This is a genomic window from Nocardia sp. NPDC060259 (assembly GCF_042728775.1).
In the GTDB taxonomy this organism is placed as follows: Bacteria; Actinomycetota; Actinomycetes; order Mycobacteriales; family Mycobacteriaceae; genus Nocardia.
On sequence record NZ_JBHXAY010000030.1, the window covers coordinates 1 to 57263 of the forward strand.

The window sequence follows — 57263 nt, forward strand, 5'->3', positions numbered from 1 at the left end:
CGCGGCCCCTCCTGCCCCGCCGGACCGGCACCGCTGCTTGCTCCTTCGTCGCCTACGCAACGGCACCTGACCGACGGGACGGCCGCGACGGCCGACTGCGTCGGCCTGCCCCTCCTCGAGGTCGGGGCGTGGTGGCGCCGGGGCGGGCACCGACCGCGACTCAGCTCAGGACACACGCTCCGGTGGGAACCTCGGCGCTGCGGGTCTGCGCGGCGGACAGTTCGGCGCCGACCTCGCGCAGGGTCAGGACGTAACCGGTGTCGTCGTCGGTGACCGCGGCGCCGAAGACCACGCCGAGGACCTGGCCCTCGGTGTCGACCAGCGGGCCGCCCGAGTTGCCCGCGCGGACCTGGCCGCGGACGGTGTACACCTCACGCTCGACGGTGCCGTCGCGGTGGATGGTGGGGCCGGTGAGGTCGAGGGTCTCGCGGACACGTGCGGCGCTGGCCGTGTACGGCCCGCCGCCCGGGTAGCCGAGCACGATCGCGCTCTCGCCCGAGGTCGCCGGTTCGGGCGCCTGCGGAACGACCGGCGCGGTCAGCCCCGGCACCGCGAGGACCGCGATGTCCTTGGACGGGTCGAACAGCACGACGGTGGCCTCCAGCGGGCCGCGCGCGGTGTCGACCGACACGCTGTTCGTCCCCGCGACGACGTGCGCGTTGGTCATCACGCGTTCGGGCGCGACGACGAAGCCGGAGCCCTCGAGCGCACGCTGGCAGCTCGGCGCGACGCCGCGGATGCGCAGCACGCTCTGCTGCAGCGAGGCGGCGACCGGACTGGCGAGCACGCTCGCGTCCGGCGGTTCCACCGCCGCGATCGGCGCCCGGCCGAACGGCCCGATGACATCCGGCAGCCCGGAGGTATCCAGGAGCTTGGAGAATTCGTTGGGCAGCTTGCGCAGCCAGTTCGGCGCCACCGCGTTGACGTCGGCGAGTACCCGCGACCCGTTGATGGCGGCGGCGACCCCCGGCTGGGACGCGGTGGCCAGCGGCAGCGCGAGCAACCAGGCCGCGACCAGCACGGTCGCCGCCTGCAGCACCGCGCCGACCACACTGTCCGCACCGCGAGCGACGGGATGGCGAATGCCGGTGCGCGCGGCCCGGCCGAGCACCATGCCCGCGACCTCGCCGACGATCACCAGCAGCACGATCAGCAGGATGCCGCCGAGTACCCGGCTGCGTCCCTCACTGAAATGTTTGAGGATGTGCGGCGCGATCAGGATGCCGGCGACGGCGCCGAGCGCGACGCCGAAGAACGCCAGCGCCGAGGCGACGGCGCCTTGCCGCCAGCCGGTCGACGCCGCGACCAGCGCGATCAGCACCACCGCGATATCGAGCCATACCGAGGGGCTCACAGGGTCATTCCGACCGCAGCCAACGAGCTCTCCAAGTCACGCACGTCGCCCCGATCCCAGTCTCGTTCCCACCCAGCCGTTTTGATGATTCCGGCGAGGATACCGCCGGTGAGCCCCCAGACGAGCATGCCGTCGACCTGGAACGCTGGGCTCTGGTAGCCGAGACTGCCACGCACCATGAATCTGTGTGCCGGATCGAGCAATTCGGTCAGCGGAACACGGACGACACGCTCGGTTTCGGCCTGATCGACGACCCCGACCGGGCTGGGTGCCCGCCAGTAGCCGAGCACCGGGGTCACGTCGAACTTCGACGGCGGCACGAACAGTTTCGGCAGCAGCGCGAAGGGCTGCACGCCCGCGGGGTCGAGGCCGGTCTCCTCGGCGGCCTCGCGTAGCGCGGTGCCCACCGGGCCGTCGTCGCCCGGGTCCTCGGCGCCACCGGGGAACGCGACCTGGCCGCGATGCTGGCGCATGGTCGAGGCGCGCTGGGTGAGCAGCACGTCGGCGTCGGCGGGCAGGCCGCCCGGCGCGGCGGGGTCGGCCTCCGGCGAACCGCCGAACAGCACGAGAACGGCGGCCTGACGTGGCTTGCCGGTGATCGACATGGCCCGGCGCAGGGCGCGCGAGGTGGCGAGGGTGTCGTCGGCATCGGGGCCGCCGTGCCGGATCGCGGCGCGCAGCCAGGACGGAAGGCCGGACTCGTCCAACCGCATCACACCGTTCATCACAACGTCCTTCGTCATACCGCGATCCGAACGCCGAGTTCCTCGGCCACCGTGTCGGCGATGTCGGCGACATCGGCGAACGTGCGTACCTCGACGCTGGCAATGGTGCCGTCCGCGCGCACGAGCACCGACACCGGGAGCACCGCGGGCGCCCCGACGGCGGTGCGCACGCTCGCCTGCGGGTCGGCCACACCGGGCAGGGTGATGTCGAGGCCGCTCAGCCGGGCCAGCGCCTTCACCTCGTCGGGATCGCTGTGCACGGTCAGCACGGTGAGCTCCGAGCCGGCGCGCTGCGCGAATTCCTGCAGGTGGGGCAGCTCGACGGCACACGGGCCGCACCAGTACGCCCAGAGATTGAGCAGCGCGGGCTTGCCTGCCAGCGCGGCGGCGATGTCGAAAGGCGCGCCGTCGGCGAGGCAGGTCAGGGTGATTCCGGCCAGCGGTCCCGAGCCGGTCGCGCCCGCGGCGGGCGCCGGACACGGGATCAAGCCTGCGGCCGCGCGCTGCTCGGGCGAGGCCACCGCTACCGCCGGTTGCCTCGCCGTCTGCGCCGGGCCCGTGGTCTCGGAACCGCCGCGCGGCCACAGCGCGACCGCCGCCGCGACGACGACGATCAGCGCGGCCAGCACCCAGCGCAAGGCAGGCCGCCGCGACAGCGACGGTTCGGTGGAATCACTCACAGCCCGACCATATCGAGCAGGTGCTCGCGCTCCGGCCCCTTGATCAGCCCGGCCGCGACGGCCGGATCGGTCGGCCCGAGCCCGAAGGACGGGCAGTCGCCCGCGAGCACGCAGGCGCCGCACGCCGGTTTGCGCGCATGACACACCCGGCGACCGTGAAAGATCACCCGATGCGAGAGCATCGTCCACTCCTTGCGCTCGATCAGCTCGCCGACCGCGTGTTCGACCTTGACCGGATCCTCGTCCTCGGTCCACTTCCAGCGGCGGACCAGGCGGCCGAAGTGGGTGTCGACCGTGATGCCGGGCACACCGAAAGCGTTGCCGAGGATGACGTTGGCAGTTTTGCGCCCGATGCCGGGCAGCTTCACCAGTTCGCCCATCGTGTGAGGCAATTCACCGTCGAATCCGGTGACGAGCGCCTGCCCGAGCCCCATGAGCGAACTGGTCTTGTTCCGGTAGAACCCCGTCGGCCGGATGTATTCCTCCAGCTCGGCACGGTTGGCTTCGGCGTAGTCGCGCGCGCTGCGATACTTCGCGAACAGCGCGGGAGTGGTGAGGTTCACGCGGACGTCGGTGCACTGGGCGGACAGGATCGTCGCCACCGCCAACTCCAGCGGGGTGGTGAAGTCCAGCTCGCAGTGCGCGTCGGGGAAAGCCGCGCCGAGCGTCCGGTTCATCCGGCGGGCCCGCCGGACCAGTCCGATCCGTGTTTCCGCAGCTATCGCGCGGTTCTTGCGCTTGCGCGCCGCGGAGATGCCGGTGGGAACCGCTGCCGTTTCCGCGGCCGGGGCTGCGTCGTCTGCGGCTGCGGTGGCGGGGGAAACGGGCACCTGTCCACCATACGGAACCACTACGACAACATTGAGCGTTCAGTTTGCCCGCTGTGTTCCATCTGAGACCTGGACCGTGTTTACTGCCTGTCATGCAAGGACTCGCTGTGGTGCTCTTCCCAGTGCTGTTGATGCTGTTCGCGCTGGGGATGGAGCGGGTCGAGAATCGGCTCCGAAAGCTTCTCGAACCCGACGAAGAGGTTCAGCAGTACCTGGACAACGCCAGCAACGCCGAAGTGAAAGAGCTGACGAAGCTCGGCCTGCCCGCCGCGGTCGCGCGGATGCGCAGGCGCCGGTCACGTGACTCCGAAATGGATGTCGCCCGCGCCAGCTGATCGATCGATTCCCGCGGGCGGACCGCCCGTGCACGGTGTGCGCAGATCGCGCAATCCACACTTTACGTGGTGTCTGTCACTGTGCTGCCGAGATGCCGCGTAGACTGCGCTGTTGGTCGATTCGCTCGACCAGGTTCGCAAAGCCATATCCCATAAGGAGCACATTCGTGGACGAGGCCCTCGCCAGAGCAGGCATCTTCCAAGGCGTCGAGCCCACCGCGGTGGCCGCGCTCGCCAAGCAGCTGCAGCCCGTAGATTTTCCGCGCGGCCACGTCATCTTCAACGAGGGCGAACCCGGCGATCGGCTGTACATCATCACGACGGGCAAGGTGAAGATCGGTCGTCGCTCACCCGACGGCCGGGAAAACCTGCTGACCATCATGGGTCCGTCCGACATGTTCGGTGAACTGTCGATCTTCGACCCTGGCCCGCGTACCTCGACCGCAACCACGGTCACCGAGGTCCGCGCCGTCACGATGGACCGCGACGCACTCAAGTCGTGGATCGATCAGCGCCCCGAGATCGCTGAGCAGCTGCTGCGCGTGCTGGCACGACGCCTTCGCCGCACCAACAACAACCTCGCCGACCTCATCTTCACCGACGTGCCAGGCCGCGTCGCCAAGGCGCTGCTGCAGCTCGCACAGCGCTTCGGCACCCAGGAAGCGGGCGCGCTGCGCGTGACCCACGACCTGACCCAGGAAGAGATCGCCCAGCTGGTCGGCGCTTCCCGGGAAACCGTCAACAAGGCGCTGGCCGACTTCGCCCATCGCGGGTGGCTGCGCCTCGAGGGCAAGAGCGTCCTGATCTCGGATTCCGAGCGCCTCGCACGTCGCGCTCGCTGATTAGTTCGTCGACGTCTCGGCACGCCGGGACCACCGGTGCGGCTCCGGAGGAAGAGGGCCTCGTCCGCGCCACCGTGGTTCCGGCGTGCCGTCGTTGTTTCCGCGGGTCCGCCGCGCACGCCTGGAGCCGACGTGCTGATCGACGCACGTCGGCTCGAGGACCGGGCTCAGGACTCGCGTTCTGCCCGTAGATATTCCAGTTGCGCCTTCACCGAGCTGCGCGCTGCGGGCCACAGGCGTTTGTCCACATCGGCGTACACCTTGCGGACGACCTCGAAAGCGCCTGCGTCCTGCCCCAATTCAGCCAGGGCAGCCCGGATCTGATCGAGTCGTTCGCGACGGTGGTTCAGGTAGTACCGCACCACCGGCGCCGCATCGGCATGGTCGGGACCGTGCGCGGGCAGCAGTGCCTTGCCCGTGCCGCGCTCGAGCAGCAACTCCAGCGACGACAGGAAGTCGGCCAGCGCGCCCGCGGTCGACGCGAGCACCGTGGTGCCCTCACCGAGCACCGTGTCACCGGTGACGATCGCGTCGTCGAGCAGGAAACTCACCGAGTCGCCGGTGTGGCCGGGGGTGGCCAGCACGGTGATCCGCAGGCCCGCCGCCTCGATGACCTCGTCGGCGACCAGCGCGGTCACCTCGCCACGTAGATACTTCGGTTCCACCGACCGCACCGGCGTCCCGGTGGCTTTCACCAGGTGATCGATGCCGCCGGTGTGGTCGGGGTGGTGATGGGTGATCAGGGTCAGCGCGATCCGGCCGCCGGTCGCCTCGACGATGGCGGCGGTGTGCTTCTTGTCCTTCGGTCCCGGGTCGACGACCACATACGCGTCGCTATCGGGTCCGCGCAGCAGCCAGGTGTTGGTGCCGTCGAGCGTCATCTGTGACGGGTTGTCGGCGAGCAGCACCGACGCCGTCGGCGTGACCACCCTGACCTGGCCGTACGCGGGATGTTCCAGTGCCATGACGGCTGCCTATCCGACTGCTTGGTCCAATTCGACGATCAATTCCACCTCGACGGGCGTGTTCTTCGGCAGTTCCGAGACGCCCACCGCGGAGCGCGCGTGCACGCCGGCCTCGCCGAACACCTCGCCGAGGAATTCCGACGCGCCGTTGATCACGATCGGCTGATCGGTGAATCCCGGTGCGGAGTTGACGAATCCGACGACCTTTACGATCCGCACCACCTGGTCGAGCCCGACCAGGTCGTGCACGGCGGCCAGCGCGTTCAGCGCGCACAGCCGCGCGGCCTCCTTGGCCTGCTCCACATCGACCTCAGCGCCGACCTTGCCGACCGCCGACAGCTCACCGTCGACGAAGGGCAGCTGACCGGAGGTGTACACCAGCGAACCGGTGCGCACGGCCGGGATGTAGGCCGCGACGGGGGCGGCGACCGGCGGCAGGGTGACCCCGAGCCGGTCGAGCGCGTCCTTCCACGCGGTGGCCACGCTACTTCTGCCGCTTCAGGTAGGCGACGTGCTGTTCGCCGGTCGGGCCGGGCAGCACCGTGACCAGCTCCCAGCCGTCGGCGCCCCACTGATCGAGGATCTGCTTGGTCGCGTGCGTCAACAGCGGCACGGTCGCGTACTCCCACAGGGTGACTTCACTCATGGTGTGAGTTTAGGGCTCACCCCGAACGCCGCCGAGAAACGGGTTATAGGCTCGGCGACGTGGGAGCACCAACAGCAGAGCCGGTTTCGTCGGTTCCCGGACCGTCGACCGGATGGCCACAGCGCGCGGCCAAAGCCCGCTTGCACTACGTGACCGGCAAGGGAGGCACCGGCAAGTCGACCGTTTCGGCCGCGCTGGCCCTCGCCCTCGCCGCAGGTGGGCGCAAGGTGCTGCTGGTCGAAGTGGAGAGCCGTCAGTCCATCGCGCAGCTGTTCGACCGGCCGCCGCTGCCACCCACCGAGACCCAGATCGCCAGCGCCGACGGCGGCGGTGAGGTGTTCGCGCTCGCCCTCGACATCGAGCACGCGTTCCTCGAATACCTCGACATGTTCTACAACCTCGGCTTCGCGGGCCGGGCGATGCGCCGGATGGGCGCCATCGAGTTCGTCACCACCATCGCGCCCGGCCTGCGCGATGTGATCCTCACCGGCAAGGTCAAGGAGTGCGCGGTGCGCGTCGGCAAGGACGGCAGGCCCGCCTACGACGACATCGTCGTCGACGCGCCGCCGACCGGCCGGATCGCCAGTTTCCTCGACGTCACCCAGGCCATGGCCGAGATCGCCAAGGGCGGCCCGATCGCCTCGCAGGCCGAGGGTGTGTCCAAGCTGCTGCATTCCGATCAGACGATGATCCACCTGGTGACGCTGCTCGAGGCGCTGCCGGTGCAGGAGACCGCCGACGCGGTCGCCGAACTCGCCGCCAACGATCTGCGGATCGGCACGGTGATCGTCAACCGGGCGGCCAAGTCTCAGCTCGACCCCGCCGAGCGCGCCCTGGCCGTGCGCGGCGAACTCGACGCCACCGACATCGCGGCGAGCCTGGCCAAGGCCGGGATCAACTTGCCCGACGAGGATTTCACCGGTTTGCTCACCGAGACCGTCGACCACGCCGTCATGCTGACCGCGCAGGACGAGAGCGCTGTCGAACTGGCGCAGGTCGACGTTCCCCAGCTGCACCTGCCCGCCCTCGGCGAAGGCATGGACCTGGGCGGACTCTACGAACTGGCCGAACAGCTATCCGCGCAGGGAGTGCGATGAGCGAGCAAGTGACCACCCCGCTGGATGTCTCCGAGATCATCGCCGATCCGACGGCGAGGGTGATCGTCTGCTGCGGCTCCGGCGGCGTCGGCAAGACCACCACCGCGGCCGCGATCGCGCTGCGGGCCGCCGAGGCGGGCCGCAAGGTCGTCGTGCTGACCATCGATCCGGCGCGCAGGCTTGCCCAGTCGCTGGGCGTCGCCGACCTGGACAACACGCCCCAGCGGGTCGAGCTCGGTCCCGAGGTGCCCGGCCAGCTGCACGCGATGATGCTGAACATGCGCCGCACCTTCGACGACATGGTGCTCGAGCACACCAGCGTGGAGAAGGCGGAGCAGATCTTCGCCAACCCGATCTATCAGACGGTGGCCTCGTCCTTCGGCGGCACGCAGGAGTACATGGCGATGGAGAAGCTCGGTCAGCTGGCCGGGCACAAGGAGTGGGACCTGATCGTGGTCGACACTCCCCCCTCGCGCAACGCGCTGGACTTCCTTGACGCGCCCAAGCGGCTCGGCACCTTCCTCAACGGCAAGATGATCCGGCTGATCATGGCGCCCGGCCGCGGGGTCGGCCGGTTCGTCACGGGCGCGATGAGCCTGGCGATGCGCGGGGTGTCGACCATCGTGGGCGGTCAGATGCTCAAGGACGCCTCGACGTTCCTGCAGTCACTGGAGTCGCTGTTCGGCGGTTTCCAGGAGCGGGCCGAGCGCACCTTCGCGATGCTGTCGAAGCCGGGCACCCACTTCCTGGTGGTCGCGGCGCCCGAACCCGACGCGCTGCGCGAGGCGTCGTTCTTCGTCGACCGGCTCTCCACCGAGCAGATGCCGCTGGCCGGTCTCGTGCTGAACCGGACGCATCCCGCGTTGTCAGGACTGTCCGGCGACCACGCGCTGACCGCCGCCGATCAGCTCGCTGAATCGGACCCGCTCACCGCGTCGGTGCTGCGCATCCACGCCGAGCGGGTGGCGACGGCGAAGCGGGAACAGCGGTTGCTGCATCGCTTCACCGGCGCCCATCCGCGGGTTCCGATCGTTTCGGTCACCGCGTTGCCGTTCGAGGTCTCCGACCTGGACGCTTTGCGCGTGGTCGGCGACCAGCTGGCGGGCAAGCCCGCCTCCGCCTGAGTCAGACGGTTCCGCTATTGCTTACATTCTCGTAACACCGGTAGACGGCGCCGATTCCGCAAACCCAGCGGTCTCGGCGCCGTGTGTGATAACGGTCCGGTCTCGCCTGCTAGATGGCCACCTGATGCTGTCGCTGCGCCTGGAAGAAGTCGGCCCACGACGTCACATCGGGATGTTGCTTGAGCAGCGCGCGTCGCTGCCGCTCGGTCATCCCGCCCCACACTCCGAACTCGACCCGGTTGTCCAGCGCATCGGCGCCACACTGCATCAACACCGGGCAATGACGGCAGATCGTTGCCGCCTTGCGCTGCGCCGCACCACGAACGAACAGCTGATCAGGGTCCACTTCCTTGCATCGCGCCTGGGCAACCCAAGCGATCCTTGCCTCGGCCTGCTCTACATCCAGTCGAGCGATGGGGGTTGTGATGTGCATTTGATGTGCCCCTTTGCAGTCCGAACACCGTTGTGCGGCGCTCCAGAATCGCGAGCGCGGATCACAGCAACCCAACTACCGCTGCGGTCCGCACCACATTCCACTTTGAGTGTTAGCTCTATCACACTGGGTTCTCAATCTAGGTAAAGGTATGGCGCTTGCGCAAGACCAGCCCCCGATTTTTTGGTACGGCCGTCCATTCAAATCGGGCTCCGACCGGGAAGTCCTGCTGTTCACCGGCGTGGCCGGGCGCGACACGCCGATGTGATCATTTTGTTGACACGCCCGAGCAATCCCCCTGGCACCGACCGGACATTCCCCGTCGAGCAGCACAACCGTGAACCCCGCCACCCCACCCCTTACTCTGGGCAGGTGCCGATCACTCAAACGCTCGCGAGGCTGGCCGGCAGCTGCGCGCTGGCCTCCGTGCTAGTCGCCGGGCTGTTGTTCCCCTTGGCCGGTGGATTCGGGTTCATCTCCAACCGAGCCGCCGATGCCGTCGACAACGTGTCAGCCGAACTCGTGGAGGGCACGGTTCCCGCCGTCTCGACCATGGTCGACGCGAGCGGAGCCCCCATCGCCTGGCTGTACGAGCAACGCCGCTTCGAGGTGTCGAGCGATCGCATCTCCAACAACATGAAGCTGGCGATCGTGTCCATCGAGGACAAGCGCTTCGCCGACCACAAAGGCGTCGACTGGCAGGGCACGCTGCGCGCGTTCCTGACCAACACCTCCTCCGGCGAGGTCCAGCAGGGCGCCTCGACGCTCGATCAGCAGTACGTGAAGAACTTCAACCTGCTCGTCGTCGCGAAGACCGACGCCGAGCGCCGCGCCGCGATCGAGACCACCCCCGCGCGCAAGCTGCGCGAGATCAGGATGGCGCTCACGCTGGACCGCGAGCTGAGCAAGGACGAGATCCTCACCCGCTACTTGAATCTGGTGCCGTTCGGCAACGGTTCCTACGGCATCCAGGACGCGGCGCAGACCTACTTCGGCGTCGACGCCGCCGAGCTGACCATGCCCCAGTCGGCGATGCTGGCTGGCATGGTGCAGTCCAGCTCCAAGCTGAACCCCTACACCAACGTCCAGGGCGTCACCGATCGCCGCAATACCGTGCTCGACACCCTGATCCAGAACATCCCGCACCGCGCCGAGGAGTTCCGCAAGGCCAAGTCCGAACCGCTCGGCGTGCTGCCCGAGCCGAAGGGTCTGCCGCGCGGCTGTATCGCCGCCCAGGACAAGGGCTTCTTCTGCGACTACGCGCTGCAGTACCTGGCCGAGTCGGGCATCAGCCGGGAGCAGATCGACAAGGGTGGCTACCTGATCAAGACCAGCCTCGATCCGGTGCTGCAGGAATCGGTGAAGCGTTCGGTGAACGAGCAGGCCGACCCCAACCTCGACAACATCGCCGAGGTCATGTCGGTGATCGCACCCGGTCAGGATTCGCACCCCGTCCTCGCGATGGCGTCGAGCCGCACCTACGGCCTCAACCGCGACGCCAACGAGACGCTGCTCGGCCAGCCGTACTCGTTGGCCGGCGACGGTGCCGGCTCGATCTTCAAGCTGTTCACCACGGCCGCCGCGATGGAGAAGGGCCTCGGTATCGCCGCCCAGGTGGACGTGCCTGGTACCTACGCCGCCAGGGGCATGGGCTACTCGAACTCGCCGGGCTGCCCGGCCGACTCGTGGTGTGTCAAGAACGCGGGCGCCTACCCGGGGTCGATGTCGGTGACCGACGCGCTCGCGACCTCGCCCAACACGACCTTCGTGAAGATGATCCAGGACGTCGGCGTCGCGGCCGCGGTGGACATGGCGGTCCGCCTCGGCATGCGGGCCTACACCGAGCCCGGGACTTCCGGGCACGGCAACACGAGCCTGGCCGACCACATCAAGAACAACAACATGGGCTCGTTCACCCTCGGCCCGTTCGCGATCAACCCGCTCGAACTGTCGAATGTGGCCGCCACGCTCGGCTCGGGCGGCAGGTGGTGCCCGCCGTCGCCCATCAAGGAAGTCGTCGACCGCGCCGGCAAGACCGTTCCGCTCACCCAGCAAGCGTGTGAGCAGGTGGTCGACCCCGGTCTGGCCAACACCCTCGCCAACGCGATGAGCAAGGACGACACCAGCGGTACCGCGGCAAGCGCGGCGCGTGCCGCGAGCTGGGCGGCCCCGATGTCGGGCAAGACGGGCACCACCGAGAGCCACCGTTCCTCGGCGTTCCTCGGCTTCACCAACTCGCTGGCATCGTCGGTCTACGTCTACGGCGACAGCCCGACCCCCGGCGAGATCTGCTCGTTCCCGCTGCGGAACTGTGGTGCCAGCAACGCCGCAGGCCTGTTCGGCGGTAACGAACCGGCCCGCACCTGGTTCAACGCCATCAAGCCGGTGCTCGACCGCTACCCACCGCCCGGCCTGCCGCCGGTGGACGACAAGTACGTCCGCGGCGCGGGCAACTCCCAGGTCCCCGATGTGGCGGGCAAGTCGCAGGGCGAGGCCACCTCGATCCTGTCCGGCGCCGGTTTCCAGGTGTCCGCGGTGACCAGTCCCGGCACGCAGGCCAAGGGCACCGTGATGGGCAGTTCGCCGAACGGTTCGGCGGTTCCCGGCTCGGTCGTCACGATCTACATCAGTGACGGCTCGGTCCGGGCGCCGACGCCGACCACGCCGCCGCCTTCCGCGCCTGCGCCGGTGATCCCCGGCCTCCCGCAGATCCCGCGTCTGCCACCGATCCCGATCCCGGTGCCGCGGTAGTAAACGAAACAGGGCCGCCGTCCACTTCGGACGGCGGCCCTGCTCGTTGTCGCGCGGGTCTACAGGCGCGCTTTGACCGCCGCCGACAGCCGCGAACCGTCGGCCTTGCCCTCGGCGAGCGCGGTCGCCGCCTTCATGACCTGACCCATCTGCTTCATCCCCGGCCGCTCGCCGATCTCCTCGGCGACCTGCGCGATCGCGGTGTCGGCGACCTGGGCCACCTCGGCCTCGGTCAGCTGGGTCGGCAGATACTGCTCGATGATCTCTTCCTCGGCGCGCTCGTTCGCGGCCAGTTCGCCACGCCCGTTCTGCTCGTAGATCACGGCCGACTCGTTGCGCTTCTTGGCTTCCTTCTGCAAAACGGAGACGACCTCGGCATCGGAGAGTTCCTTCGCCTGCGCTCCGGAGACCTCGGCGTTCTGGATCGCGGCGAGCAGCATCCGCAGGGTCGCCAAGCGCAGAGTGTCCTTGGCTTTCAGTGCGGCGGTCATATCCGCGCGCAGTTGCGATTTCAGTTCCGACATGCGCCTCACGCTAGCTGTTCGGCCTCCGGAGTCCCATCACATTTTCATCGCGGATGAAATTCCGACCGTTTGTGCGGAAACACACGCGCCGTTCCGGGAGGGGGTCGCCTATGCTGGGCAAATGCCCGTTATCTCGACGTCCGCTGTCCGCCGAACCGCGTTGGGAGCCGCCGGGGCCGCCGTCGCCGGCATCGGATACGCCACGCTGATCGAACGGAACGCGTTCGTCCTGCGCGAAGCGACCATGCCGGTACTCGCACCAGGCTCGCCCACCTTGCGCATTCTGCACGTCAGCGACCTGCACATGATGCCGGGCCAGCAGCTCAAACAGCAGTGGCTGCGCGAACTCGACCGGCTCGAACCCGACCTGGTCGTGAATACCGGCGACAATCTTTCCCACCCCAAGGCCGTGCCCGCCGTTGTGCAATCCCTCGGTGCGCTGCTTGCCCGTCCCGGCCTGTTCGTGTTCGGTTCCAACGACTATTTCGCGCCGGTGCCGAAGAATCCGCTGAAGTATTTCAAGAAGGATCATCGCCGTGTTTACGGTGACCCCCTGCCCTGGCAGGATCTGCGCGCGGCGTTCACCGAACGCGGCTGGCTCGACCTGACCCACACGCGTCGCGACCTGGAAGTGGCGGGCATCCGCATCGCCAGCGCCGGTGTGGACGACCCGCATCTGCAGCGCGACCGCTACGACACCGTCGCCGGTGCGCCCAACCAGCTCGCGCAGCTGAGCATCGGTGTCACCCACTCGCCGGAACCGCGGGTCCTCGACCGGTTCGCCGAGGACGGCTACGACCTGGTGCTGGCCGGGCACACGCACGGTGGACAGCTGGTCGTCCCCGGTTACGGCGCGCTGGTGACCAACTGCGGCATCGACAAGTCCCGGGTCAAGGGCGCCTCCCGGTGGGGCGAGCACACCCAGCTGCACGTCTCGGCGGGCATCGGCACCTCGCCGTGGGCGCCCTACCGATTCTGCTGCCGCCCGGAAGCCACCCTGCTGACGCTGGTCGGCGCCCCGCCGAAGCGGCCATCGGCCGACGCCGGCCACGGCGTGTCGGCATCGGAGGCCGTCGCCCGCTAGGGTCTGCCCCGAACGACTCTTGTCAGTAGGGGATGACCGTGAGCAGTGGATCCGACGACAGGCGCAACGACCCGACCGTATTCGGTGGGTCGGGTGCGCCGCACCAGCCCGACGCGCAGTGGCAGCGTCCCGACGCGGTGAACCCGCCGCCGGGCGCGCCCGCGCAGGGGGATCCCGCTGCGGGACAGCCGAATCCGGGTGCGCCCGACGCGACCGCGGTGTGGACGCCCGGCAGCACCGGGCTCCCGCCGACCCTGCGCTGGAACGGTTCCGGGCCCATGCCGGGCCTGCCCGATCCGACGCCGTGGACACCGGCGGGCCCGCAGCAGTGGGACGCGGGTAATCCTCCTGCCGGACAACCTGGTTCGCCTCAGCCGTGGCAGCCCGGCCAGGCCGACGCGACCCAGCTGCGCAACCCGGCCGCACCCTGGCCCGGCCCGAATGCCTCCGCCGCGCAGCCAGGTCAAGCTGACGCGACCCAGCTGCGCAACCCCGCTGCTGCGTGGCCGGGCGCGAATCCTCCAGCTGCGCAGCCCGGTTCGCCTCAGCCGTGGCAGCCCGGCCAGGCCGATGTCACTCAGCTGGGTGCCCCGAACGCGTCTTGGCAGGGTTCGAATCCTCCTGCCGGTCAGCAGGTTCCGGGCCAGCAGTGGGGTTCGCCGCCGGGACAGCCGCAATGGGGCGCTGGTCAGGTACCCAACCAGCAGCCGTGGAATCCTGCTGCGGGACAGCAGAATCCAGCTCAGCAGTGGGGGCAGTCCGATCCGACGGTGCTGGGCGGGGCGACCTGGCAGCCACCGCAGCAGCAGTACGGCGAGATTCCGCCGCTCGAACAGTTCAATCAGCAGCACTACGGTCAGCAGCCCTATGGTCAGCCGATCCCGCCCGGGCCGAAATCCGGTGGTAAGGCGGCGATCTGGGTGGCGGCGGGTCTCGCGGCGGTCCTGCTGGTCGGCGGCGCCATCACCGCGGTCGCGCTGACCCGCGGCGACGACTCCCCGGCCACCACCGCGAGCGGGGGCACCACCCCGTCGATGGTCAGCGCCCTCACCACCACCGGCGCACCGCCCTCGTCGAGCAAGCCCAAGCCCAGCTCCACCACCCCGTCACCGTCGGGCGCCGCGTCCGGGCGCACGCCGCTCATCGAGGGCTACCAGGTGGTCGCCTCGCCCGACCGCGGCGCCGCCTACGACGTGCCGCCGAGCTGGAAGGTCGCCACCGAGACCACCATCGGCGGCGTCGGCGAACCGCCCGGTGACTCCGTCATCGGTAAGGGCTACGCCACCGACGGCCGCGACTACTGCCCCGGCTCCACCCGAACCATGTCGCTGCTCACCGGCTCCAAGCAGGCCGACCACGCCGCGGCGGGCGCCGAGCTCGGCACCAAGGCCGCTCCCCTGGCCTACAAGGGCTCCACCGGCACCCCCGGCCCCGCCCAGCCACTGAAGTCGATCGACGGCAAGACCGAGGGCATGTTCACCGAGACCACCGGCACCGTCCCCAACCCCAAGCCCGGCTGCGCCCCCACCTTCTCCATCTACACCTACGCGTTCAAGGGCGTCAAGGACGGCAGCTTCGTCATGGTGATGATCGCCGACACCGGCGTCGCCGACGCCGTCGACCCCGCCACCGCCAAGCGCATCTTCAGCTCCATCCGCGCCCTGAACTAACCCTCTGACCAGCCGGTTTAACAATCCACATCACCTCGTTGTAAGCTACTTCAGGTTCGCCTCACGGGGTGTGGCGCAGCTTGGTAGCGCGCTTCGTTCGGGACGAAGAGGTCGCAGGTTCAAATCCTGTCACCCCGACGTGTTGGTTGAGACACAGAAGAGCCCCTGATCAGTTCACTGGTCAGGGGCTCCTCGTATGTCTGGGGTGCTTCGCGGTCGAGGTGAGCTCCGGAGGCAGCATCAGCCGAACTCAGTCGGCGGCATCCACTGTGAATCCTGGCCGGGGGTAGTCGGCGGGAAAGAAGGGGAACAGTGGTGCGCGGGCGAGGAACGCGATAAGGAAGTCCGTCATCGTGCCCGGCCAATCGTGGTTTCCAAACCGGTTGATCACGACGAGGCGGTCACCCGCCGGATACCAGTGCAGGCGGTCGCTGTTGGCGGTCCAGCCCCAGGGGTAGAGTCCGCCGGGCTCGGGTTGGATGGGATAGGGCATGTCGCCGGGATCGACGTCTCGAAGTTGACGCTCGAAAGAGAGCAGTTCCGTGTCGGCCGTGAACAGGTTGAGCGAGGGCGGCCCGGCTGGGTGCAAGACGGTCAAGAAGTTGTCGATGGTGATCTGGGGGTAGACGTTTGCCCACGCCCGGTAGTCCGGGGGCGGGGTGAAGCCGAGGCGATGTTCGACAGCGCTCCAGTCGATTGTCGGCGGAGTACTCGGTGGCGGCCCCAACAGGTGCCGGAGGACGATACTTCTTCTGCGGGCGAGACTTTGATTGTTCATGGCGGGCACAACCGAGGAAGGTTACCGCTGCCGCGCAACGATCACCCACCTGTCGGGTCGGATCAGTGGCGATCGCGGCGAGTCGGGTGGGGCACGGAGACGCCGCGCAGGAGGGGTTCTTCGTAGGTCGGGGGTGTTTCGCGGTCGAGTGGGTTGGGCCACCAGACGGTGATGGCGATGACCGAGAACAGGCCGAGGATCAGGGCCAGGATTGCGGCGGATGCGTTCATGGGTCGCCCTTCCGGGTGAGCGGAGTGGGAGCGCGACGGCGGGCTCGTAGAGAAGAGTGCGCGCGGACTGTGTCACCCGAGGTTCCCTGTGTGTTCGAAGGTGGTTGAGAAGTGCTCTCCACGGTGACGCGGCCGTCGTGAGATGGGGCGGTGTGAGGACCCGATAACCTGACGCTTACTTTCTGTCACTTGATAGAAATTCCCGGTCGATAGCGTATACACCCATGTCGACAAGGGTGGATGCACCGGATGACGGCCCTGGCAGGCCGCTGCGGGACGTCGTGTACTCGACGTTGCGCGGCGAGTTGATGAACGGTGACATCCGCTTCGGCGAGCGGCTCACCGAGCCGAAGCTGTCGAGCCGATTCGGCATCTCGCGCACGCCGGTGCGCGAGGCGCTGACCATGCTCTGCTCGGACGGACTGCTGGAACGCGAGGAGTTCGGGTTCAGCCCGGTGCGGCCGAGTGTGGCCCGCATCCGCGACCTGTACGAGCTGCGGCTGACGCTGGAGCTAGGCGGCATGACCCGGGTGCGCACCGACCCGCGGATCACCCACGACGAACAGCTGTTGCGCGCCGAACGGCAGCGCTGGCTGGCCCTGCAGGCCGATCCGCCTGCCCAGGAGCCGGGGTTCGTCGTGGTCGACGAGGAATTCCACGTCGCCCTGCTGACGGCGGCGGGCAATGCCGAGATGGTGCGCGCGCTGGTCGCGGTGAACTCCCGGATCCGGCATGTCCGCATGCACGACTTCATGATCAACAACCGCATCGAGACCACGATCAGCGAGCACCTCGGCATCCTCGACGCCGTCCTCGCCGGCGATCTCGTCCTGGCGCAGCAACTCCTGCACACCCACATCGGCGATTCGCTGGATGTGGTCCTGGAGCGCATCTCGCGAGCCGTCGCCGCCATGTCCATGAACGATTGAGGAGACGGCCATGTCAGCAGGACTACCCGGCACCGCGACAGCGCGGGTCGCGGCGGCCTACGCGCGGATCGCGCAGGTGGATCGGCCCGAGGTCTGGATCACGCTGCGCCCACAGCACGAACTCGATTCCGAGGCAGCGGAACTGGACCGACGCGTCGCCGACGGCGAAGACCTGCCGCTGGCCGGCCTGCTCCTCGCCGTGAAGGACAACGTCGACGTAGCGGGCCTGCCGACCACCGCGGCCTGCCCCGAATTCGCCTATCCGGCAACCGAAACAGCCGCGGCAGTGGAACGCCTGGTGGCGGCGGGCGCGCTGGTGCTCGGCAAGACCAACCTCGACCAGTTCGCCACCGGCCTGGTCGGCACCCGCAGCCCCTACGGCGCGGTGCGCAACGCGCTCCACCCCGAATTGATCTCCGGCGGTTCGAGTTCCGGATCGGCGGCCGCTGTGGCCCTCGGCATCGCCGACCTCGCGATCGGCACCGACACCGCGGGCTCGGGCCGGGTACCCGCGGCCCTGCACGGCATCGTCGGCATCAAGGCGAGCCTCGGCGTGATCCCCGCGCACGGCGTCGTCCCCGCGTGCGCCGACTACGACGCGGTCACCGTGTTCGCCGCCGACCTGGACCTGGCCGTCACCGCCGCGAGGATCATGGCGGGCCCCGATGCCCGCGATCCGCGCAGCCGCGCCTGGCCCGCCGACGTGCGCCTGGCCGCGTCAGCCACGCCGAAGGTGGCGATCCCGCGCCCCGAGGACCTCGCCCCACTGAGCGCTCCCTACCGCGCCGCCTTCACCGAAACTGTTGCCGCCCTGCGTGATCAGGGCATCGCCGTGCACGAGATCGATATCTCGCCACTGCTCGACGCCGCCCGCCTGCTCTACGACGGCGCGATCGTCGCCGAGCGATACGCGGCCGTCGGCGAATTCGTCGACAAGGCCGAAGCGGGACTCGACCCGACCGTCGCCGGGATCATCAGCGCGGCAAAGAACCTCGACGCCCACGCCTTCGTCGCCGACCTCGACACGCTGGCCAAGACCCGCGTCACCACACTGCAGGCCGGCTACGACGGTCTCCTGCTGCCGACCACCACCGAGCATCCCTCGATCGCCGAGGTCGCCGCCGACCCGCTGACGATCAACCGCCGCCTCGGCACCTACACCAACTTCTGCAACCTGCTCGACCTCGCCGCCGTCGCCGTCCCCGGCGTACCAACCGCCGACGGCCTGCCGTTCGGCGTGATGGTGGTCGTCCCCGCCTTCGCCGACCAGCTCGCCGTCGACCTGGCCGCCCGCCTCACCGGCACCCGATCGCCACTACTCGTGGAAACCGGTGTGCCACTGGCAGTTTTCGGCGCGCATCTGCGCGGCCAGCCGCTGCACTGGCAGCTCGGACAGCTCGGCGCCAGGTTCGCGGGCGAGATCACCACCAGCGACGCCTACCGGCTCACCGCGCTCGACACCACGCCGCCGAAGCCGGGCCTGGTACGCCACGGCGACGGCCTCGGCGCACCGATCCGCGGCGAGCTGTTCCTGGTCTCCCCCGGCGGACTCGGCCGCTTCCTCGCCGAACTGCCGCCGCCGATGGCGCTGACCAGCATCGAGCTGTCCGACGGACGCTCGGTGGTCGGCTTCGCCTGCAGCTACGATGCCGCCGTCGCCGCCACCGACATCACCGGGTACGGGGGCTGGACGGCGTATCTGCGGGATCGCTGACGGGGATGCCCAGCTCGGTGAGCAGGTCTGTCACGCGGCGGCCGATGTCGTCGCGGATGGGCCGCACCAGGTCCAGTTCCAGCCCGGCCGGGTCATCGATGATCCATTCCACGTAGCGAACGCCGGGCACAAGCGGACAGGTGTCGCCGCAGCCCATCGTGACGATGACGTCCGCGGCCCGGATGATCTCGTCGGTCCACGGCTTCGGATACTCGCGCGAGATGTCGACGCCCACCTCCGCCATCGCCGCCACCGCGGCCGGATTGAGCTGCTCGCCGGGCACCGACCCACCCGACCAGGCGACCGCGCGGCTCAGCGCCAGGTCCTCGAAGTAGCCGAGCGCCATCTGCGACCGGCCCGCGTTGTGGGTGCACAGGAACAGCACGATCGGGCGCGGCTTGGCGACCTTGCCTTCGACCTTGGCCAGTGCCTGCAAGCGCTGCCTGCCGAAACGTTCCGCCAGCAGCGGGAGATACAAGGTAACCGTCGCCCTCGCGGCGAAGTCGTCGTAGGAGGAGTGCAGGAAACGATGGATCGTCTCCGGCTCGAACATCGTCGCGAACTCGTCGCGCAGCCGTCCCTCGGCACGATCCAGCGCGTCTTGGTGCTCGGCAATTTCGACCACCCCCCAACCCTGACGGCCGATGCCGTCGAACGCAAACGACCGGGCCGGTCACCCCTCGTCGGACCGGCCCGGTCGATGTACCCCATGACACGAATCGGAACGTCTATGGCCCAGTCCGTCGGTGTGGTTACCGTCGGCAGTGCGTCTTCAGCGTCTGGAAGAGCCACCTTCTGGTCTGCACCGCCGGGTCCGACTGATCACCCCTCGAGACCGGTCGGACCCGGTTGTTCCGGTGTCTGAAGAAAGGATGCGATGTCCGTCTCGAGAGGTTCTTAAGAACAACTTGTCGGCACAGGCCGTTTTCTTCGGCGATGATGGAAGGACCGACAAGATGGAGAACGACGATGGAAACCTTGATCGTCTGGGTGCTGGCTAGCCTGCTGTACTGGTTCAGCAACTTCTGACCGATAAGACATCGACGGCGCGGACGCCGAAAGGCTTCCGCGCCAACCTATTTCCTGCGGACACGACACGAGGCAGGTATGCCTTGCGGCGTACCTGCCTCGGTGTCTACTCGGATCCGGATCAGCCTTCCAGGCCGGCCCGCACCCCTTCCTCGACCCGCTTGCCGAGTTCGGCGTCGACATTGCGCCAGTACTCGAACACCCGGCTCAGCACCGGCTCGCTGACACCGGCGAGCACGTGGCCGACGATGTTGCCGACCAGGCGGGCGCGGGCGGCGTCGTCGAGTACCTCACGCACCAGCGTGCCCGCCTGGGTGAAGTCGCCGTCCTCGGCGTGCTGGATGTAGCCTGCCCGCAGCATCGACGGTTCGAACTCCCACAGGCCGCCGTCGCCCGCCTTCGACGGGTCGGCGTGCGGGCCGCCGAAGGAGTTCGGCGCGTAGACCGGCACGTCGGCGGGGTTGTACTGGTATCGCATGGCGCCCTCCTTCGAGTAGGAGTTCACCTCGGCGGCCCTGGCCTGGTTCGGCGGCAGCTGCGCGTAGTTGGTGCCGATCCGGTAGCGGTGCGCGTCGGCGTACGCGAAGACGCGGCCGAGCAGCATCTTGTCCGGCGAGAAACCGATGCCGGGGACGATGTTGGACGGCTCGAACGCGGCCTGCTCGATGTCGACGAAGAAGTTGCCCGGATTGCGGTTCAGCGTCCACTTGCCGACCTCGATCAGCGGATAGTCCTGCTGCGACCACACTTTGGTCAGGTCGAACGGGTTGAAGCGGTAGGCCTCTGCCTCGGCGACCGGCATGATCTGGACCTTCAGCGTCCAGCTCGGGAAGTCGCCGCGCTCGATCGCGTCCCATAGGTCCTTGCGGTGGTAGTCGGGGTCGGTGCCCGCGAGGGTGTCGGCCTCGGCCTGGGTCAGGAACTCGATGCCCTGATCGGTCTTGAAGTGGTACTTCACCCAGAACCGCTCGCCCTCGGCGTTGATCCACTGGTAGGTGTGCGAGCCGAAACCGTCCATGTGGCGGTAGGTCTTGGGCAGGCCGCGGTCGCCCATCAGCCAGGTCACCTGGTGCGCCGACTCCGGGCGCAGCGTCCAGAAGTCCCACTGCATGTTGTGGTCGCGCAGGCCGCTGCCTGGCAGTCGCTTCTGCGAGCGGATGAAGTCGGGGAACTTCATCGCGTCCTTGATGAAGAAGACCGGGGTGTTGTTGCCGACGAGGTCGTAGTTGCCGTCCTCGGTGTAGAACTTCACCGCGAAACCGCGTGGATCACGCCAGGTGTCGGGGCTGCCCTGTTCACCGGCCACGGTCGAGAACCGGACCAGCGATTCGGTGCGCGCGCCCGGCTGGAACAGCGTGGCCTTGGTGTAGCGGCTGACATCGCCGGTCACCACCAGCTCGCCGTAGGCGCCGGAGCCCTTGGCGTGCACGATCCGCTCCGGGACCCGCTCGCGGTTGAACTGGGCCAGCTTCTCGATCAGGTAGTGGTCGTGCAGCAGCACCGGTCCCTGGGTTCCGGCGGACAGCGATTCGTCGTCGCTCTCGACGGCACTACCGGTGTTCGTGGTGGTCGGCTTGGTCATTTCGCCTCCTGGTTTCGGCAGTCGGGGCACAACCCCCAGAAGACGACCTCGGCCTCGTCGATCGCGAAGCCGTGATCGTCCGCGGGCTGCAGACAGGGGGCGGCGCCGACGACACATTCGGTGTCGACCACCACCCCACAACTTCGGCACACCAGGTGATGGTGATTGTCACCGGTCCGCGTCTCGAACCGGGCAGGCGAGCCCGCCGGTTCGATCCGCCGCAGGATTCCCACCCGCACGCAGGTATTGAGCACGTCGTACACCGCCTGCGTCGACACCGTGCCGAGCGTTGCCCTGGTCACGGCGGCGATCGCCTCCGCATCCGAATGCGGCTGCGCGGCAACAGCATTCAGCACCGCGATCCGGGGCGCGGTGACCCGCAATCCCGCATCACGCAACAGTCGGCAAGCGTCGATCTCCTCGGTGTGCACGACATCCACTCTCCTCCTTTTCTGGAATTAGTCAAGAAATTGAGAGAATCAAGCAAGTTGCGCGGATCACATCGCGCACGCGGAATAGCTCGCCGGGAGACTCGGTTGAACACCACTGTCGGCGTCCGAACAGCCCCGGGCCTCACCCCTTTGTCGCTACGAGCGACCACTCGCCGAGAGGCGCTTGTGGGGCGCCGACACCCTGACGGGCCGTCCGGAGAGACGGCCCCTCGACTCGAACGCCGCCAGGTCTCCCTCATCGACCTGGCGGCGTTTGTCATGTCACGGCCCAGGTCGCGAACCAACCGGCGATGCTCGAGGATGGGGGTATGGCTTCGGAAGCGCGGTTGCGGCGTGAGCTCGGGTTGCGGGACTCGGTGGTGATCGGGCTCGGGGCGATGGTGGGGGCCGGGGTGTTCGCGGCGCTGGGTCCCGCGGCGGGGGTCGCGGGGTCGTGGTTGCTGGTGGCGTTGGGGGTGGCGGCGGTGGTGGCGTATTGCAATGCGATGTCGTCGGCGCGGTTGGCGGCGTTGTATCCGGTGTCCGGTGGAACGTATGTGTACGGACGGGAGCGGCTGGGGGCGTTCTGGGGGTATCTGGCGGGGTGGGGGTTCGTGGTCGGGAAGACGGCCTCGTGTGCGGCGATGGCGCTGACGGTGGGGAGTTACGCGTGGCCGGAGCAGGCGCATGCGGTGGCGGTGGGGGCGGTGGTCGTCGTGACCGGGATCAACTATGTGGGGGTGCAGAAGTCGGCGCTGGCGACGCGGGTGATCGTGGGGCTGGTGCTCGCGGTGCTCGCCGCGGTGGTGGTGGCCGGGTTCGGCGGGAATCGTTCGTCGGCAACGGTTCTCGATGCGGAGATCGGGCCCTACGGTGTGTTGCAGGCAGCCGGACTGCTGTTCTTCGCGTTCGCCGGGTACGCGCGGATCGCCACGCTCGGCGAGGAGGTGCGCGATCCCGAGCGCACGATTCCGCGGGCGATCATGCTCGCGCTGGCGGGGGCGCTGGCGGTGTACGCGCTGGTCGCGGTGGCCGCGCTGCTCACGCTGGGTTCCGGTGGACTCGCGGCGGCGCGCGATCCGCTCGCGCGGGTCGTCGAGGCCGCGGGCGTGGGATGGCTCGCGCCCGTGGTGCGGGTGGGTGCGGTGCTCGCCGCCGCGGGCTCGCTGATGGCGCTGATCCTCGGTGTGTCGCGGACGACGCTGGCCATGGCGCGCGACGGGCATCTGCCGCGTGCGCTCGCCGCGGTGCATCCCCGGTACGCCGTGCCGCACCGCGCGGAGCTCGCGGTGGGGGTCGTCGTCGCGGTACTGGCGGCGACGATGGACCTGCGCGCGGCGATCGGGTTCTCCTCGTTCGCGGTGCTCGGCTACTATCTGGTCGCGAATCTGTCGGCGGCCACTCTCACCGCGGCCGAACACCGGCCGCCGCGCTGGGTTCCCGTGCTCGGGGCGCTCGGGTGCGTCGTCGTCGGGTTCTCGCTGCCCATCGGCTCGGTGCTGGCCGGACTCGGCGTGCTGGCTTTCGGCGCGGCAGTGTATGCGGTTCGGGGTTTTACGGGTAGATGAACATACCCGCGATTAGGGGATCGGGCGGCCCCGCTTTACGGGTTACGGAACTCGCCGCGGGTTACCCTCGGCCGCATGGGGCTGATCAGGGGTTTTTTCGCGGGAACGATGGTAGCCACCTTGGGTTCGGCGAGTCTGTTCGCCGGGCCCGCGACCGCTGCCCCTGACACATCGACGACCTGTGCGGTGACCTCGGCACGCGAGCTCGAACGCGCGCGCCCCGAACAGGTCGGCCTCGACTCGGCGAAAGTCGAAGCGGCACTGCGGTTCGCGGCCAGCCGCAACCGGTTGAATGTGCAGGTGTTCCGGCACAACTGCCTCGTCGGGGAAGGGCTACGCAACGACGAGACCGGCAATGTCGCGTGGAACATCTGGAGCGTCACCAAATCGGTGGTGTCTATGCTCGCCGGAATCGCCTCCGACCAGGGCAAACTCGTGATCGACGCGCCGATCGACCACTACCTGCCCGCCGGCCTTGGCGATGCGGCGCACCGCTCGATCACGGTGGAGAACCTGCTCACCGAGACCTCCGGCATGAAGACCGGGGTGCTCACCGAGGGTGTGACCGCGGTGATCCCGATCGACCCGAACAGTGCCGTGCAGGCGCTGGCCGTTGAACTGACCAACCCGCCCGGCACCAAGTTCAGCTACAGCCAGCGCAATGTCGACCTGCTGTCGTATGTGATCGAGCTGGCCGTCGGCGAACCGTTGCAGCAGTTCGCGCAGCGCGAGTTGTTCGACCCGCTCGGCATCGAACGCAGCGACTACTACTGGGCGCGTGACCGTTCCGGCCACACCTACGGCTACGCGCATCTGCTGCTGCCACCCAACGACCTCGCCAAGCTCGGGCTGCTCGTCGCCAACGACGGCCGCTGGGGCGATTCCCGGCTGATCTCGTCCGGTTATCTGCGCAAAGCCCGCACGCCGTCACCGCAGAACAGCTGCTACGGCTACCTGTTCTGGGTGGGTCCCGGCTGCGCCGAGTCACCGGACTTCCTGCCCGACGACACGTTCTTCATGTCGGGCCTCGGCCTGCAGAACGTCTGGTTCATGCCGAGTCTGGACCTGACGGTGATGTGGACCGGCCCGTTCGGCAACGAGACCAAATATGGGCCCGCCGGGGTGATCGCGCATACCGAGGAACTGCCGCACGAGTTCTTCCGACGGTTGTTCACCGCGTTCACCGACACGAAAGCGCCCGTCGCGCAGCCGTATGTGGAGCCGCCGGTGAGGTTCGACCCGAGCACCCTCGTCGACCGCGACATCCTGCTGGCGGTATTCGGCATCGGCCCCGGCGCCTACCCCGGCTGCACCGTCTTCAACTGCCTGAACCAGCCACTGGCGGCCCCGTTCGCCGACATTCCGCCGGGGTGCGCGATCCTGGCCTGCGTCGGCGACGATCCACGCACACCGGGAATCCGTTGACACGAAAACGGGCCGGGTTGGTGACCCGGCCCGTTTCGACAGCGATGCTCAGCGGTTGTTCAGGAGAACTTCCGCGATCTGAATCGTGTTGAGCGCGGCGCCCTTACGCAGGTTGTCGCCGGAGATGAACAGCGCGAGACCGCGACCGCTCGGAACGCCCGGATCCTGGCGGATACGGCCGACCAGGGATTCGTCCTGACCCGCGGCGGCCAGCGGGGTCGGCACGTCGACCAGGCGCACGCCCGGCGCCTTGGCCAGCAGTTCCTTGGCCTGCAGCACCGAAAGCGGTTCGGCGAACTCGGCATTGATCGACAGCGAGTGGCCGGTGAAGACCGGCACACGCACGCAGGTGCCGCTGACCAGCAGGTCGGGCAGGCCGAGGATCTTGCGGCTCTCGTTGCGCAGCTTCTGGTCTTCGTCGGTCTCGCCGGAGCCGTCGTCGACGAGCGAACCCGCGAGCGGGATCACGTCGAACGCGATCGGGGCGACGTACTTGTTCGGCGCCGGGAACTCGACGGCGCTGCCGTCGTGCACCAGCTTCTCCGCGTCGGCGGCCACCGCGCGGATCTGCGAGGCGAGCTCCTCCACACCGGCCAGGCCGGAGCCGGACACCGCCTGGTAGCTCGACACGATCAGGCGCTGCAGGCCAGCCACGTCGTGCAGCGGCTTGAGCACCGGCATCGCGGCCATGGTGGTGCAGTTCGGGTTCGCGATGATGCCCTTGGGCAGGTTGCGGGTGGCCTCGGGGTTGACCTCCGAGACGACCAGCGGCACCTCGGGATCCTTGCGCCACGCCGAGGAATTGTCGATCACGGTGACACCGGCGGCCGCGAAACGCGGGGCCTGCACGCGCGACATGGTGGCGCCCGCCGAGAACAGCGCGATGTCGAGACCCGACGGATCGGCGGTCTCGGTGTCCTCGACGACGATCTCGCCGCCGCGCCACGGCAGCGTCTTACCGGCCGAGCGCGCGGACGCGAAGAACCGCACCTCGTCGGCCGGGAAGTTGCGCTCCTCGAGCAGCTTGCGCATGACAGCGCCGACCTGACCGGTCGCGCCGACGACTCCTACCCGTACACCCATCGCTTAACGCCCCGTTCCGCCGTGGACGACGGCGGCCTCTTCGCCGCCGAGATCGAAGGCCTTGTGCAGGACCTGCACTGCCTCGTCGAGTTCGGTGTCGCGCACCAGAACCGAGATCCGGATCTCCGAGGTGGAGATCAGGTCGATGTTCACGCCCGCGTTGGCCAGCGCCTCACAGAAAGTGGCCGTGACGCCCGGGTGCGACTTCATGCCCGCACCGACCAGGGAGACCTTGCCGATGTGGTCGTCGTAGAGGACCTGCGCGAAGCCGATCTCGTCCTGGCGCTTGGTCAGCATCTCGACCGCGCGGGCGCCGTCGGTCTTGGGCAGGGTGAAGGTGATGTCGGTCTTGCCCGTGTCGACCTTGGAGATGTTCTGCAGCACCATGTCGATGTTGATCTCGGCGTCGGCGACCGCACGGAACACCTTGGCCGCGTAGCCCGGCTCGTCCGGCAGGGCGACGACGGTCACCTTGGCCTCGCTGCGGTCGTGCGCGACGCCGGTCAGGATTGCCTGCTCCACGGGAATGTCCTCCATCGATCCGAAAACAGTGGTGCCGATCTTGTCGGTGTAGGACGACCGAACATGAACGGGAACGTTGTAGCGGCGCGCGTACTCCACGCAGCGCAGCATCAGCACCTTCGAGCCGCAGGCCGCCATCTCCAGCATCTCCTCGTAGGAGATGTTGTCGAGCTTCTGCGCGTCACCGACGATGCGCGGGTCGGCGCTGAAGATGCCGTCGACGTCGGTGTAGATCTCGCAGACATCGGCTTTCAGCGCCGCGGCCAGCGCGACGGCGGTGGTGTCGGAACCGCCGCGGCCCAGCGTGGTGACGTCCTTGCTGTCCTGGCTGACGCCCTGGAAGCCGGCCACCAGCACGATCTGGCCCTCGGCCAGCGCCTCCTGCAGGCGGCCAGGGGTGACGTCGATGATCTTGGCGTTGCCGTGCGCGCCGGTGGTGATCACGCCGGCCTGCGAACCGGTGAACGAGCGCGCCTCGGCGCCGAGCGAGTGAATCGCCATGGCCACCAGCGCGTTCGAGATGCGCTCACCGGAGGTGAGCAGCATGTCCATCTCGCGAGCAGGCGGCGCCGGGGCCACCTGCTCCGCGAGATCGAGCAGCTCGTCGGTCGTGTCGCCCATGGCCGAGCAGACCACGACGACGTCGTTGCCCTGCTTCTTGGTCTCCACGATCCGTTCAGCGACGCGCCGGATCCGCTCGGCGGTGGCCACCGAGGATCCTCCGTACTTCTGAACAACGAGAGCCACGGCTAGGTCCTTCACGGTCGACAATCAGGCTTGGTATCAGCGACCTAGACTACCGGCCCAGGTCTACCGGTTCAGCCGCTACCTCCCCAGCCTGTGGAAAACGACACAGGCTTGTCACCTGTGGATAGCCACGGAAATCAGGCCCGGGAGAACCAGGTGACCTGCGTGCCGTTGTCGAATTCCTTGCGCTGCACCGGCGTGAAGGATGTCGGTTTGAAGACACCGGTGAACGCCTGTACGCCGTCGCCCGCGATGACCGGGTAGCTCTTGATGACGATCTCGTCGATCTCGTCGATGAGCTGACCGGCCAGCTTCCCGCCGCCGCACAGCCAGATGTCGCCGCCTTCCTGTTCCTTGAGTTCGCGGACCAGCGCCGCGGGATCGCCGGAGACGATCTCGACGCCGGGGTGATCGGCCTGCGCGAGCGAGGACGAGACGACGTACTGCTTCAGGTGCGAGAACGGGCTCTCGACGTGCTCGCCCGGCAGGATGTAGGTGCCGCGACCCATCAGCACCGTGTCCCAGTTCTTGGCCGGCAGCTCGGGGTCCATGCCGAAGTGCGCCCGGAGATGGGTCGGAATGGCATCGGGGAACTCGGCCATCACCCATTCCACGTAGTTCTGCGGCGTCGGATAGAAGTCGACCTCGCCGCCGGGACCTGCGATGTAGCCGTCGAGCGAGACACCGATGTAGTAGACAAGCTTTCGCATGGGTACCGCCTAAGTTGTTGTACTCTGAATGAAGTGGTTTGAACGTAGTACTACAGACGGAGTGGTGTCAAGTGCGAACTAATCCCGAGCGACGACAAGCTCTGCTCGACGCGGCGATCGAGGTGCTGGCAGGCGAGGGCGCCCGCGGCCTCACCTTCCGCGCGGTGGACAAACAGGCCGGGGTGCCCGTCGGCACCGCGTCCAACTACTTCACCAGTCGCGACGAGCTGCTCACCCAGGCAGGCACGCGCTTCTACGAGGTGGTCCAGCCGACCGAGGAGACGATGGCGCTGGTCAGCGAGGGACCGAAGACGGTCGAGAACATCAAGGGACTGATGAAGGAGGTCGTCAGCCGGCTCGAATCGCACCGCACCGCCTACCTCGCGCTGCTCGAATTGCGCCTGGAAGCCACCCGGCGTCCCGAGCTGCGCGAGGTGCTCACCGAGCGGGTCCGCGCCGATATCGACTTCAACGTCCGCAACCATCTGGCGTCCGGCCAGCCGGGCGACGAGGCGTCAGTACTCCTGCTGTATCTGGCCATCAACTGGCTGATCGTCGAACACCTCACGCTGCCCGGAATTTTCACCGAGCAACAGAGCATGGAACTGATCGAAACCGCCGTCGAGCGGGCAATACGCGGCTGACCCGGTCATTTGTCCAGACCATAGACGTGTTGACGATCACTGGTACAACTGTGCACAATCGGGCGCGAAGACAGCGGGGGTTCGGAGGATAGACAAAGATGCGCTCGAAGATCGACATCCGATTCACCGTCGATGCCCCCATCGATCAGGTCATGGATGCCCTACTCGCCGTCGATCGACTGGCGGAGTGGTCCCCGTCCTTCAGCGACGTGCGCATCGGCCCTCTCGATCCCAACGGCAGGCCGCGCCGGGTGTTCGTGACCGCGTACTTCATGGGCGACTCGGACTCGCAGGTCCTCGAATACACCTGGGAACCCCACCGGGTGTCCTGGGAGGTCGTCGACAGCAGCCGCGGCTCGAAAGGCGGCGGCTCGTACGAGCTGTTCGAGGGCCCGGAGGGCACCGAGGTCGACCTCCACGTCGAATTCCGGTACCCGCTGCCCATCCCCGGCCTGCTGTTCAACCGGAATCTCCGCAAGGAGCACCAGCAGGGTGTGGACAACTTCATCGACTTCGCCGAGCAGTTTCCCCCTGTCGGGGGTTACGCCATCGGCTAGTTGCGCCGACGGCGAAAGCGATCGCTCGTTCCGCGCGGACGACGAGTCCGGGTGCGACGATGAGCGGCATGATCGGTACTCGACGGGTTCGGTTCCAGCAGGTGGCCGAAGGCGCCTCGGTAACCCAGCTCGAATTGTTCTTCGACCTCGTGATCGTCTTCGCCTTCACGATGGTCACCGCGCTGGCCGCCGACAATCCCACCCCGACCAACGTGATCCGCGCCGCGCTGGTCCTCGCGCTGATGTGGTGGCTGTGGATCGCCTACTCCTGGCTCGGCAATGTCGTGCGGGCCGACGAGGGCATGGCCAGGCTGGCGATGTTCGTCGCGATGGGCGGGGCGTTCATCGCGGCACTGACCATTCCCGAGGCGTTCGAGGACCTGAGCGGCGGGTGGTTCGGCCCGCTGGTCTTCGCCATCGCCTATCTCGTTGTTCGGCTGGTGCACGTCTCGATCTTCTGGGTGATCAGCGCCGAGGACTCCCAGCTGCGCGGACAGGTGCTGCGCTGGGCGCTCGGCTCGATCACCCTCGGCACCGCGCTGCTCGTCGTCGCGGCCACGACCGAGGGCTTCACCCAGATCATGCTGTGGCTCGCCGCGATCGTCGGCGACATGGTCTGGACCTGGTTCGCAGGCACCGACTGGCGGATCAACTCGGCCTCGCATTTCGCCGAGCGCTACGGCCTGATCGTCATCATCGCCCTCGGTGAGTCCATCGTCTCGATCGGCATCGGGGTGGCCGGGCTGCCGATCTCGTGGCCGATCGCGCTTGGCTCGATGCTCGGGCTCGCGGTGTCGGGGCTGCTGTGGTGGCTGTACTTCGACGTCGCGGCGATCTCGATCGAGCACGCCTTCGCCCACGCCAGGGGCGCGCACCAGATCAAGATCGCGCAGCGCAGCTACACCTACGGGCATTTCCCGATGATCGCCGGCGTCATCGCGCTCTCGCTCGGGTTGAAGAAGGTGCTGTATTACGTGGGCGACGCCTCGCATCACAAGCTGACCGACGCGCTGCACGGCATTCCGCTCGCCGCGCTCTTCGTCGGGCCCGCGCTGTTCCTGCTCGGCGTCGTCGCGGCGAAGTACTACGCGACCAAGTCGGTGTCGATCGCCCGGGTCGTCACCGCGGTGGTGCTGGTCGCGCTGATCCCGGTGGCGACGAATCTGCCCGCGCTGGCCTCACTCGCGGTGCTCTGCGCGGTGCTGGCCTTGCTCGTGATCTTCGAGACCATCCGCTACGCGCAGCCGCGCGACGAGATCAGACACGCTTGACCTGCGAGAGGTGGTGGCGCACGCCGTGCTCGGCGGGCGTCGCCCCTCGATGCGACGGGGGCACCCGCACGCCAGCGCGGACCGCGTCGTTGATCTGGTCCAGGTTCTCCCGCAGCATGTCGGCGACCAGTTCGTCGGTGCGCGGGTCGTCGAGCAGCTGGCGCAGCATCCGGTACACGGTGTCGGCGACCAGCCGGATGATGTCGTCGTGGAACGGGACGTAGCGCAGCTTGCCCGTCTGCGGATCGTTCTTGATCAGGTCGACGATCATCTGGTCGACCTCGGCGTGGTTCTCCTCCAGCGCCGCGGCGATGTTCTTGGTGTAGTGGCCCGCGCGCAGAACCTTGGAGACCTCGTCGAGGATCGCGATGGTCATCGGGCGCTTGATGACGTCGACGATGGTGCCGACGAACCGGTTCACGATCGTCGCGGTGACCCGCTCACCGAGTGCCCGGTCGGCGACCCGGCCGAGCCGGATCAGGATCACCACGATGCGCAGCAACCGGAAGCTGCGGAAGATCGGGCTGGTCACCGGGATCATGCCGAGCACTTCGTACCAGTAGACGAACGGGAACGACCACGGCCAGCCCGCGCGCCGCCAGCGCCACAGGAACTCGATCAGGAAGATCGCGCAGATCGTCCAGTCGGTGATCACGATCGCGCGATAGGTCGCGTCCGAGACTGTGAAGAAGGTGATCCACACGACCAGGACCACCGAGATGATCGCCAGGACCAGCATGAACAGATCGGTGCGCAGGGACGGGGTCTTGGAGCGCACGTCCGGCAATGCCTCGACCCGCTCGATGCCCGGTGAGGCCACCTGTGTGCTCCCTTCGAACGCCATCGTCCCTGCCGAGGGTAACGGCCGGACCGGCGCGCGCCGGTCAGATCGCGCGCCGCGGTATCGGCGAGTGTTCAGCGACCGGCGGCGACGATCGCGGCGATATTGCGTTCGGCCAGCGCGGTGATGGTCAGCGACGGGTTGACCGTCGCGGTGCTGCCCGGGATCGCCGCGCCGTCCATCACGTAGAGGCCGGGGTGCCCGTGCACGCGGCCGAAGGCATCGGTGGCCTTGCCGAGCACGGCGCCGCCGAGCGGGTGCGCGGTGAACTGGGCATTCGCGTCGTAGCCGAGCGCACCGTATTCGGCGATGGCCCCCGCGCGTTCGGCGATCCGGCGATCGACCGCGCGGGCCGCGCCGACGACGGCGTCTTGGGCGCCCGCCGACCAGCTCAACCCGACCCTGCCCGACGCGGCGTTGTAGCCGAAGCGGGTCCTGGTCGAATCGAGCACCATGCCCAGCGAGGCCAGCGCGCCGGTCTCGAACGGGATGCCGGGGATGTACCAGTTCTCCAGGGTCAGCGGAACGGTCGACCCGTCGAAGATCCGGCTGGCGCTCGGCACGCCCTGGCCTTGGCCTGCCACACTGCTCGCGCCGCGGGCGAGCGCCACGTCGCCATTGGTGCCCCAGCCGTCGCCGATGTGCTCGTTGAGGTTGGGCAGCGCACCGGTCGCCTGGGCGCGGACAAGCAGCTCGGATGTTCCGATGGAACCGGCACCGAGGAACAGCTGGTCACAGGTCAGAGTGCGGGTCCCGAGGAACTGACCGGACGGTGCCAGTTTCGTCACGGTGACCACGAACCTCCCGCTCGCCTCCTGGGCGATGCTGTCGACCCGGTGGCCTGGATACACCTGGGACTTGCCGGTCTGGGCGGCGTAGCGCAGGTAGTTCTGGTTCAGGTCGAACTTGGCGCCGTTGGAATTGCCCAGGTTGGAGCGGGCGGCGGTGGCCGAGGCGCGGGAGGTGCCCGCGAGCTCGCTGCGCAGCACGTCCCAGGTGAAGATCGAGTCGTTGGGCAACGGCTGGTAACCGGCCGCGCGCACCTGGTCGTCCCAGGCGCGCGAATGCGCGAACGGCGAGGCGTGGTAGATGTCGGCCGGCATCGGGTCGAGGCGCAGCATCTCGCGCACTCGCGGGTAGTAGACGCGCTCGAGCTCGCCGTAGTCGACGACGCCGCCGAAGACGTGGTCGAACAGCTTGCGCTCGGGCGCGATCATCGCGCCGCTGAAGATCACCGAGCCGCCGCCGACCGCGGCCGCGCGCCACACATCGATCCCCTGGAACTCGGTGACGTCGAGAACGCCGCCGAACGTGCCGAAACTCATCGGCACCTTGTTGACGCCGGTGAAGGTCGTGCGATGCCAGAAGCCGCGGCCGTCGGGCAGATCGTCGCCGGTGAAGATCTCGCGCCACGGGTCGTTGGGCCAGCGTGAGCCGCGCTCGAGCACGGTGTTGGCGACCCCGGCCTCGGCCAGCCGCAGCGCGGTGACGGCAGCCCCGAAACCGGAGCCGATGACGATGGCCTGCGTATGCGCCGGTGCGTCCGGGATCGGTGCGAAGATCTCCGGCACCCAGGACTGGAACATCGCTTCCCGCGGATCAGCCGCCGCCACCGGGTTCGTCAGCGTTGCCCCCACGGCACCGGCAAACGTCGCCAGTCCCGCCGCCTTGAAAAAGGCACGTCTGTGCACCAGGCCACCTCCCTCATCACGCATGGCCGAGCGCAGGATACCGCGTTAAACCGACAAATCGCCCCGTCAGTGCGCCATTTTGTCGCATCTCACGAATGCGACCCAGCCCGCACGACCCGACCTCGAGGAGGGTCCGCCGCGCAGCGGCGGTCGCGGCCAGCGGGACAGGAGGGGCCGCGACTCGAGCGCGCCAGCGCTCCAGAACTACAGCAGGCGGACGACCGCGATGGTGCCGACGATGACGATCACCGCGCGCAGCACGTTCGGCGACAGCTTGCGGCCGACCCTCGCGCCCAGCTGGCCGCCGATGATCGAGCCGACCGCGATCAGCGCGACGGCCTGCCAGTTCACCTCGGCGATGAAAATGAAGATGATCGCGGACACCGCGTTGACGATCAGGGCGAGCACGTTCTTCACGCCGTTGAGCCGCTGGATGTCCTCGTGCACGAACACGCCGAGCAAGCCAAGCAGCAGCACGCCCTGCGCGGCGCCGAAATATCCGCCGTAGATGCCGGTACCGAACACCGCGACCAGCAGGATCGGCCCGCCGTGCTCGGGCGCCGCTGCACCCTCCGCCCTGCGCGCCTTCACCCAGGCGGCCAGGCGCGGCTGGACGATCACCAGGATCAGCGCGGCGATGATCAGGACCGGGACGATCGCCTTGAAGGCCTCGGCGGGCATGGTGAGCAGCAGGATCGCGCCGGTGATGCCGCCGAGCAGCGAGGCGGTGCCCAGCTGCAGCAGCCGCGACCGCTGCCCTTCCAGTTCGCGCCGGTAGCCGATGACCCCGCTGATCGAGCCGGGGACAAGGCCGATCGTGTTGGAGACGTTCGCCGTGACCGGCGGCACACCGAAGGCCAGCAGCGCGGGGAAGGTGATGAGGGTGCCGGATCCGACGATCGTATTGATGCCACCCGCGGCGATACCCGCCGCGAAAATGGCCACTTGCTGCAACCAGGTCATCCGAGTTCCTTAGTGCCGTCTCGTCGGACGCGATGTCCGTACAAGCGTGCGAATCGCTGCAAACGGTACCGGCTGCAAGCTACCGCCCGGTTTCTTCCCCAGGCCGCGTACCAGCGAAGCAAGGCACACGGTAAGCTAGCTGGATCATGCAGCGGGCACTTCTTCTCGGCCGCCGCGACGGGTTCTGATACGGACCGGCTCCCGTCGCGGGGTTCCAACGCGCCGGTCAACCCGCTCCCACCAGGGAATCAACCACACCCCACGGAGAAACTTGCATGTCCTCGGCTGACGCATTCGTATCCGCTTCGCGCACCATCACGGCCCCCGGTAAACCCGCTCCGGCCGACCAGCCCGCCTGGAACAACCAGAAGAACTCGTCGATGCCGTCGTTCCGGTACCGGCCCTACGCCGAAGAGGTCGAGCCCATCTCGGTGCCCGACCGCACCTGGCCCGACAAGATCATCGACCGCGCGCCCGCGTGGTGCGCCGTCGACCTGCGCGACGGCAACCAGGCCCTCATCGACCCGATGAGCCCGGCCCGCAAGCGCCGCATGTTCGACCTGCTGGTCCGGATGGGTTACAAGGAGATCGAGGTCGGCTTCCCGGCCGCGAGCCAGACCGATTTCGATTTCGTCCGCGAGATCATCGAAGACGGCGCCATCCCCGCCGACGTCACCATCCAGGTGCTGACCCAGTGCCGCCCCGAACTGATCGAGCGCACCTTCGAGGCGTGCAACGGCGCACCGAACGTGATCGTGCACTTCTACAACTCCACCTCGATCCTGCAGCGTCGCGTGGTCTTCCGCGCCGAGCGCGACGCGGTGAAGAAGATCGCCACCGACGCCGCCGCGCTGTGCCTGGAGATCGAGAAGCGCTACCCCGACACCGCGTGGCGCTACGAGTACAGCCCGGAGTCCTACACCGGCACCGAGCTGGACTACGCGCTCGAGGTTTGCGACGCGGTCTCCGAGATCATCGCGCCGACCCCCGCGAAGCCGCTGATCATCAACCTGCCCGCGACCGTCGAGATGGCGACGCCGAACGTCTACGCCGACTCGATCGAGTGGATGCACCGCAATCTGGCCCGCCGCGACTCGATCGTGCTGTCGCTGCACCCGCACAACGACCGCGGCACCGCCGTGGCCGCCGCGGAGCTGGGCTACCAGGCAGGCGCCGACCGCATCGAGGGCTGCCTGTTCGGCAACGGCGAGCGCACCGGCAACGTCTGCCTGGTGACCCTGGGCATGAACATGTTCTCCCGCGGCATCGACCCGCAGATCAACTTCTCCGACATCGACGAGATCCGCCGCACGGTCGAGTACTGCAACCAGCTGTCCGTTGCCGAGCGTCACCCGTACGGCGGCGACCTGGTCTACACCGCGTTCTCCGGCAGCCACCAGGACGCCATCAACAAGGGCCTCGACGCGATGAAGGCCGCCGCCGACGCGCAGGACGCCGACGTGGCCGACATCGTCTGGGAGGTCCCGTACCTGCCGATCGACCCGAAGGATGTCGGCCGCACCTACGAGGCCGTCATCCGGGTGAACTCGCAGTCCGGCAAGGGTGGCGTCGCCTACATCATGAAGACCGATCACGGCCTGGTGCTGCCGCGCAGGCTGCAGATCGAGTTCTCGCAGGCGATCCAGGCGATCACCGACGGCGAGGGCGGCGAGGTGACGCCCAAGGAGATGTGGGACGTCTTCGCCACCGAGTACCTGAACCCGATCCTGCCGCTCGAGCGGATCAAGCAGACGGTGACCGCGGCCGAGACCGACGGCGGCGTCGACTCGATCGTGGCGACCGTGAAGGTCGACGGCGCCGAGCAGGAGATCAGCGGTTCCGGCAACGGCCCGCTGGCCGCCTTCGTCGACGCGATCGCGACGGTCGGCTTCGACGTGCGGGTGCTCGACTACAGCGAGCACGCCATGTCCGCCGGTGACGACGCCCAGGCCGCGGCCTACGTCGAGGTCGCGATCGGCGACAAGGTCGTGTGGGGTGTCGGTATCGCCACCTCGATCACCACCGCCTCGCTGCGCGCGGTCGTCTCGGCCGTCAACCGCGCCACGGCTCGCTAGTTTCTCGCTACGAAGGCCGGGTCTCCACAGGGTGGGGATCCGGCCTTCGTCGGCTGTGGATAACTCGAGCCCTGTGGACAACTCTGGTCCGACCGGATCTGCTTCGCCGCGAATCCCCCGGTTGAGCTGGGCTCATGGCTGTTCGCAGCCGCCGTCGGGCCCGGCCGCCCCCGACACGCGAAGATTGGCCCCGTGCTAGCGTTTTGGTGCACATTCAGCGCCGAGCTTCCTGCTCGTTCAGCGAGCAAGTGGGGGAACTGTGACCAACAACGACCATAATCCGACCTCTCCGCCCTGGCTGCAGAGTCCGTCGGCAGAGACGGCCGACGCTGCGTCCGGTCCCGCCGGCGTGCAAACGGTGGCCGACGACGACATCGAACCCGCCGAGACTCCCGCCGAGCAGGCAGGCGAGGCCGCCGAACCGCAGCCCGCCGAGGCCGGCGCCGAACCGCATGTCGGACTCGCCGAGCAGACTGTTTTCCACCCCGGTGGTTTCGTGCCGGGCCCCTTCGCCCAGAGCGGGTATCCGGGCGCGCCTGATCCGTATCAGAGCGGTGGCGCGCATCCCCTGGCGCACGCGCCGGAGCAGCAGCCGTGGCAGGGTCAGCCCGGTCCTGGCGGTCCCGAGCAGCAGCCCTGGCCGGGTCAGCCCGCACCCGAGCAGCCCTACCCCGGCCCGCACGCGACCGGCGAGCAGCCGTATCCAGGCGCGCCTGGCCCGTACCCCGGCGCCCCCGAACAGCCGCAGTACCCCGCTGCCGAGCAGCCGCAGTTCCCCGGTCAGGAGCAGGTCGCACCGCAGGGACCGCAGTCCGAGCCCATCTACAGCTGGGCCCCTCCGCCGCCACCGGCGTACCAGCCGCCGATGCAGGGCGGGATGGCCCCCGGTCAGATGCCCGGTCAGCCGGGTCAATTCCCCGGGCAGCCGGGTCAGCCGGGTCCGCTGGTGCCCCCGCCCGGTCAGCAGTGGCAGGGCGGAGCGCCCCAGCAGCATCAGCCGTTCCAGCCGCAGCATGTGCCCGCGCCGGGCCAGCCCGGTCATTCGGTCAACGACCTGAACCTGCTCAAGCGGGCGCGCAAGGCGCCGCGCAGCGGGTGGCGGCGAGCCGTGCACAAGGCCTCCGGTGGTGTGATCAACCCCGGCGAGTCGGCGGCCGACATCGTGCACCGCGATCTGGGCGAGCGGGTCAACCAGCCCGTCCGCGGTGACTACCGGATCGCGATCCTCTCGCTCAAGGGCGGCGTCGGCAAGACCACCACCACGGTCGGTCTCGGCTCCACCTTCGCCACGCAGCGTGGTGACCGCGTCATCGCCATCGACGCCAATCCCGACCTGGGCACCCTCGCCCACCGGGTGCCGCGCCAGACCCGGTCGACGGTGCGCAACCTGCTCGAGGACCAGAACATCACCCGGTACTCGGATGTCCGCGCGCACACCTCGCAGGCCCCGAGCCGCCTGGAAGTGCTTGCCTCCGAGCAGGATCCGGCCGTGTCGGAAGCCTTCAGCGAGGCTGATTACCGCAAGGCGATCGGCATCCTGCAGTCGTTCTACAACATCATCCTCACCGACTGCGGCACCGGTCTGATGCACTCGGCGATGTCCGGTGTCCTCGACATGGCGAGCTCGCTGGTGCTGGTCACCTCCCCCGCGATCGACGGCGCGCGCAGCGCCTCGGCGACGCTGGACTGGCTCGATCACCACGGCTACAGCAAGCTCGTCGAGCGCACCGTCGTCGTCGTGAACGCCTCGCGCCGTGGCGCGTCGACGGTCGACCTCGACCAGCTGCGCAAGCTGTTCCTCGACCGCACCCGCGCCGTGCAGATCGTCCCGTTCGACGATCACCTGGCCGAGGGCGCCGAGATCGACCTCGAGCTGGTCAGCAAGCCCACTCGGCGCGCGCTGCTCGAGCTGGCCGCCATGGTCGCCGACGACTTCGGCTACCACGGCCAGCAGCAGGGTCAGCAGTTCCCGCCGCAGGGTCAGCCGTACCAGGGACAGCCGCAGTACCAGCCGGGCCAATTCTGAAATAGCCGACCGCACACGCCTGCCGAGGTGGATGCCGCACCTGGCAGGGGTGGCGGCCGGTGCCGGTCCGCGCGGCTACGTCAGCTCGCGCTGACCTCGCGCGCCGCGGACTCGAACGCATCGAGCACCGCGGCGATGGCGGGGCGCCGGTGCGCCTGGGGGCGGGTGACGAGGTCGTACACCCGCGCCGCCCGCACACCCGACAACCGCAGCACCGACAGCGCGGGATGCGCGACCGCGAAGCGCGGCATCAGCGCGACGCCGTATCCCGAGGCCACGAGCGTCTCGATCACCCGGAACTCGTTGAGTCGCTGCGCGATCCGCGGGCGAACGCCGGTGATGGTCGCGATGGATTCGAGCACGTCGTCGACGGGGAATCCGCCGCGCACGCTCACCCACGTCTCCTCGGCCAGCTCTTCCGGCCGCACCGAACTCCGGCCTGCCAGCGGGTGGGTCGGCGCGACGACGACGTCGATCGGTTCCCGCATCAGCACCTGCGCCGCGAGCCGCGGCCCGGTGGGCGACGGCGCGCGTTCGTCACGATGGGTGAGCACGATGTCGTAGTCGGCCAGCAGTTTCGCCGCTTCCGACGGCGGCAGATCCTCATCACCCGCGACGATCTCGACACCACTTTCCGCGAGCGCGGTCAGCACGGGCGGCAGCAGCAGCGCAGCACCGGACGGGAACGACGCCACCCTGACCTGCCCGCGCGGTGAGCCGCGATAGTGCGCCATCTCGGCGGTGGCCCGCTCCATCGCCGCGAGGACATCGTCGGCGCGCAGGACCAAGGCCTGTCCGGCATCGGTGAGCCGCACCCGCCGACCATCGGGTTCGAGCAGCGCGACCCCGGCTTCCCTGGCCAGCACCTTCAACTGCTGCGAGACCGCCGACGGCGTCATCGACAACGCCTCGGCGACGGCGGCGACCGTGCCGCGGTCGGCCAGCTCCCGCAGAATCCGCAGCCTGTCGATCGAAAACATGAAGTAAATCTACTTTATTCATCCACTTTTATTCGATTGTCCTGATGCTTTGCGCACCGCACGATGAGGGCGTGACCTCCCGTGACCGCCTGCTCGGACTGACCGTCGTCGTGCTCTGGGGCCTGAACTTCCTGGCCATCCGGATCGGCCTCGACCACTTCCCGCCCTTCTTCTTCGCCGCGCTGCGATTCGCCGTCATCGCGGTTCCGGTGCTCGTGTTCATCCCGCGTCCCGCCGTGCGCACCCGCTGGCTGCTGCTCTACGGCACCGGATTCGGCATCCTGCAGTTCGCCTTCCTGTTCACCGCGATGCGCGCTGGCATGCCGACCGGGCTGGCCTCGCTGGTGCTGCAGTCCTCGGCGCCGTTCACCGTGGTGCTCGGCGCGGTCCTGCTGCGCGAGCGGCTGCGCCCGGTGCAGGTCGCCGGGCTCGCGGTGGCCGTGCTCGGCATGGTCGTCATCGGTGCCGATCGGCTGGCCGATGCCACGCTGCTCCCGGTGCTGCTGACCTTGGCGGGTGGATTGGGCTGGGCGTTCGGCAACATCGGCGCGCGTCAGGCAGGCGCGGATTCGCCCGGGTTCGATCCACTGCACCTGACGCTGTGGATGTCGGTGGTTCCCGTCCTGCCGCTGCTGGCGCTGTCGATGACTGTCGAGGGGCCTGGCACCGGCGTCCGCGCGCTCGGCGCGGCAGTCTCGACGACCGACGGCCTGCCCGCGCTGGCCGCGCTCGCCTATATCGCCATCCTCGCGACGGTGTGCGGATCCGGCCTGTGGACATATCTGATGAGTCGCTACCCGGCGGGCACGGTGGCGCCGTTGTCGCTGCTCGTGCCGGTGGTCGGCATCGCGGCGGCCTGGGTGGTGTTCGACGAGGAGCCGTCGGCGGCCGCCCTGATCGGCGGGGTGATCGTCATCGCGGGCGCGTTCGCCGCGACGACCACCCGGCGGACGCCGGACCCCGCGCCCGACCGAAGCCTGGTCCAGGTCTAACGTCCAATTCAGCGCACGATCACCGAGGCGCTGGCTAGCATGTGACCGATCGCGCGATGCGTTTCCGCGCGACCGGTCGGTTTTGAGCTCGGGCGAACGACGCACAGGTCACAACAGCCAGGTCTTCGCCGCGCTCTACAGTGATAGCAAATCGCAGGCAATACTCGAACAAGGCAGCTGAACAGCATATGGCGGAACAGCGGTTGCCCGTATCGCGGAGAACCTTTCTTCGCGGCACGGTCGCAGCGGGGGTGGTATCGGCGGGGGCCGTGGCGGGAGCCGGTGTTGCGCTCGGCGCACCCCCCGGCCGCCGGGTCGCCGTCCTCGGCGGCGGTGTCGCCGGGCTGACCGCCGCCCATGAGCTGGCCGAACGCGGTTTCGAGGTCACCGTCTACGAGGCGAGGGCCTTCGGCGGCAAGGCCCGCAGCATCCCTGTGCCAGGCACCGGGCGCGACGGCAGGCCTGATCTGCCCGGTGAGCACGGCTTCCGCTTCTTCCCCGGCTTCTATCAGAACCTGCCCGACACCATGCGCCGGATTCCGGTCGCAGGCAATCCCGACGGCGTGTGGAACAACCTGATCACCGTGCCGGAGGCCAGGTTCTCCCGCCGCGACACCGACGACATCCTGCTCACCCTGCCCGACGGCTTCGCCGCACCGACGACGAATCCCGACGCCATCAGGGAGACGCTGGCCGCCACCATCTCGACGCTGTCGAAGATGCCGCCACCGGAGGCCGCGTTCTTCGCCAACCGGCTGCTGGTGTTCAACAGCAGTTGCGACGCGCGCCGCTTCGGCCAGTGGGAGCACACCTCCTGGCACGACTTCGTGCGCGGCCACCAGCGCTCGCACGAGTTCCGCGCGATCGTCTCGCGCTCGCTCACCAGCATCATGGTCGCGGCCAAGGAGAATCTGGCCAGCACCCGCACCATCGGCAGCATGGGCGAGCAGTTCCTCGGCAACCCGCTCGGCCTCGGCAACGACGGCGGCCTGGACCGGGTGCTGAACAACGCGACCAATATCGCCTGGATCGACCCGTGGGTCGACCATCTGCGCGGGCTCGGCGTCCGCTTCGAACTCGGCGCCAGGGTCGAGGAACTCGTGGTGCGCGACAAGCGCATCGGCGCGGCGCGGATCACCGATTCCGCAGGCGCCCGCACCGTCGAGGCCGACTATTTCGTCGCCGCGATGCCGGTCGAGCAGGTCAGGAAACTCTGGTCGCCCCAGGTACTCGAGCTGGCGCCGGAACTGGCGGCGACCGAGCGCCTGTTCGTCGACTGGATGAACGGCATCCAGATCTATTTCCGCACGCCGCTGCGTATTTCGCGCGGGCACGCGGCGTTCGTCGATTCACCGTGGTCGCTCACCTCGATCAGCCAGAACCAGCTGTGGACGCGCAAGCTGCCGTCGTTCGGCGACGGCACGGTGGCCGATTGCCTGTCCGTCGACATCTCCGACTGGAATTCCCCGGGCATCCTGTACGGCAAGCCCGCCGTGGAATGCACGCACGAGGAGATCTTCCGGGAGGTCTGGGCCCAGCTCAGCGCCCATCTGAACGACCGCGAACAACTGCTGCGGCCCGCCGACGTCCATTCCTGGTTTCTCGATCCGGGAATCACCTGGCAGGGCGCCAGGAACGCGAATGCCGATCCGTTGCTCATCAACACCGCGGGCTCGTGGGACGCGCGGCCCGAAGCACACGGCTCGATCGAGAACCTTTTTCTCGCAGGCGATTACGTGCGCACCGATATCGACCTGGCGACAATGGAGGGCGCGAACGAGTCCGCGCGCGCCGCGGTCAACGCGCTGCTCGACGTCGCGGGGTCATCGGCCCAGCGCTGCCGCACTTTCCGGCTGCGCCGCACCCCCGAACTCGAGCCGCTGCGGGTGATCGACGCCGACCGCTATGCCAGGGGAATTCCCAATATGTTCGACGTCGATATGTGATCTGTCATGACGACCAGAACGCGCGTTGCTTCTGCGCCCGGTTAGGCCGACAATAGCCACCGTCGGTGGCGAATCACGGTGTTAGCGGGGGGATTTCTGGTGAATCTGCGTGGATGGCGTGCGCTCGGGCCGATCGCCGTATCGGCGGCCGCTCTGGCCGGCTGTGGACCGGTCGGCCCGCCCGGCATCAACTTCGGCGGGGCGGCGCCCGCGACCACAGCCATCACCGCGACCCTGCCCGCGACCGACGCCAATTGGCCCGACGCCTGCGCGGTGCTCACCGATGCCGAGATCACCGCGATCCTGCCGCAGGCCACGAATCTCACCCGGACGCCGCAAACCGTGCAGCTCGTCGGCGAAACGGTGCGCAATATCGCCCAGGGCGGCTGCCTGTTCACCTTCGATCTGCCCGACCTCCCCGATTCCTCGGACAACGCCAAGATCACGGTGACGTTCTCCTCGGTGGGCGAGGAAGCCGCCGTCGCCGCCCACTACGCCGACATGAAGCGCTTCACCGGCGACCCGGTGGCACCGGAGTGGGGCGCCACCGAATGCACCTACGGCAAGATCATCGAATCCACGGTCGCCTGTTACCGGGGCAACTTCGCCTTCTCGGTCAGCGGCGACTCCACGGTCGGCGGCCTGGACAACCCCGCGCGCTTCCAGATCTGGCGCGACGAGGTCAGCGCCGAAGTGGTCCGCACCCTCGTCGCGAGGATGGGCTGACAGAGCTCCCGCTCGTCGGGCAAGCGGTCCGGCTCACGTCTCCGGCCAGGATGGGCTGACAGAGCTCACACCGCTCCCGCACGCGGCCCGCGACGTCGCGCACATAGACTCGCGGCGTGGCAGACATCTCGGTGCGTGGGCGCCTGGCTTTGCGAGCGGCGGCGGCAGCGTCGTGGGCTTCGCAGAAGGCGGGCCGCGGCAAGGGTTCGATGATCGGCGGCCTGATCGCCTTGAAGATCGACCCGACGATCATGACGCAGCTCGGGCGCGGCAGGCGGACGGTGCTGATTACCGGCACCAACGGCAAGTCGACCACCACCAGGATGACCACCGCGGCGCTAGGCACGCTCGGCCAGGTCGCCACCCAGGCCGACGGCGCCAACATGGACGCGGGCATCGTCGCGGCGCTGAGCGTACACCAGGGTGTGCCGCTGGCCGCGATCGAGGTCGACGAGCTGCACCTGCCGCACGTCAGCGACGCGCTCGACCCGGCGGCCGTTGTCCTGCTGAACCTGAGCCGCGACCAGCTCGACCGGGTCGGCGAGATCAACATGATCGAGCGCAAGCTGCGTGCCGGGCTGGCCCGTCATCCCGACACCGTCGTCATCGCCAACTGCGACGACGTGCTGGTGGCCTCCATCGCCTACGACCACCCCAAGGTCGTGTGGGTGTCGGCGGGCAGCGGCTGGGCCGTCGACGCGACGAGTTGTCCGCGCAGTGGCGAGCCGATCGTCTGGGAGGGCGAGAACTGGCGCTCGACCGGCGCCGATTTCCATCGCCCGCAGCCGGATTGGTGGCTCGAGGGCGAAGACCTGTGCGGTCCCGACGGTTTCCGCGCTCCCCTGCACCTGGCGCTGCCCGGTCGCGCCAACCGCGGCAATGCGGCGCAGGCGGTCGCCGCGGCAGTGGCGATGGGCGCCGAGGCGACGAAGGCGACCGACGCCACCGGCACCGTGCGCGAGATCGCGGGCCGCTACCGCACCGTCACCGTCGGCGAGCACGACGCGCGGCTGCTGCTGGCCAAGAACCCCGCGGGCTGGCAGGAAGCGCTGTCGATGATCGAGCCGACCTCGGCCGGTCTGGTGATCGCGGTCAACGGGCAGGTGCCCGACGGCGAGGACCTGTCCTGGCTGTGGGACGTGCGGTTCGAGCACTTCGAAGGCGTGCAGGTCGTGGCGGCCGGCGAACGCGCCACCGACCTCGCGGTGCGCCTGACCTACGCCGGCGTCGAGCACACCCTCGTGCCCGACCCGCTGCGCGCCATCGCCTCCTGCCCGGCCGGGCACGTCGAGGTGCTGGCCAACTACACCGCGTTCCGCGATCTCAACCGTGACCTGGAGGCACAGGCATGATCGGTCAGCGCCCGGAGGCGGCAGCCCGCGTAACCACGGAGGGCGCCCGAGCATGCCAGGAGGCAACAGCATGAGCGAGTCGACCATCCGCATCGGACTGGTTCTGCCCGACGTGATGGGCACCTACGGCGACGGCGGCAACGCGCTCGTCCTGCGCCAGCGGCTGCGCATGCGCGGCTACGACGCCGAGATCGTCGAGATCACCCTCGCCGACCCGGTGCCGGACTCGTTCGACATCTACACCCTCGGCGGCGCCGAGGACTCCGCCCAGCGCCTGGCCACCCGGCACCTGCAGAAGTACCCCGGCCTGCAGCAGGCCGCCGCCAAGGGCGCTCCCGTCCTCGCCATCTGCGCCGCCATCCAGGTGCTCGGCAACTGGTACGAGACCTCGGCGGGCGAAAAGGTCGACGGCGTCAGCCTCTTCGACGTCACCACCTCCCCCCAGGCCACCCGCGCGATCGGCGAAGTCACCACCACCCCCGTCCTCGACGGCCTCTCCGCCCCACTGACCGGCTTCGAGAACCACCGCGGCGGCACCAGCCTCGGCCCCGACGCCGCCCCCCTCGCCAAGGTCACCCGAGGCGTCGGCAACGGCGTCGGCGACGGCACCGAAGGCGTAGTCCAAGGCTCGGTCATCGGCACCTACCTCCACGGCCCCGCCCTCGCCCGCAACCCCGAACTGGCCGACCTCCTCATCGCCCGAGCCCTCGGCATCTCCCCCGCCGACCTCGCCCCCCTCGACCTCCCCGAGGTCGACCGCCTCCGCCGCGAACGCCTCCGCGCCTAAGAGACGCAGTCGCGACAGCGTTCCTCAGTCTTTCGCGCATGGCCGGAGCGAAGGCGGAGGTACGCCTAGCGGATCGTCAGCACGGTAGCGAAACTACGTCGTACCGAAGGCAGTACGGGTCCCGGGTGACGAGCGTCAGCTCCTCACACCGGGCCTGCGCCACCAGAATCCGATCGAACGGATCGCGGTGGAGCAGCGGAAGCCGGGCCGCTTCGATCGTGTGCCTGGCATCGATCGGTAGCGGCAGGAACCCGCTCCCGACCACCCGTTCAGGCAAGTCGGCCGGACCGGCCAGCTTTCCCGACGCCTGCTTCATCGCGATCTCCCAGACCGAGGCCGAGCTGACGTAGACGTCGGGATCGTGGTCGAGCCGTCCGCGAAGCTCGGCGTCCAGGGTGGGATCGTCGGTGAGCCACCACAGGATGACGTGGGTGTCCAGCAGCAGGCTCATGCGTCGAAGTCGCGGGCGATTTCGGCATTGGTCTCGGGCGAGTCCCAGCCCGGCGGCAACTCGAGCCGACCGCGTAGCGAGCCACGGCCGGTCCGATTGACCCGGCGAGTCAACGGCACCACCTTGGCGACCGGAGTTCCGGCACGACTGATCACGATTTCCTCCCCCTGCTCCACCCGCTCGATGATGCGTGACAGGTTCGTCTTCGCGTCGTGAATGTTGAATTGCTCCGCCGCGTTCCCTGCCATGACGCCTCCTTAGCTAAGAGGTTAGTCCGGTGGTGCGCACCTGTCTACGCGCCGGTGGACTCACTCGGCCGTGGCGACCGCCACCCGTGGCTGTTTGCGGGTGATGAGGAAACCGAAGACGGCGGCCGTCGGGAACATCAGGATGCCGTAGATCGCCGCGGGCACGGCCATCTCGGTGCTGTCCAGAACGCTCAGCGCGATGGTGATGGCGATCGTGCTGTTGTGGACGCCGACCTCCATCGAGCAGGCGATGGACTGGCGACCCGTCGCGCCGAGCAGCCGCGGCACGAAGAACCCGATGGTCAGGCTGATCACGCAGAACAGCACGGTGATCGCGCTGATCCGGGGGAAATGCCGAGAGAAATCCTCGGATTCGGCGGTCAGCGAGCCGACGATCACCAGCAGCAGGATGACTGCCGAGCCGATCCGCACCGGGCGGTCCATCCGTTCGGCGAACGCGGGCGCCCAGCGGCGCACCAGCATGCCGATGCCCACCGGGACGAGCACGATGGCGAACACCTGGACCACCTTGCCGAACTGCAGCCCGACCGACTCGCCGGTCTCGGCCGGGTCGAAGTAGCCGATCGCGAAGTTGGTCACCAGCGGGACCGTGACGACGGCGATGACGGAGTTGACCGCGGTCAGCGACACGTTGAGCGCGACGTCCCCGCGGAACAGATGGCTGAACAGGTTCGCCGTCGTCCCGCCCGGCGACGCGGCGAGCAGCATCATGCCGACCGCAAGGAGCGGTTGCAGATCGAACAGCAGCACCAGCCCGAACGCGACGATCGGCAGCGCGATCAGCTGGCAGACCAGGGCGATGGCGGCGATCCGCGGGTTCTTCGCGATGCGCGCGAAATCGGCGGTGGTGAGCGACAGACCCAGTCCGAACATGACCACGGCAAGGGCCAGTGGCAATCCGACGGATATCAGCGGTGAGTTCATAGCCATCCTCATCGAGCAGCCCGGAGAACCGGGTTTGAGACTCGTTCGTCTCAATGAGAGAGCGTAAACAGCTGTGACCCACATCGCAGTGAAATCAGGGTATTACGCCACCACGGATTCCTCGGACGTCGCGTTGCTGCGCTCACACAGCTCGTGCACGAAGCGCATCTTCTCCAGGACATGATCGGGCAGGACGAACGGATAGAGATCGTCGTGTCCCATCGAGCGGTTGACCATGTTCAGCGACCAGGCCAGGGGCAACCACAGCTCGATGATCTTGTCGAAGCCGGCGCGCCCGACCTGCGGCCGATCCAGGGTGGCGCCCGCCGGGGCGATCCCGAAGGCGGCCGCGGTGTCGAGGGTGTCGCGGATGTGCAGGTAGTGGGCGAAGGTCTCGGCCCAGTCCTCGGCGGCGTGCATGGTGGCGTAGGACGACACGTAGTCGTCTTCCCAGCCGGGCGGCGCGCCCTGCGAATAATGCCGGTTCAGCGCCTCCTGGTAGTCGGCGAACGGATCGCCGAACAGATCGCGGAACCGTTGCAGCGCTTCGTATCCGGTGACCAGCACAGTGAAGTAGTAGTGGCCGATCTCGTGCCGGAAGTGGCCGAGCAGGGTCCGGTAGGGCTCGTCCATCTCGATCCGCAGCTGCTCGCGGTGCGGGTCGCTCGCCTCGGCCAGGTCGAGGGTGACGACGCCGTCGATATGGCCGGTGCGCACGCCGTCGGTGCGGCTGGAGAGCAGGTCGAAGGCGAGGCCGTGCTCGGGATCGGCGTCCCGGCCGACGATCGGAAGCCCGAGTTCGACCAGCTCGAAGATCAACCGCCGCTTGGCCGCCTCGGCCTCGGCGAACGCGGCGAGGCCGTCGGCGTCGGCGTCGTTGGGCCGGGTGCGGGTGAGCGCGCACGACTCGCACAGCATCGGCCCCGCGGTGTCGCCGGATCGCGAAACCAGCCAATTGCATTGCGCCACATGCAGGTTGTCGCACAACCGGAACCGGTCCCCGCAGACGACGCCACCCGCGTGATCGATCGCCGCGTCGCCAGGCGGATAGCCGATCACCACCAGCGCCCGTTCCCGCAGGCTGAATCCGAGCGGGCTCGAGCACGACAGGCACACCGAATTCTCGAAAGCCAGCTGCTGTCCGCAATTCGGGCAGACGAAATCACGCAAGGGACTACACCTCCACCGGGGCTACATCGACCGAGACCGTGATCGTGGACTGTTTGGCGTCGGTGTAGATGATGCCACGCAGCGGCGGAACATCCTGGTAATCGCGCCCCCAGGCCACGGTCACGTAGCGCTCGTCGGCGAACTGATCGTTGGTGGGGTCGAAGGCGATCCAGCGGCCGGTGCGGTCGGTCTCGTCGGTGCCCGGCAGCCAGACAGCGGCCCACGCGTGCGTGGCGTCGACCCCGACCATGCGTTCCTTGCCCGGCGGTGGATCGGTGGCGAGGTACCCCGAGACGTAGCGCGCGGCCAGCCCCAGCGACCGCAGGCAGGCCGCGCCGATCCGGGCGAAGTCCTGGCAGACACCCTCGCGCGCGGCGAAGACGTCGGCGACGCTGGTGCTCACGGTCGTCGAGCCGGAGCGATACCGGAAATCCTCGTGGATGCGGGTGTTCAGCTCGGTGACCGCGTCCAGCAGCGGCCTGCCCGCCGGGAAACTCCGCGCGGCGTAGGCGACGACCTCCGGGGTGATCTCGGGCGGCAACAGGTCGAGGGTGAACTCGACGGCCAGCGGACCGGTGGCGGCGCTCGGCCGTGCCCGCTCCCACGGCAGGTCGGCGCCCGGCATCGTCGACGGATGGTCGACGTCGACGTCGACGAGCGATTCGCCGGTGACCTCGAGCCTCCGATGTTCCGATGTCACATGGAAATACGTCGTCGTATTGCCGTAGACGTCGGTGCCGACGGATCGGTCCGACGGCACCGGGTCGATGTAGATGTCGTGCTCGAGCAGCCGCTGACCGCCGAATTCACGCGGGGTCAGATACGCGCGGCCATAGGAACTGGTGACCTCGTCGGAGTAGCTGTAGGTGGTGCGGTGCACCACCCGGTACCGCCTGCTCATCCGACCATCCTGGTGTTGCCCCACAGCGGCTGGATAGCCACCGGTACAGCGAGTTTGGTCGTCTCGAACGACTCCGACAGCTTACGCAGCCGCAAGTGCACCCCCTCCAGCAGTTCCACCAGCTCGGTGCGCACGCCGTCGGCGTCGGTGGTTTCCAGCTCGGCCGGGTCGATGCGGCGCAGCATGCGCTGGGCGTCGGCGAGCAACCGCTGTGACCTGGACGCGCCGGAACCTCCCGGCAGCGCCTGGAAATCGGCTTCGAGGCGGTCGAGCTGGTACACCAGCGATCGCGGGTTGCCCGCGTCGAACAGCAGCAGCCCGGCCAGCGCGGCGACATGCGCCGAACCACGGTGGCGGCGGCGGTAACTCACCGCGGACTCGGTGGCGACGAGCACCGAATCGGTGACCACCCGCTCCACCTCGGGCGGACTCGCCTGCGCCAGTGCGGCATTGAGCAGCGAGGTCAGCGCGAGTCCGCGTTCGATCCGTTTGCCGATGTCCATGACATACCAGCCGGTGTCACGCACCAGCGATTCCGCGCCGATGCCGGAAAGGGACAGCAGCGCGGCCAGCGACAGCGAGTGCACCGAGGACAGCGCGGTCTCCTGTTCGGTACTGGCACTCCGGAATTCGGCCAGCGCGCGATCGACGGCGCCGACGATCATCCAGGTATCACCGGAGAGCTGGTCGCGCACGGCGCGCGCCGCCGAACCGTAGTGGTCGACGGCGTAGGACAGCGAGCCGGGCAGATGCCGGTCGCCGGTGAGCGTGGCCAGGTATTGGAAGCCCGCGGCGGAGGCGCCGGCGACGGCGCGGGGTTCCGCGCTGACCGGCTTGCCCGAAACCTTGGGGCGTGCGGTGGCTTTCACCTGATCCTGGCGCTCGCGATCGTCACGGTCATCCTCCGCGGACTCCGTGCCGCGCTCGGCCGCACTTCCCGTGGTGCGCAGGGCACGGGCCAGCGCACTCGTCCCCGCGCGCTCCCACGGCGAGGACTGCTCGTCATCGGAATCCGCCTCGGCAGACTCCGCACTGGTGATCTCCCCGTCCTTCGAGTTCGAGGACCGGCCCGGTGTGGCGGCGTCCGGCGCGCTGGAACTCGCCCCATCGCCGGCCTGTGGCTCCACCCTGACCAGCGCGCCGACAGGCCTGGTCACGTTGGGCAACACCGATTCCGGCGCGACCGTGCCCGTGGTCACCGACAACGCCCGCATCAGAATCGGCAACGCCTCGGCGCCTTCCAGCCAAGGCCGGTACCGGTAGTCCTGATAGACGTCGTGGGTCGCCGCGAGCAACCGGACCACCGCTTCGGCGCGTTCGCTGTAGCGGCCCATCCAGAACAGATCGTTGAGCACACGCGGCGAACTGATCGCCTCGACGACCGGCACGGCCCGGCGCAGCCGTTCCTCGTGCGGCGCGTCGGCGCCGACGGCGGGCGCGGTCGCAGGCGCGGCGCGCACCCAGACATCCTTGGCCGCCACCTTGATCACGCTGCGCGTCGGTTCCAGCCGCATCCGCTGCTGGCCGAGCCCACCCGACATGGCCGTATAGCCACCGCGCCGGGCCAGCGAGAACAACCGCATGCCGACCGGGGCAGGCGCGATCCCCGCCTCTCCTTCGACCGCGGGCGCGACCGAGAACTCGGCGGGTTCCTGCCCGACCCATTTCCACCGCTCGGCCTCGATCCGCGCGGCGAGTTCCGCGCGTTCGGCGGCGGCCAGGCTCGGCCCGAAGATCGTCGATCCGTCGACGGCGGAACGGATCACCAGGTCACCGAGGTGCGCGACGAGGTGCGCGCGCTCGGTGTCGTCGCCGCCCCAGTAGGCGGGCATCCCGTCGAGCTGCAGGTCGGTGCCGAGGACCGAGCGGGCGATCCGCGGCAGGAACGCGCTCAGCGCGGGCGATTCCAGCAGGCCGCTGCCGAGGGTGTTGACCACCGTGACAGCGCCGCGGCGCAGGACCTCGACCAGCCCGACCACGCCGAGACGCGAATCGGGACGCAGGTCGAGCGGATCGGAGAACTCGGCGTCGACGCGGCGCAGCACCACGTCGACCCGTTCCAGACTGCCGAGCGAGCGCATCCACAGCGCGCCGTCGCGCACGACCAGGTCGGCGCTCTCGACCAGCGGGAAGCCGAGCGTCTGCGCGAGATAGGCCTGGTCGAACGCGGTTTCGGAATGCGAGCCCGGGCTCAGCACGACGACGACCGGTTCCTCGCCGTCGGCCAGCTCGGGCGCGGCTTCCTCGAGCATCAGCCGCATGGCCCGCGCGAACGGGGTGAGCGGGCGCGGGCCCGCGTGCTCGAACGCCTCGGGGATCGCCGAGGCGACGACGCGGCGGTCGGCCAGCGCGTAGCCCGCGCCCGACGGCGCCTGCGCCCAGTCGGCCAGCACCCGGAACTGCCCGTCGCTCCAGCGACTGATGTCGCAGGCGTGCAGGAACAGCTGGTGGGTGCCGGGGATGGTGATGCCGTGCGCGGCCCGCACATACCCGGTGTTGCCGAACACGATCTCCGGCGGCAGCAGACCGGAGGCGATCAGCCTGCGCGGGCCGTAGACATCGGTGAGCACCTCGTCGAGCACGAGCGAGCGCTGCACCAGACCGGTTTCCAGGCGGGTCCAGTCGTCGGCGGAGACCAGCAGCGGGATCGGGTCGAGCCGCCACGGCATGGGGGTCGGCGCGTCGTCGCCGAGCCCGACTTCGGTGTAGGTGACGCCGTCGTCCTCGATCTGTCTGCGGACCCGGTGATCGATCCGGCCGAGTCCGCTGATGCCCTGGTCGACGAAGTCGGCCGAGAGTTCCGACCACATCGACCGCACCCGGCCACGTCCGTCGACCAGTTCGTCGTAGTAGCCCCGGGTCGGCCTGCCGCACTCGTCGTAGCGCGCCCCCGTCTTGCTCTCGGCCCGGTACCGCGCCAACTGCTCGGCGACCTGAGCGCGCACGCCCGGTGCCTTCCCGTCCCGTAGCGCCTCGTCGCGCTGAGTCACCGAGCCGACCTCGCTTCCTGTTGTCGCCTACCGGCCGTCGGCCCAGTCCCACACGGTGCGCGCGCGACGTAGATCCAGGATGCCCGGCGCACCGACATCGGTCGACCGCGCCGCGATCTTCGCACGGAGCTCGGCGGGATCCATCGGATTCACCGTATGCCCCGCCGCCTCGAAGCGACGGTTGCGGCGCGACTGCGCGGCCACCGCGTTGACGGGCGCGTCGTCGAAGGCGCGGCCGCCGGGATGGACGACGTGATAGGTGCAGCCGCCGTGTGAGAGGCCGGTCGCGGCGTCGACCAGGTCGAACACCAGCGGCGCGTCCACCGTGATGGACGGATGCAGCGAGTTCGGCGGCTGCCAGGCGCGATAGCGCACGCCCGCCACCTGCACATCGGTCTTGTCGGTGGCCAGCAGTGGTACCGGCATGCCGTTGCAGGTCACCACGTAGCGGCCGCGGTCGGCGCCGACCACCCGCACCTGCAACCGCTCCACCGAGGAGTCGACATAGCGCGCCGTGCCCTGGCCGGTGGTCTGCTCACCGAGGGTCAGCCACGGTTCGATCGCGCCGCGCAGTTCCAGTTCGACGTCGCCGATCATCGCGGTGCCGATCCGCGGGAAACGGAATTCGGTGAACGGGTCGAGCCAGCTGGTGTCGAAGTCGATGCCGTGCGCGCGCAGATCGGCGGCGACCTCGGCGATATCGCTCATCAGGAAGTGCGGCAGCAGGTACCGGCCGTGCAGGTTGTCGCCGTGCCGCAGCAGCGGCGCGCGGCAGGGCTTGTCCCAGAACATCGCGACCAAGCCGCGCACCAGCAGCGACTGCACCATCGCCATCTGGAAATGCGGCGGCATCTCGAAGCCGCGCAGTTCCAGCAGGCCGAGCCTGCCGCGCGCGGAATCGGGACTGTAGAGCTTGTCGATACAGAACTCGGCGCGGTGGGTGTTGCCGGTGAGATCGGTCAGCAGATGCCGCAGGGCGCGGTCGATATGCCAAGGGGCGGAACGGATTTCGGATGGCTTGTCGGCTGCTGTCTGCGCGCCGGTCAATCGGGCGATCTCGGCGAAGGCGATCTCGAGTTCGTACAGCACGCCCTCGCGCGCCTCGTCGGCGCGCGGTGCCTGCGAGGTCGGGCCGACGAAACGGCCGGCGAACAGATACGACAACGCCGGATGACGCTGCCAGTAGGTCAGCATCGACACCAGCAGATCGGGCCTGCGCAGCAGCGGCGAGCGCGCGGGCGAGACCCCGCCCAGGGTGATGTGGTTGCCGCCGCCGGTACCGCCGTGGGTGCCATCGACATCGAACGACTCGGTGCTCAGCCTGGCCAGCCTGGCTTGCTCGTAGAGGGTGCCGAGCACCACGGCCTGCTCGGCGAACGAGCTGGTCGGCATGATGTTCACCTCGATAACGCCAGGATCGGGCGTCACCGAGAAGGTGTGCAGCCGAGCGTCGTTCGGTGGCGCGTAACCCTCCAGCACCACCGGCTGACCGAGCGCGACCACGGCCTGCTCTACCTTGGCGATCAGGTCGAGGAAGTCGTCGAGCTCGCCGACCGGCGGCAGGAACACATGCAACCGCCCCGCCCGCACCTCGGCCACGAGCGCGGTGGTCGGGGTGAAGTCCGCCGGTTCGAGCACGGCGGGTGGTTCCGCGCGTGGCAGCCGCAGCGGACCCTGGAACAGTGGATCGGCTTCCGGGAGCGGCGGCGGGGTGTGCCAGGACACCGAGTCCAGCGGAAGCCGCAGTCCCGCGGGCGAATCACCGTCCGTCAGGACGATCCGGCCGGGACCATCGTCCCCGTCGCGACCGCGACGCAGCTGCCAGTCGGCACTGGCCCAGCCCACGCCGTCGTCCCTGCGGTGAAGAGGCAGCACGTAGGCGGTCGGCTCGTTGACGGACTCGTCGAGGCGGCCGAGAAGCGCTCGCCGGGTAGCGGGCGAATCCTCGGCCGGGTCGAGATCGGCCTCCGGCGGTTCGCCTACCGGTGCGGTGACGGTGGCGGCCAACCGTGCCAGTGGGTCCTCGAAGGCGGGGCGGACCTGGCTGTCGGGCAAGCCGAGCGTGCCGGCGACATGGGCGATCAGCGATCGAGCCGCAGCGACACCGGGACGCACCGAATTGCGCCGTGGCAGAACAGCGGTAGAGGTGGGGTGGCCTTCGACCGGTCGGGTCGCAGCAGCGTTGGGCTGCTGCGCCGCTGTGCTCTGTGCGCGGTCCCCAGCCAGGGCGAGTCCGCCCGGCGCCGTGTCGCGCCCCGGTGGGACGTCGCGGCCGTTCGCTCCCGCAACCGGCGACCCGGCACCCGGTACAGCGCCACGTGCCCCGTCGCCGTCATCGTGCGACGCGGCATCGTTCACCGGGGCGCCGTCGCGGTCCTGTGCCGCACCATCTTCCGAATTACCGGCGGCGGCGTCGGACACCGGCGACGGCCCGGCGAGGTCGCCCGCGACTGGTGACCACGGGTCGGCGAGCAGGTCCTGCCTGGTCCACACCGGCTCACCATCCGCCCGCCACGCGATGGCGATCTCCCAGCGCGGCAACGGTTCTCCGGGGTACCACTTGCCCTGGCGGTACTGCACCAATCCGGTCGGCGCGTAGATCGAGCGCAGGCGGTCGGCCAGGTCGACGGCGCGTTCGCGTTTGTGCGGGCCATCGGCATCGGTGGTCCACTGGGCACTCATCTGATCGTCGATGGAGACGAACGTCGGTTCGCCGCCCATCGTCAGGCCAACGTCGGCGGCGGCCATCCGCTTGTCGACGGCCGCGCCGGACGCGGTGATCCGCTCCCACTGGGAATCGGTGTAGGGCAGGGTGACTCGCGGGTCCTCGTGCACCCGCCGCACCACATTGCTGAATTCGAGCGTGGCCTCGGTGATCCCCGTCGCGCCGGTGATCGGAGCGGCGGCGCCGGGGTGCGGGGTCGCGGCGAGCGGGATGTGTCCTTCGCCCGCGAACAGGCCGGAGGTGGGGTCCATGCCGATCCAGCCCGCGCCCGGCAGGTACACCTCGGTCCACGCGTGCAGGTCGGTGAAGTCGGCGCTCGGCCCGGACGGTCCGTCCAGCGCGGGCGTGTCCGCGGTCAGCTGCACCAGGTAGCCGGAGACGAAACGCGCCGCCAGGCCGAGTTCGCGCAGGATGGCGACGAGCAGCCACGCCGAATCACGGCAGGAACCGAGCCGGCGGCGCAGCGTGTCGTCGGGCGTCTGCACGCCCGGCTCCATCCGCACCGTGTAGTCGACGGTGTTGCGCAGGGCGTAGTTGAGTTCGACCAGGTAGTCGATGGAACGGATACGGCCCTGCGCGCGATGCACCCGCACCCAGTCGCGCAACAGCTCCCCCGGCCCCGATCCCGGCTCCGCCTCGTCGACCGGGCGCAGATACGGCTCCAGGTCGGCGGCCAGCGCCTCGGGATAGGCGAACGGGAAATGCTCGGCGTAGTCCTCGACGAAGAAGTCGAACGGGTTGACCACCTCGAGATCGGCGATCAACCCCACGGTGATCGACAACTCCCGGGTCGGCTCCGGGAACACCAGCCGCGCAACGAAATTGCCGAACGCGTCCTGCTGCCAGTTCACATAGTGTCCGGGCGGTGACACCCGCAGCGAGTAGGCCTCGATCGGCGTCCGCGAATGCGGCGCGGGCCGTAGCCGCACCTCGTGCGGATGCACGTCGACGAGACGATCGAAGGAGTACGCGGTCCGGTGCTCGAGTGACACCTTGATGCCCATGCACCCAGTTGACCACACCCCACCCGTGCGCCGTGGCCTGACGAAACCGGAGTTTCCCGACGGGCACCGGGTCGAAACACACCGGAAATGGTATCGGCCCGCCCTCGATTCTGGACTGACCGGAGGGTGCGACGAAGGAGTGCCCGGAGGGAGGGAAGAATCGAGGTCACAGGGCCGATACCCGCGGCGCCAGCCGCCGATGTCACAGCCCGTAGGGTGGGGCGGGTGAGCTACGACCACATCCTCTTGCCGTCCGGCGTCGCCACCTCCGTCGACGAGGTGGACGCGTACCTGGCCGCCCAGGAAGGTCAGCCGGAGTCCGACGCGATCGCCGAGATCGCGGCCGAGTTGAACGCCCGCAACAACGAACTGCCGGTAGACGACTCGTTCCTCAGCGTGGAATCCGTCGGCGGCGCGAACGGGACCACGCTCTACATCCCGTCGCCGTACGACGCGATCGGCTTCGTCCGCACCCTGCTCTTCGACCTCGCCACCCCGCGCGGCTACGCCGTCTACGACCCGCAGCTGAGCTGGCTGATCGACCCGGCCGGGCACGTGCCGGTCGCCGTCACCCACGGTGGCGCAGGCGAATTCCCGTATCTCACCGAGGAATTGGCGCACCAGTGGGTCGCCGGACTGGCCGACCCGAACCCGTACCTGATCGTCGAACGCGGCGAGCAGCGCTACATCCAGACCTACCGCGACCCGACGGGCCCCTACACCGTCGAATACCGCGACGGCTCGCCCGACAAGCACTTCGGCACCACCGTCGAGGATCCGGCGCAGGTCGCCCGCATCATCTGGGACTGGACCACCGAGAACCACGACGCCGGTGCCGAGGTGACCTGGACCCGCGTGGAGTTCTAGAGCGCCCGCCTGCCCGACAGCGCGCGGCCGAGCGTCAGCTCGTCGGCGAACTCCAGATCGCCGCCCATCGGCAGACCGGAAGCCAGCCGGGTGACGGTGAGCCCGGGGAAATCGCGCAGCATGCGCACCAGGTAGGTGGCCGTCGCCTCGCCCTCGGTGTTCGGGTCGGTCGCGATGATCACCTCGCTCACGTCGACGCCGTCGTCCTGATTGCCGATGCGGGTCAGCAGTTCCCTGATCCGCAGGTGATCGGGGCCGACGCCGCTGAGCGGATCGAGCGCACCGCCGAGCACGTGGTAGCGACCACGGAACTCGCGAGTGCGCTCGATCGCCTGCACATCCTTGGGTTCCTCGACCACACAGATCATCGTGCGGTCGCGGCGCGGGTCGGCACAGATCCGGCACAGCTCACCATCGGCCACGGTGCCGCACGAGACGCAGAACTGCACGCCGTCGCGCACCTTCTGCAGCGCGGCCTGCAACCGGTCGATCTCCGGCGGTTCCACCTGCAGCAGGTGAAAAGCGATGCGCTGTGCGCTCTTCGGACCGACGCCGGGCAGCTTGCCCAGCTCGTCGATCAGATCCTGAACCGGCCCCTCATACATCAGAAATCGGGCAGACCGGGCATCGAACCGCCGCCGAGGCCCTGCGAGAGCGGGCCGAGACGCTCGGCGGCCAGCTTCTGCGCGTTGGCCATGGCGTCGTTGATCGCGCCGATCACCAGGTCCTGCAGGCCGTCGACATCGGTGGGATCGACGATCTTCGGGTCGATCGTCAGCGCGATGACCTCACCGCTGACCTTGATGGTCGCCTGGACCAGACCGCCACCGGCCTGCCCCTGCACCTCGGACTCGGCGAGCTCGGCCTGGGCCTGCATCACCGCCTGCTGCATCTGCTGGGCTTGCGCGAGCAGGGCCTGCATATCGAACTGACCATCACCGGGTTGCACAGCACGTCCTCTCCAGAAGTTTCGTCCGCGTCAAGCGTAGCCCTCACGCGCCGCCGGGATACTCCCACACCCGCCGCCGCGGTGGCGCCTACCGACCGTGCCGTTATCCGTGACCTTCCTGGTAACAGCTTGATTGCTGCCTGCCCGCAACAGATCCGGGGATGGGCCTCACGCCTAGGATCGATCGGGGTCGGATCCAGGTTCAGCAATTCTAGGGAGAACAGATGAGTGTCATCCGCGCGTCCCTGATCACCGTCTCGGTGTCAGCCGTTGGCCTGCTCGTTCTAGCACCGGTCACCGCGTCGGCCGAGCCTGCCGCGGAGCGCGCCGACTACGGGAACGGCTGCGTTGTCG

General features: G+C 68.6%; 53 protein-coding genes and 1 tRNA gene (1 of these 54 running past the window's edge). 24 read left to right on the top strand and 30 right to left on the bottom strand.

The genetic code is table 11. From position 1 onward, the window contains the following. Positions 1-160: 160 nt before the first annotated feature. The 4 genes from ACFWF2_RS14360 to nth are packed head-to-tail and all read right to left on the bottom strand — an operon-like array spanning position 161 to position 3514. Entirely contained in the window at positions 161-1354 is a 1194-nt protein-coding gene (locus ACFWF2_RS14360; protein ID WP_379307910.1) for a MarP family serine protease, read from the bottom strand. After that, positions 1351-2097 carry an NUDIX hydrolase gene (locus ACFWF2_RS14365; RefSeq protein ID WP_379307911.1) on the bottom strand — a complete coding sequence of 249 codons (747 nt, stop codon included), beginning with the start codon at positions 2095-2097 and terminating at the stop codon, positions 1351-1353. The genes ACFWF2_RS14360 and ACFWF2_RS14365 overlap by 4 nt, the downstream gene beginning before the upstream one ends. Continuing rightward, on the bottom strand, positions 2094-2759 hold the full coding sequence (locus ACFWF2_RS14370; protein ID WP_379307912.1) for a TlpA family protein disulfide reductase: 666 nt from the start codon (positions 2757-2759) through the stop codon (positions 2094-2096). Before ACFWF2_RS14370 ends, ACFWF2_RS14365 begins: the two co-directional genes overlap by 4 nt. Beyond that, positions 2756-3514, bottom strand: coding sequence for an endonuclease III (gene nth, locus ACFWF2_RS14375; RefSeq protein ID WP_379307960.1), 759 nt, complete (start codon positions 3512-3514; stop codon positions 2756-2758). The genes ACFWF2_RS14370 and nth overlap by 4 nt, the downstream gene beginning before the upstream one ends. A 182-nt stretch (positions 3515-3696) precedes the next feature. Between nth and ACFWF2_RS14380 the strand changes: the two genes are divergently transcribed. Further along, positions 3697-3924, top strand: coding sequence for a hypothetical protein (locus ACFWF2_RS14380; RefSeq protein WP_379307913.1), 228 nt, complete (start codon positions 3697-3699; stop codon positions 3922-3924). A gap of 167 nt (positions 3925-4091) precedes the next feature. Next, a complete protein-coding gene (locus ACFWF2_RS14385; RefSeq protein WP_040703546.1) occupies positions 4092-4766 on the top strand; it encodes a Crp/Fnr family transcriptional regulator in 675 nt (224 codons plus the stop codon). Positions 4767-4933: 167 nt separating this feature from the next. Here the strand turns inward: ACFWF2_RS14385 and ACFWF2_RS14390 are convergent, their stop codons facing one another. The 3 genes from ACFWF2_RS14390 to ACFWF2_RS14400 are packed head-to-tail and all read right to left on the bottom strand — an operon-like array spanning position 4934 to position 6377. Further along, the gene (locus ACFWF2_RS14390) at positions 4934-5731 is read right to left on the bottom strand and encodes an MBL fold metallo-hydrolase (protein ID WP_379307914.1); all 798 of its coding nucleotides are present in this window, start codon (positions 5729-5731) and stop codon (positions 4934-4936) included. A gap of 9 nt (positions 5732-5740) precedes the next feature. Then, positions 5741-6214 (bottom strand): RidA family protein, encoded by a 474-nt coding sequence (locus ACFWF2_RS14395; protein WP_379307915.1) that lies wholly within the window; start codon positions 6212-6214, stop codon positions 5741-5743. Position 6215: 1 nt separating this feature from the next. Next, complete coding sequence (locus ACFWF2_RS14400; protein ID WP_019044568.1) at positions 6216-6377, bottom strand: DUF4177 domain-containing protein; 162 nt, start codon at positions 6375-6377, stop codon at positions 6216-6218. A gap of 59 nt (positions 6378-6436) precedes the next feature. Between ACFWF2_RS14400 and ACFWF2_RS14405 the strand changes: the two genes are divergently transcribed. Both ACFWF2_RS14405 and ACFWF2_RS14410 read left to right on the top strand, forming a co-directional pair. After that, entirely contained in the window at positions 6437-7474 is a 1038-nt protein-coding gene (locus ACFWF2_RS14405; RefSeq protein ID WP_379307916.1) for an ArsA family ATPase, read from the top strand. Continuing rightward, positions 7471-8598: an ArsA family ATPase gene (locus ACFWF2_RS14410; protein WP_379307917.1), complete on the top strand. Its 1128-nt coding sequence runs from the start codon at positions 7471-7473 to the stop codon at positions 8596-8598. Before ACFWF2_RS14405 ends, ACFWF2_RS14410 begins: the two co-directional genes overlap by 4 nt. A 109-nt stretch (positions 8599-8707) precedes the next feature. Here the strand turns inward: ACFWF2_RS14410 and ACFWF2_RS14415 are convergent, their stop codons facing one another. After that, positions 8708-9031, bottom strand: a complete 324-nt coding sequence (locus ACFWF2_RS14415) for a WhiB family transcriptional regulator (RefSeq protein ID WP_019044565.1) — start codon at positions 9029-9031, stop codon at positions 8708-8710. A 372-nt stretch (positions 9032-9403) separates the two neighbouring features. Between ACFWF2_RS14415 and ACFWF2_RS14420 the strand changes: the two genes are divergently transcribed. Continuing rightward, on the top strand, positions 9404-11782 hold the full coding sequence (locus tag ACFWF2_RS14420) for a penicillin-binding protein (RefSeq protein ID WP_379307918.1): 2379 nt from the start codon (positions 9404-9406) through the stop codon (positions 11780-11782). Positions 11783-11841: 59 nt separating this feature from the next. Here ACFWF2_RS14420 and ACFWF2_RS14425 read toward each other — a convergent pair whose 3' ends face one another. Beyond that, complete coding sequence (locus ACFWF2_RS14425) at positions 11842-12306, bottom strand: GatB/YqeY domain-containing protein (protein ID WP_379307919.1); 465 nt, start codon at positions 12304-12306, stop codon at positions 11842-11844. A gap of 121 nt (positions 12307-12427) precedes the next feature. On the opposite strand from ACFWF2_RS14425, the gene ACFWF2_RS14430 reads away from it, so the two are divergent. From ACFWF2_RS14430 to ACFWF2_RS14440, 3 genes are all read left to right on the top strand, one after another. Continuing rightward, the gene (locus ACFWF2_RS14430; protein WP_379307920.1) at positions 12428-13390 is read left to right on the top strand and encodes a metallophosphoesterase; all 963 of its coding nucleotides are present in this window, start codon (positions 12428-12430) and stop codon (positions 13388-13390) included. A 38-nt stretch (positions 13391-13428) separates the two neighbouring features. Further along, positions 13429-15060, top strand: a complete 1632-nt coding sequence (locus ACFWF2_RS14435; RefSeq protein WP_379307921.1) for a hypothetical protein — start codon at positions 13429-13431, stop codon at positions 15058-15060. A 64-nt stretch (positions 15061-15124) separates the two neighbouring features. Then, positions 15125-15198 (top strand) — tRNA-Pro (locus ACFWF2_RS14440). Positions 15199-15310: 112 nt separating this feature from the next. On the opposite strand, the gene ACFWF2_RS14445 is transcribed toward ACFWF2_RS14440, so the two are convergent. Together ACFWF2_RS14445 and ACFWF2_RS14450 are read right to left on the bottom strand one after the other, a co-directional pair. Beyond that, positions 15311-15847: a hypothetical protein gene (locus tag ACFWF2_RS14445; protein WP_379307922.1), complete on the bottom strand. Its 537-nt coding sequence runs from the start codon at positions 15845-15847 to the stop codon at positions 15311-15313. 53 nt (positions 15848-15900) lie between these two features. Next, positions 15901-16068 (bottom strand): hypothetical protein, encoded by a 168-nt coding sequence (locus tag ACFWF2_RS14450; RefSeq protein ID WP_379307923.1) that lies wholly within the window; start codon positions 16066-16068, stop codon positions 15901-15903. 224 nt (positions 16069-16292) lie between these two features. On the opposite strand from ACFWF2_RS14450, the gene ACFWF2_RS14455 reads away from it, so the two are divergent. Both ACFWF2_RS14455 and atzF read left to right on the top strand, forming a co-directional pair. Beyond that, on the top strand, positions 16293-16997 hold the full coding sequence (locus ACFWF2_RS14455; RefSeq protein WP_379307924.1) for a GntR family transcriptional regulator: 705 nt from the start codon (positions 16293-16295) through the stop codon (positions 16995-16997). Positions 16998-17007: 10 nt separating this feature from the next. Then, complete coding sequence (atzF, locus tag ACFWF2_RS14460) at positions 17008-18711, top strand: allophanate hydrolase (RefSeq protein ID WP_379307925.1); 1704 nt, start codon at positions 17008-17010, stop codon at positions 18709-18711. On the opposite strand, the gene ACFWF2_RS14465 is transcribed toward atzF, so the two are convergent. From ACFWF2_RS14465 to ACFWF2_RS14475, 3 genes are all read right to left on the bottom strand, one after another. Further along, complete coding sequence (locus ACFWF2_RS14465; protein WP_379307926.1) at positions 18668-19336, bottom strand: arsenate reductase ArsC; 669 nt, start codon at positions 19334-19336, stop codon at positions 18668-18670. The two genes, atzF and ACFWF2_RS14465, sit on opposite strands and share 44 nt — an antisense overlap. Positions 19337-19861: 525 nt before the next feature. Beyond that, entirely contained in the window at positions 19862-21322 is a 1461-nt protein-coding gene (locus ACFWF2_RS14470) for a catalase (RefSeq protein WP_379307927.1), read from the bottom strand. Further along, positions 21319-21753, bottom strand: a complete 435-nt coding sequence (locus tag ACFWF2_RS14475) for a Fur family transcriptional regulator (protein WP_379307961.1) — start codon at positions 21751-21753, stop codon at positions 21319-21321. The genes ACFWF2_RS14470 and ACFWF2_RS14475 overlap by 4 nt, the downstream gene beginning before the upstream one ends. Positions 21754-22082: 329 nt before the next feature. Between ACFWF2_RS14475 and ACFWF2_RS14480 the strand changes: the two genes are divergently transcribed. Both ACFWF2_RS14480 and ACFWF2_RS14485 read left to right on the top strand, forming a co-directional pair. Further along, positions 22083-23321 (top strand): APC family permease, encoded by a 1239-nt coding sequence (locus ACFWF2_RS14480; RefSeq protein ID WP_379307928.1) that lies wholly within the window; start codon positions 22083-22085, stop codon positions 23319-23321. A gap of 75 nt (positions 23322-23396) precedes the next feature. After that, the gene (locus ACFWF2_RS14485; protein ID WP_379307929.1) at positions 23397-24746 is read left to right on the top strand and encodes a serine hydrolase domain-containing protein; all 1350 of its coding nucleotides are present in this window, start codon (positions 23397-23399) and stop codon (positions 24744-24746) included. Between the two features lie 48 nt (positions 24747-24794). On the opposite strand, the gene ACFWF2_RS14490 is transcribed toward ACFWF2_RS14485, so the two are convergent. The 3 genes from ACFWF2_RS14490 to ACFWF2_RS14500 form a co-directional block, all read right to left on the bottom strand. Next, the gene (locus ACFWF2_RS14490) at positions 24795-25829 is read right to left on the bottom strand and encodes an aspartate-semialdehyde dehydrogenase (RefSeq protein WP_379307930.1); all 1035 of its coding nucleotides are present in this window, start codon (positions 25827-25829) and stop codon (positions 24795-24797) included. Between the two features lie 3 nt (positions 25830-25832). Beyond that, a complete protein-coding gene (locus ACFWF2_RS14495; protein ID WP_379307931.1) occupies positions 25833-27098 on the bottom strand; it encodes an aspartate kinase in 1266 nt (421 codons plus the stop codon). Between the two features lie 137 nt (positions 27099-27235). After that, the gene (locus ACFWF2_RS14500; protein WP_379307932.1) at positions 27236-27808 is read right to left on the bottom strand and encodes a dihydrofolate reductase family protein; all 573 of its coding nucleotides are present in this window, start codon (positions 27806-27808) and stop codon (positions 27236-27238) included. 71 nt (positions 27809-27879) lie between these two features. Here ACFWF2_RS14500 and ACFWF2_RS14505 point away from each other — a divergent pair, with 71 nt between their 5' ends. From ACFWF2_RS14505 to ACFWF2_RS14515, 3 genes are all read left to right on the top strand, one after another. Further along, positions 27880-28452: a TetR/AcrR family transcriptional regulator gene (locus tag ACFWF2_RS14505; RefSeq protein WP_379307933.1), complete on the top strand. Its 573-nt coding sequence runs from the start codon at positions 27880-27882 to the stop codon at positions 28450-28452. Positions 28453-28550: 98 nt separating this feature from the next. Continuing rightward, entirely contained in the window at positions 28551-29009 is a 459-nt protein-coding gene (locus tag ACFWF2_RS14510; RefSeq protein WP_379307934.1) for an SRPBCC family protein, read from the top strand. Between the two features lie 68 nt (positions 29010-29077). Next, positions 29078-30280: a low temperature requirement protein A gene (locus tag ACFWF2_RS14515; RefSeq protein ID WP_379307935.1), complete on the top strand. Its 1203-nt coding sequence runs from the start codon at positions 29078-29080 to the stop codon at positions 30278-30280. On the opposite strand, the gene ACFWF2_RS14520 is transcribed toward ACFWF2_RS14515, so the two are convergent. The 3 genes from ACFWF2_RS14520 to ACFWF2_RS14530 all read right to left on the bottom strand — a co-directional run bounded on the left by ACFWF2_RS14520 (position 30267) and on the right by ACFWF2_RS14530 (position 33775). Beyond that, positions 30267-31124, bottom strand: a complete 858-nt coding sequence (locus tag ACFWF2_RS14520; protein WP_379307936.1) for an ion transporter — start codon at positions 31122-31124, stop codon at positions 30267-30269. The genes ACFWF2_RS14515 and ACFWF2_RS14520 overlap by 14 nt on opposite strands. Positions 31125-31195: 71 nt before the next feature. Beyond that, on the bottom strand, positions 31196-32836 hold the full coding sequence (locus ACFWF2_RS14525; protein ID WP_379307937.1) for a GMC oxidoreductase: 1641 nt from the start codon (positions 32834-32836) through the stop codon (positions 31196-31198). Positions 32837-33016: 180 nt separating this feature from the next. After that, a complete protein-coding gene (locus ACFWF2_RS14530) occupies positions 33017-33775 on the bottom strand; it encodes a sulfite exporter TauE/SafE family protein (protein WP_379307938.1) in 759 nt (252 codons plus the stop codon). Between the two features lie 275 nt (positions 33776-34050). On the opposite strand from ACFWF2_RS14530, the gene leuA reads away from it, so the two are divergent. After that, positions 34051-35850 carry a 2-isopropylmalate synthase gene (gene leuA / locus ACFWF2_RS14535; RefSeq protein ID WP_379307939.1) on the top strand — a complete coding sequence of 600 codons (1800 nt, stop codon included), beginning with the start codon at positions 34051-34053 and terminating at the stop codon, positions 35848-35850. A 349-nt stretch (positions 35851-36199) separates the two neighbouring features. Further along, a complete protein-coding gene (locus ACFWF2_RS14540) occupies positions 36200-37876 on the top strand; it encodes an AAA family ATPase (protein ID WP_379307962.1) in 1677 nt (558 codons plus the stop codon). Positions 37877-37956: 80 nt separating this feature from the next. Here ACFWF2_RS14540 and ACFWF2_RS14545 read toward each other — a convergent pair whose 3' ends face one another. Beyond that, positions 37957-38856: a LysR family transcriptional regulator gene (locus tag ACFWF2_RS14545; protein ID WP_379307940.1), complete on the bottom strand. Its 900-nt coding sequence runs from the start codon at positions 38854-38856 to the stop codon at positions 37957-37959. A 71-nt stretch (positions 38857-38927) separates the two neighbouring features. Between ACFWF2_RS14545 and ACFWF2_RS14550 the strand changes: the two genes are divergently transcribed. From ACFWF2_RS14550 to ACFWF2_RS14570, 5 genes are all read left to right on the top strand, one after another. Next, positions 38928-39848 carry an EamA family transporter gene (locus ACFWF2_RS14550; protein ID WP_379307941.1) on the top strand — a complete coding sequence of 307 codons (921 nt, stop codon included), beginning with the start codon at positions 38928-38930 and terminating at the stop codon, positions 39846-39848. A gap of 188 nt (positions 39849-40036) precedes the next feature. Continuing rightward, positions 40037-41794 carry an FAD-dependent oxidoreductase gene (locus tag ACFWF2_RS14555; protein ID WP_379307942.1) on the top strand — a complete coding sequence of 586 codons (1758 nt, stop codon included), beginning with the start codon at positions 40037-40039 and terminating at the stop codon, positions 41792-41794. Between the two features lie 99 nt (positions 41795-41893). Then, on the top strand, positions 41894-42520 hold the full coding sequence (locus tag ACFWF2_RS14560) for a hypothetical protein (RefSeq protein ID WP_379307943.1): 627 nt from the start codon (positions 41894-41896) through the stop codon (positions 42518-42520). Positions 42521-42636: 116 nt separating this feature from the next. Then, on the top strand, positions 42637-43872 hold the full coding sequence (locus ACFWF2_RS14565) for a MurT ligase domain-containing protein (RefSeq protein WP_379307944.1): 1236 nt from the start codon (positions 42637-42639) through the stop codon (positions 43870-43872). 70 nt (positions 43873-43942) lie between these two features. Then, positions 43943-44659 carry a type 1 glutamine amidotransferase gene (locus tag ACFWF2_RS14570; RefSeq protein WP_379307945.1) on the top strand — a complete coding sequence of 239 codons (717 nt, stop codon included), beginning with the start codon at positions 43943-43945 and terminating at the stop codon, positions 44657-44659. A 76-nt stretch (positions 44660-44735) separates the two neighbouring features. Here ACFWF2_RS14570 and ACFWF2_RS14575 read toward each other — a convergent pair whose 3' ends face one another. The 7 genes from ACFWF2_RS14575 to ACFWF2_RS14605 form a co-directional block, all read right to left on the bottom strand. Beyond that, the gene (locus ACFWF2_RS14575; RefSeq protein ID WP_379307946.1) at positions 44736-45110 is read right to left on the bottom strand and encodes a type II toxin-antitoxin system VapC family toxin; all 375 of its coding nucleotides are present in this window, start codon (positions 45108-45110) and stop codon (positions 44736-44738) included. Beyond that, positions 45107-45358: a type II toxin-antitoxin system Phd/YefM family antitoxin gene (locus tag ACFWF2_RS14580; RefSeq protein ID WP_379307947.1), complete on the bottom strand. Its 252-nt coding sequence runs from the start codon at positions 45356-45358 to the stop codon at positions 45107-45109. Before ACFWF2_RS14580 ends, ACFWF2_RS14575 begins: the two co-directional genes overlap by 4 nt. Before the next feature lie 60 nt (positions 45359-45418). Continuing rightward, positions 45419-46303, bottom strand: a complete 885-nt coding sequence (locus tag ACFWF2_RS14585) for a bile acid:sodium symporter family protein (RefSeq protein WP_379307948.1) — start codon at positions 46301-46303, stop codon at positions 45419-45421. Positions 46304-46405: 102 nt separating this feature from the next. Continuing rightward, positions 46406-47473: a putative zinc-binding metallopeptidase gene (locus ACFWF2_RS14590; RefSeq protein WP_379307949.1), complete on the bottom strand. Its 1068-nt coding sequence runs from the start codon at positions 47471-47473 to the stop codon at positions 46406-46408. A gap of 4 nt (positions 47474-47477) precedes the next feature. Then, positions 47478-48374, bottom strand: coding sequence for a transglutaminase N-terminal domain-containing protein (locus tag ACFWF2_RS14595; RefSeq protein WP_379307950.1), 897 nt, complete (start codon positions 48372-48374; stop codon positions 47478-47480). Beyond that, complete coding sequence (locus ACFWF2_RS14600) at positions 48371-51364, bottom strand: circularly permuted type 2 ATP-grasp protein (protein WP_379307951.1); 2994 nt, start codon at positions 51362-51364, stop codon at positions 48371-48373. The genes ACFWF2_RS14595 and ACFWF2_RS14600 overlap by 4 nt, the downstream gene beginning before the upstream one ends. Before the next feature lie 27 nt (positions 51365-51391). Further along, complete coding sequence (locus ACFWF2_RS14605) at positions 51392-55093, bottom strand: transglutaminase family protein (RefSeq protein WP_379307952.1); 3702 nt, start codon at positions 55091-55093, stop codon at positions 51392-51394. 225 nt (positions 55094-55318) lie between these two features. Here ACFWF2_RS14605 and ACFWF2_RS14610 point away from each other — a divergent pair, with 225 nt between their 5' ends. After that, complete coding sequence (locus ACFWF2_RS14610; RefSeq protein ID WP_379307953.1) at positions 55319-55960, top strand: hypothetical protein; 642 nt, start codon at positions 55319-55321, stop codon at positions 55958-55960. On the opposite strand, the gene recR is transcribed toward ACFWF2_RS14610, so the two are convergent. Together recR and ACFWF2_RS14620 are read right to left on the bottom strand one after the other, a co-directional pair. Continuing rightward, a complete protein-coding gene (recR, locus tag ACFWF2_RS14615) occupies positions 55957-56565 on the bottom strand; it encodes a recombination mediator RecR (RefSeq protein WP_379307954.1) in 609 nt (202 codons plus the stop codon). The two genes, ACFWF2_RS14610 and recR, sit on opposite strands and share 4 nt — an antisense overlap. Then, on the bottom strand, positions 56565-56909 hold the full coding sequence (locus ACFWF2_RS14620) for a YbaB/EbfC family nucleoid-associated protein (protein WP_189032343.1): 345 nt from the start codon (positions 56907-56909) through the stop codon (positions 56565-56567). The genes recR and ACFWF2_RS14620 overlap by 1 nt, the downstream gene beginning before the upstream one ends. A gap of 224 nt (positions 56910-57133) precedes the next feature. Between ACFWF2_RS14620 and ACFWF2_RS14625 the strand changes: the two genes are divergently transcribed. Next, on the top strand, positions 57134-57263 hold the beginning of the coding sequence (locus ACFWF2_RS14625) for a hypothetical protein (protein ID WP_379307955.1). It continues 431 nt past the right edge of the window; the window shows 130 of its 561 coding nt (coding positions 1-130); its start codon is at positions 57134-57136; the stop codon falls past the right edge of the window.

Coding starts and splice junctions, on each gene's coding strand:
- ACFWF2_RS14595 (WP_379307950.1), bottom strand. CDS start 48,374: ATGAGCAGGCGGTACCGGGTGGTGCACCGCACCACCTACAGCTACTCC.
- ACFWF2_RS14520 (WP_379307936.1), bottom strand. CDS start 31,124: ATGGCGTTCGAAGGGAGCACACAGGTGGCCTCACCGGGCATCGAGCGG.
- ACFWF2_RS14490 (WP_379307930.1), bottom strand. CDS start 25,829: ATGGGTGTACGGGTAGGAGTCGTCGGCGCGACCGGTCAGGTCGGCGCT.
- ACFWF2_RS14455 (WP_379307924.1), top strand. CDS start 16,293: ATGTCGACAAGGGTGGATGCACCGGATGACGGCCCTGGCAGGCCGCTG.
- ACFWF2_RS14555 (WP_379307942.1), top strand. CDS start 40,037: ATGGCGGAACAGCGGTTGCCCGTATCGCGGAGAACCTTTCTTCGCGGC.
- ACFWF2_RS14605 (WP_379307952.1), bottom strand. CDS start 55,093: ATGGGCATCAAGGTGTCACTCGAGCACCGGACCGCGTACTCCTTCGAT.
- ACFWF2_RS14450 (WP_379307923.1), bottom strand. CDS start 16,068: ATGAACGCATCCGCCGCAATCCTGGCCCTGATCCTCGGCCTGTTCTCG.
- ACFWF2_RS14365 (WP_379307911.1), bottom strand. CDS start 2,097: ATGACGAAGGACGTTGTGATGAACGGTGTGATGCGGTTGGACGAGTCC.
- ACFWF2_RS14430 (WP_379307920.1), top strand. CDS start 12,428: ATGCCCGTTATCTCGACGTCCGCTGTCCGCCGAACCGCGTTGGGAGCC.
- ACFWF2_RS14425 (WP_379307919.1), bottom strand. CDS start 12,306: ATGTCGGAACTGAAATCGCAACTGCGCGCGGATATGACCGCCGCACTG.
- ACFWF2_RS14580 (WP_379307947.1), bottom strand. CDS start 45,358: ATGGCAGGGAACGCGGCGGAGCAATTCAACATTCACGACGCGAAGACG.
- ACFWF2_RS14400 (WP_019044568.1), bottom strand. CDS start 6,377: ATGAGTGAAGTCACCCTGTGGGAGTACGCGACCGTGCCGCTGTTGACG.
- ACFWF2_RS14545 (WP_379307940.1), bottom strand. CDS start 38,856: ATGTTTTCGATCGACAGGCTGCGGATTCTGCGGGAGCTGGCCGACCGC.
- ACFWF2_RS14570 (WP_379307945.1), top strand. CDS start 43,943: ATGAGCGAGTCGACCATCCGCATCGGACTGGTTCTGCCCGACGTGATG.
- ACFWF2_RS14470 (WP_379307927.1), bottom strand. CDS start 21,322: ATGACCAAGCCGACCACCACGAACACCGGTAGTGCCGTCGAGAGCGAC.
- ACFWF2_RS14525 (WP_379307937.1), bottom strand. CDS start 32,836: ATGCGTGATGAGGGAGGTGGCCTGGTGCACAGACGTGCCTTTTTCAAG.
- ACFWF2_RS14500 (WP_379307932.1), bottom strand. CDS start 27,808: ATGCGAAAGCTTGTCTACTACATCGGTGTCTCGCTCGACGGCTACATC.
- ACFWF2_RS14480 (WP_379307928.1), top strand. CDS start 22,083: ATGGCTTCGGAAGCGCGGTTGCGGCGTGAGCTCGGGTTGCGGGACTCG.
- ACFWF2_RS14390 (WP_379307914.1), bottom strand. CDS start 5,731: ATGGCACTGGAACATCCCGCGTACGGCCAGGTCAGGGTGGTCACGCCG.
- ACFWF2_RS14485 (WP_379307929.1), top strand. CDS start 23,397: ATGGGGCTGATCAGGGGTTTTTTCGCGGGAACGATGGTAGCCACCTTG.
- ACFWF2_RS14515 (WP_379307935.1), top strand. CDS start 29,078: ATGATCGGTACTCGACGGGTTCGGTTCCAGCAGGTGGCCGAAGGCGCC.
- ACFWF2_RS14415 (WP_019044565.1), bottom strand. CDS start 9,031: ATGCACATCACAACCCCCATCGCTCGACTGGATGTAGAGCAGGCCGAG.
- ACFWF2_RS14575 (WP_379307946.1), bottom strand. CDS start 45,110: ATGAGCCTGCTGCTGGACACCCACGTCATCCTGTGGTGGCTCACCGAC.
- leuA (WP_379307939.1), top strand. CDS start 34,051: ATGTCCTCGGCTGACGCATTCGTATCCGCTTCGCGCACCATCACGGCC.
- recR (WP_379307954.1), bottom strand. CDS start 56,565: ATGTATGAGGGGCCGGTTCAGGATCTGATCGACGAGCTGGGCAAGCTG.
- atzF (WP_379307925.1), top strand. CDS start 17,008: ATGTCAGCAGGACTACCCGGCACCGCGACAGCGCGGGTCGCGGCGGCC.
- ACFWF2_RS14410 (WP_379307917.1), top strand. CDS start 7,471: ATGAGCGAGCAAGTGACCACCCCGCTGGATGTCTCCGAGATCATCGCC.
- ACFWF2_RS14585 (WP_379307948.1), bottom strand. CDS start 46,303: ATGAACTCACCGCTGATATCCGTCGGATTGCCACTGGCCCTTGCCGTG.
- ACFWF2_RS14510 (WP_379307934.1), top strand. CDS start 28,551: ATGCGCTCGAAGATCGACATCCGATTCACCGTCGATGCCCCCATCGAT.
- ACFWF2_RS14530 (WP_379307938.1), bottom strand. CDS start 33,775: ATGACCTGGTTGCAGCAAGTGGCCATTTTCGCGGCGGGTATCGCCGCG.